Annotated in this window: 46 protein-coding genes and 4 tRNA genes (2 of these 50 cut by a window edge); 30 read left to right on the top strand and 20 right to left on the bottom strand. The window is 57.3% G+C overall.

Annotated features, from left to right (window positions below; genetic code table 11):
* A protein-coding gene (gene putP, locus ACTZWX_RS00830) for a sodium/proline symporter PutP (protein ID WP_444712343.1) crosses the window boundary here: on the top strand, positions 1–583 show its final stretch. It extends 908 nt beyond the left edge of the window; only the last 583 of its 1,491 coding nucleotides appear in the window; its start codon lies off the left edge, out of view; its stop codon occupies positions 581–583.
* A gap of 300 nt (positions 584–883) precedes the next feature.
* Here putP and ACTZWX_RS00835 read toward each other — a convergent pair whose 3' ends face one another.
* On the bottom strand, positions 884–3,478 hold the full coding sequence (locus ACTZWX_RS00835; RefSeq protein WP_444712833.1) for a bifunctional aconitate hydratase 2/2-methylisocitrate dehydratase: 2,595 nt from the start codon (positions 3,476–3,478) through the stop codon (positions 884–886).
* Between the two features lie 260 nt (positions 3,479–3,738).
* On the opposite strand from ACTZWX_RS00835, the gene ACTZWX_RS00840 reads away from it, so the two are divergent.
* Positions 3,739–4,347: a tRNA-(ms[2]io[6]A)-hydroxylase gene (locus ACTZWX_RS00840; RefSeq protein ID WP_444712834.1), complete on the top strand. Its 609-nt coding sequence runs from the start codon at positions 3,739–3,741 to the stop codon at positions 4,345–4,347.
* A 98-nt stretch (positions 4,348–4,445) separates the two neighbouring features.
* Here the strand turns inward: ACTZWX_RS00840 and ACTZWX_RS00845 are convergent, their stop codons facing one another.
* Positions 4,446–5,324, bottom strand: a complete 879-nt coding sequence (locus ACTZWX_RS00845) for a LysR family transcriptional regulator (RefSeq protein WP_444712344.1) — start codon at positions 5,322–5,324, stop codon at positions 4,446–4,448.
* Positions 5,325–5,414: 90 nt separating this feature from the next.
* Positions 5,415–6,203, bottom strand: coding sequence for a universal stress protein (locus ACTZWX_RS00850; RefSeq protein ID WP_444712345.1), 789 nt, complete (start codon positions 6,201–6,203; stop codon positions 5,415–5,417).
* A gap of 221 nt (positions 6,204–6,424) precedes the next feature.
* Here ACTZWX_RS00850 and ACTZWX_RS00855 point away from each other — a divergent pair, with 221 nt between their 5' ends.
* Positions 6,425–7,195 carry a ferredoxin--NADP reductase gene (locus ACTZWX_RS00855; protein WP_444712346.1) on the top strand — a complete coding sequence of 257 codons (771 nt, stop codon included), beginning with the start codon at positions 6,425–6,427 and terminating at the stop codon, positions 7,193–7,195.
* A 24-nt stretch (positions 7,196–7,219) separates the two neighbouring features.
* On the opposite strand, the gene ACTZWX_RS00860 is transcribed toward ACTZWX_RS00855, so the two are convergent.
* Both ACTZWX_RS00860 and ACTZWX_RS00865 read right to left on the bottom strand, forming a co-directional pair.
* Positions 7,220–9,025 carry a glycerophosphodiester phosphodiesterase gene (locus ACTZWX_RS00860; protein WP_444712347.1) on the bottom strand — a complete coding sequence of 602 codons (1,806 nt, stop codon included), beginning with the start codon at positions 9,023–9,025 and terminating at the stop codon, positions 7,220–7,222.
* A 1-nt stretch (position 9,026) separates the two neighbouring features.
* On the bottom strand, positions 9,027–10,814 hold the full coding sequence (locus tag ACTZWX_RS00865; RefSeq protein WP_444712348.1) for an LTA synthase family protein: 1,788 nt from the start codon (positions 10,812–10,814) through the stop codon (positions 9,027–9,029).
* A 241-nt stretch (positions 10,815–11,055) separates the two neighbouring features.
* Between ACTZWX_RS00865 and ACTZWX_RS00870 the strand changes: the two genes are divergently transcribed.
* On the top strand, positions 11,056–13,389 hold the full coding sequence (locus ACTZWX_RS00870; RefSeq protein ID WP_444712349.1) for a PQQ-dependent sugar dehydrogenase: 2,334 nt from the start codon (positions 11,056–11,058) through the stop codon (positions 13,387–13,389).
* A gap of 29 nt (positions 13,390–13,418) precedes the next feature.
* Here ACTZWX_RS00870 and lpxH read toward each other — a convergent pair whose 3' ends face one another.
* Complete coding sequence (gene lpxH, locus ACTZWX_RS00875; protein ID WP_444712350.1) at positions 13,419–14,150, bottom strand: UDP-2,3-diacylglucosamine diphosphatase; 732 nt, start codon at positions 14,148–14,150, stop codon at positions 13,419–13,421.
* Positions 14,147–14,647 carry a peptidylprolyl isomerase gene (locus ACTZWX_RS00880; RefSeq protein WP_072677569.1) on the bottom strand — a complete coding sequence of 167 codons (501 nt, stop codon included), beginning with the start codon at positions 14,645–14,647 and terminating at the stop codon, positions 14,147–14,149. Before ACTZWX_RS00880 ends, lpxH begins: the two co-directional genes overlap by 4 nt.
* A gap of 160 nt (positions 14,648–14,807) precedes the next feature.
* Between ACTZWX_RS00880 and ACTZWX_RS00885 the strand changes: the two genes are divergently transcribed.
* From ACTZWX_RS00885 to ACTZWX_RS00895, 3 genes are all read left to right on the top strand, one after another.
* Positions 14,808–16,487 (top strand): glutamine--tRNA ligase/YqeY domain fusion protein, encoded by a 1,680-nt coding sequence (locus tag ACTZWX_RS00885; protein WP_444712351.1) that lies wholly within the window; start codon positions 14,808–14,810, stop codon positions 16,485–16,487.
* Positions 16,487–17,872 (top strand): cysteine--tRNA ligase, encoded by a 1,386-nt coding sequence (gene cysS / locus ACTZWX_RS00890; RefSeq protein ID WP_444712352.1) that lies wholly within the window; start codon positions 16,487–16,489, stop codon positions 17,870–17,872. Before ACTZWX_RS00885 ends, cysS begins: the two co-directional genes overlap by 1 nt.
* A gap of 151 nt (positions 17,873–18,023) precedes the next feature.
* The gene (locus tag ACTZWX_RS00895; protein ID WP_444712353.1) at positions 18,024–20,204 is read left to right on the top strand and encodes a malate synthase G; all 2,181 of its coding nucleotides are present in this window, start codon (positions 18,024–18,026) and stop codon (positions 20,202–20,204) included.
* Between the two features lie 394 nt (positions 20,205–20,598).
* On the opposite strand, the gene folD is transcribed toward ACTZWX_RS00895, so the two are convergent.
* Positions 20,599–21,474 carry a bifunctional methylenetetrahydrofolate dehydrogenase/methenyltetrahydrofolate cyclohydrolase FolD gene (folD, locus tag ACTZWX_RS00900; protein WP_342632296.1) on the bottom strand — a complete coding sequence of 292 codons (876 nt, stop codon included), beginning with the start codon at positions 21,472–21,474 and terminating at the stop codon, positions 20,599–20,601.
* Between the two features lie 247 nt (positions 21,475–21,721).
* Between folD and ACTZWX_RS00905 the strand changes: the two genes are divergently transcribed.
* The 10 genes from ACTZWX_RS00905 (at position 21,722) to ACTZWX_RS00950 (ending at position 31,001) form a co-directional block, all read left to right on the top strand.
* Positions 21,722–21,798 (top strand) — tRNA-Pro (locus ACTZWX_RS00905).
* Positions 21,799–21,830: 32 nt separating this feature from the next.
* Positions 21,831–21,907, top strand: a tRNA-Arg gene (locus tag ACTZWX_RS00910).
* An 84-nt stretch (positions 21,908–21,991) separates the two neighbouring features.
* Positions 21,992–22,067: transfer RNA gene (locus ACTZWX_RS00915), tRNA-His, on the top strand.
* A gap of 68 nt (positions 22,068–22,135) precedes the next feature.
* Positions 22,136–22,220, top strand: a tRNA-Leu gene (locus ACTZWX_RS00920).
* 216 nt (positions 22,221–22,436) lie between these two features.
* Positions 22,437–23,741: a trigger factor gene (tig, locus tag ACTZWX_RS00925; RefSeq protein WP_444712354.1), complete on the top strand. Its 1,305-nt coding sequence runs from the start codon at positions 22,437–22,439 to the stop codon at positions 23,739–23,741.
* Between the two features lie 164 nt (positions 23,742–23,905).
* Complete coding sequence (gene clpP / locus ACTZWX_RS00930) at positions 23,906–24,541, top strand: ATP-dependent Clp endopeptidase proteolytic subunit ClpP (RefSeq protein WP_444712355.1); 636 nt, start codon at positions 23,906–23,908, stop codon at positions 24,539–24,541.
* Between the two features lie 76 nt (positions 24,542–24,617).
* Positions 24,618–25,901, top strand: a complete 1,284-nt coding sequence (clpX, locus tag ACTZWX_RS00935; RefSeq protein WP_058090436.1) for an ATP-dependent Clp protease ATP-binding subunit ClpX — start codon at positions 24,618–24,620, stop codon at positions 25,899–25,901.
* A gap of 173 nt (positions 25,902–26,074) precedes the next feature.
* Positions 26,075–28,492, top strand: coding sequence for an endopeptidase La (lon, locus tag ACTZWX_RS00940; RefSeq protein WP_444712356.1), 2,418 nt, complete (start codon positions 26,075–26,077; stop codon positions 28,490–28,492).
* Positions 28,493–28,729: 237 nt separating this feature from the next.
* Complete coding sequence (locus ACTZWX_RS00945; RefSeq protein ID WP_008174603.1) at positions 28,730–29,002, top strand: HU family DNA-binding protein; 273 nt, start codon at positions 28,730–28,732, stop codon at positions 29,000–29,002.
* A 145-nt stretch (positions 29,003–29,147) separates the two neighbouring features.
* A complete protein-coding gene (locus ACTZWX_RS00950; protein ID WP_444712357.1) occupies positions 29,148–31,001 on the top strand; it encodes a SurA N-terminal domain-containing protein in 1,854 nt (617 codons plus the stop codon).
* A 135-nt stretch (positions 31,002–31,136) separates the two neighbouring features.
* Here the strand turns inward: ACTZWX_RS00950 and ACTZWX_RS00955 are convergent, their stop codons facing one another.
* On the bottom strand, positions 31,137–32,009 hold the full coding sequence (locus ACTZWX_RS00955) for a MurR/RpiR family transcriptional regulator (protein ID WP_058089493.1): 873 nt from the start codon (positions 32,007–32,009) through the stop codon (positions 31,137–31,139).
* 204 nt (positions 32,010–32,213) lie between these two features.
* On the opposite strand from ACTZWX_RS00955, the gene zwf reads away from it, so the two are divergent.
* Genes zwf through ACTZWX_RS00970 form a run of 3 tightly spaced genes read left to right on the top strand, consistent with a single transcriptional unit; the run spans position 32,214 to position 35,098 of the window.
* On the top strand, positions 32,214–33,689 hold the full coding sequence (gene zwf, locus ACTZWX_RS00960; protein WP_444712358.1) for a glucose-6-phosphate dehydrogenase: 1,476 nt from the start codon (positions 32,214–32,216) through the stop codon (positions 33,687–33,689).
* Positions 33,682–34,395: a 6-phosphogluconolactonase gene (gene pgl, locus ACTZWX_RS00965; protein ID WP_444712359.1), complete on the top strand. Its 714-nt coding sequence runs from the start codon at positions 33,682–33,684 to the stop codon at positions 34,393–34,395. Before zwf ends, pgl begins: the two co-directional genes overlap by 8 nt.
* 52 nt (positions 34,396–34,447) lie before the next feature.
* Positions 34,448–35,098: a bifunctional 4-hydroxy-2-oxoglutarate aldolase/2-dehydro-3-deoxy-phosphogluconate aldolase gene (locus tag ACTZWX_RS00970; protein WP_444712360.1), complete on the top strand. Its 651-nt coding sequence runs from the start codon at positions 34,448–34,450 to the stop codon at positions 35,096–35,098.
* A gap of 81 nt (positions 35,099–35,179) precedes the next feature.
* Here the strand turns inward: ACTZWX_RS00970 and pyk are convergent, their stop codons facing one another.
* Positions 35,180–36,628, bottom strand: coding sequence for a pyruvate kinase (gene pyk / locus ACTZWX_RS00975; protein ID WP_444712361.1), 1,449 nt, complete (start codon positions 36,626–36,628; stop codon positions 35,180–35,182).
* A gap of 350 nt (positions 36,629–36,978) precedes the next feature.
* Between pyk and edd the strand changes: the two genes are divergently transcribed.
* The 3 genes from edd to ACTZWX_RS00990 are packed head-to-tail and all read left to right on the top strand — an operon-like array spanning position 36,979 to position 40,406.
* Positions 36,979–38,799 (top strand): phosphogluconate dehydratase, encoded by a 1,821-nt coding sequence (gene edd, locus ACTZWX_RS00980; RefSeq protein ID WP_444712362.1) that lies wholly within the window; start codon positions 36,979–36,981, stop codon positions 38,797–38,799.
* Complete coding sequence (locus ACTZWX_RS00985; protein ID WP_444712363.1) at positions 38,796–39,761, top strand: glucokinase; 966 nt, start codon at positions 38,796–38,798, stop codon at positions 39,759–39,761. The genes edd and ACTZWX_RS00985 overlap by 4 nt, the downstream gene beginning before the upstream one ends.
* 42 nt (positions 39,762–39,803) lie before the next feature.
* A complete protein-coding gene (locus ACTZWX_RS00990; protein WP_444712364.1) occupies positions 39,804–40,406 on the top strand; it encodes a uracil-DNA glycosylase family protein in 603 nt (200 codons plus the stop codon).
* A 100-nt stretch (positions 40,407–40,506) separates the two neighbouring features.
* On the opposite strand, the gene glpD is transcribed toward ACTZWX_RS00990, so the two are convergent.
* The 6 genes from glpD to ACTZWX_RS01020 form a co-directional block, all read right to left on the bottom strand.
* Entirely contained in the window at positions 40,507–42,006 is a 1,500-nt protein-coding gene (glpD, locus tag ACTZWX_RS00995) for a glycerol-3-phosphate dehydrogenase (protein WP_444712365.1), read from the bottom strand.
* Between the two features lie 151 nt (positions 42,007–42,157).
* A complete protein-coding gene (locus tag ACTZWX_RS01000) occupies positions 42,158–43,408 on the bottom strand; it encodes an ABC transporter substrate-binding protein (RefSeq protein ID WP_444712366.1) in 1,251 nt (416 codons plus the stop codon).
* Between the two features lie 219 nt (positions 43,409–43,627).
* On the bottom strand, positions 43,628–44,155 hold the full coding sequence (locus tag ACTZWX_RS01005) for a diguanylate cyclase domain-containing protein (RefSeq protein WP_444712835.1): 528 nt from the start codon (positions 44,153–44,155) through the stop codon (positions 43,628–43,630).
* A complete protein-coding gene (locus ACTZWX_RS01010; RefSeq protein WP_444712367.1) occupies positions 44,062–45,078 on the bottom strand; it encodes a CBS domain-containing protein in 1,017 nt (338 codons plus the stop codon). The genes ACTZWX_RS01005 and ACTZWX_RS01010 overlap by 94 nt, the downstream gene beginning before the upstream one ends.
* Positions 45,079–45,118: 40 nt before the next feature.
* Positions 45,119–46,924, bottom strand: coding sequence for a PHA/PHB synthase family protein (locus ACTZWX_RS01015; protein ID WP_444712368.1), 1,806 nt, complete (start codon positions 46,922–46,924; stop codon positions 45,119–45,121).
* 74 nt (positions 46,925–46,998) lie between these two features.
* Positions 46,999–47,355 (bottom strand): phasin family protein, encoded by a 357-nt coding sequence (locus ACTZWX_RS01020; protein ID WP_444712369.1) that lies wholly within the window; start codon positions 47,353–47,355, stop codon positions 46,999–47,001.
* Positions 47,356–47,491: 136 nt separating this feature from the next.
* Between ACTZWX_RS01020 and ACTZWX_RS01025 the strand changes: the two genes are divergently transcribed.
* The 6 genes from ACTZWX_RS01025 to ACTZWX_RS01050 all read left to right on the top strand — a co-directional run bounded on the left by ACTZWX_RS01025 (position 47,492) and on the right by ACTZWX_RS01050 (position 54,131).
* Positions 47,492–47,812, top strand: a complete 321-nt coding sequence (locus tag ACTZWX_RS01025) for a TraR/DksA family transcriptional regulator (RefSeq protein WP_444712370.1) — start codon at positions 47,492–47,494, stop codon at positions 47,810–47,812.
* A 38-nt stretch (positions 47,813–47,850) separates the two neighbouring features.
* The gene (locus ACTZWX_RS01030) at positions 47,851–49,314 is read left to right on the top strand and encodes an SLC13 family permease (protein WP_444712371.1); all 1,464 of its coding nucleotides are present in this window, start codon (positions 47,851–47,853) and stop codon (positions 49,312–49,314) included.
* Positions 49,315–49,557: 243 nt separating this feature from the next.
* Positions 49,558–50,358, top strand: coding sequence for a C39 family peptidase (locus tag ACTZWX_RS01035; protein WP_058089514.1), 801 nt, complete (start codon positions 49,558–49,560; stop codon positions 50,356–50,358).
* Positions 50,359–50,414: 56 nt separating this feature from the next.
* Positions 50,415–51,425 (top strand): flagellar protein FilC, encoded by a 1,011-nt coding sequence (locus tag ACTZWX_RS01040; RefSeq protein WP_072677539.1) that lies wholly within the window; start codon positions 50,415–50,417, stop codon positions 51,423–51,425.
* A 38-nt stretch (positions 51,426–51,463) separates the two neighbouring features.
* Entirely contained in the window at positions 51,464–53,089 is a 1,626-nt protein-coding gene (locus ACTZWX_RS01045) for an OmpP1/FadL family transporter (protein ID WP_444712372.1), read from the top strand.
* A 22-nt stretch (positions 53,090–53,111) separates the two neighbouring features.
* Entirely contained in the window at positions 53,112–54,131 is a 1,020-nt protein-coding gene (locus tag ACTZWX_RS01050) for a MalM family protein (RefSeq protein WP_444712373.1), read from the top strand.
* 4 nt (positions 54,132–54,135) lie between these two features.
* On the opposite strand, the gene ACTZWX_RS01055 is transcribed toward ACTZWX_RS01050, so the two are convergent.
* The 3 genes from ACTZWX_RS01055 to ACTZWX_RS01065 are packed head-to-tail and all read right to left on the bottom strand — an operon-like array spanning position 54,136 to position 56,536.
* Positions 54,136–55,164, bottom strand: a complete 1,029-nt coding sequence (locus ACTZWX_RS01055; RefSeq protein ID WP_444712374.1) for a polysaccharide deacetylase family protein — start codon at positions 55,162–55,164, stop codon at positions 54,136–54,138.
* 34 nt (positions 55,165–55,198) lie between these two features.
* Positions 55,199–55,861, bottom strand: coding sequence for a DNA-J related domain-containing protein (locus ACTZWX_RS01060; RefSeq protein ID WP_444712375.1), 663 nt, complete (start codon positions 55,859–55,861; stop codon positions 55,199–55,201).
* A gap of 21 nt (positions 55,862–55,882) precedes the next feature.
* Positions 55,883–56,536 carry a TetR/AcrR family transcriptional regulator gene (locus tag ACTZWX_RS01065; protein WP_444712376.1) on the bottom strand — a complete coding sequence of 218 codons (654 nt, stop codon included), beginning with the start codon at positions 56,534–56,536 and terminating at the stop codon, positions 55,883–55,885.
* A gap of 106 nt (positions 56,537–56,642) precedes the next feature.
* On the opposite strand from ACTZWX_RS01065, the gene ttcA reads away from it, so the two are divergent.
* Positions 56,643–57,518, top strand: a complete 876-nt coding sequence (gene ttcA / locus ACTZWX_RS01070) for a tRNA 2-thiocytidine(32) synthetase TtcA (RefSeq protein WP_444712836.1) — start codon at positions 56,643–56,645, stop codon at positions 57,516–57,518.
* Positions 57,519–57,526: 8 nt separating this feature from the next.
* On the opposite strand, the gene ACTZWX_RS01075 is transcribed toward ttcA, so the two are convergent.
* Positions 57,527–57,671 carry the final stretch of a sulfite exporter TauE/SafE family protein gene (locus ACTZWX_RS01075; protein WP_444712377.1) on the bottom strand. 542 nt of this gene lie beyond the right edge of the window, so the window shows 145 of its 687 coding nt (coding positions 543–687); its start codon lies beyond the right edge, outside the window — the gene reads right to left on this strand; its stop codon occupies positions 57,527–57,529.

The raw sequence follows: 57,671 nt of genomic DNA on the forward strand, positions 1-57,671 counted from the left end.
CTATGCCATCCGTAACGGCATGGACGTGGCTGACCCGGAAACCATCTTCATCATCCTGGCTGACCTGCTGTTCCATCCGCTGATCACCGGCTTCCTGTATGCAGCCCTGCTGGCAGCGGTAATGAGTACCATTTCCAGTCAGCTGCTGGTAGCTTCTTCATCCCTGACCGAAGATTTCTATCGCCTGTTCCTGCGTAAAGAAGCTTCCGACAAGGAGTGTGTGAACATCGGCCGGGCGTGTGTTGTGGCCGTTGGTCTGGTCGCTGCGGTGATTGCTTCTGATCCGAACTCGCAAGTTCTGGCCCTGGTCAGTAACGCCTGGGCCGGCTTCGGCGCTGCCTTTGGCCCGCTGATCATCCTCGGCCTGATGTGGTCCCGCACCAACGGTGCTGGTGCCTTGGCTGGCCTGATCGTGGGTGCCGGTACGGTGATGGTATGGATTTCCATGGGCTGGAACGGCAGCTTCATGGGAGGCCCAGGCGTGTATGAAATCATTCCTGGCTTCATTGCTGCCTTCATTGCCATCGTTGTCGTCAGCATGGCGACCAACGATGCTGGCGAGTACCAGCATATCGAGCGGTAACAGCAGTCACTGATACTATTCAGTGATCTGATAAGGGCTCCCTGCGGGGAGCCCTTTTTTTGTACCTGAAAACTGCGCATGGTTCAGCGCTGGCGGCGGGGTGGGGGAGTCTTTTCTGCAGGGAAAAGGTGTCTGAGCGAAGCGAGTTGTTTTTCCCGGAAGAAAAGACTCCCCCACCTCGGGGCCAGCTCACTCCGAAACCTGAACCCCAGAGGCAGCCAATTCCAAACGAGAGACATAAAAAAACGCCAGCCCTAAGGCTGGCGTTTTCAGATCAGAGGTAAGCTACCTCAGAAGGTCTCAGGCTACAGAAGCCTCAGACGCCTTCTTGGTGTACTCGTCCATCTGGTCGAAGTTGAGATACTTGTAGATCTCTTTGGACATGCTGTTCAGGTCCTTGGCGTACTCCATGTACTCCGCCGGAGTCGGGAGTTTGCCCAGTACCGCGCCCACAGCTGCCAGTTCCGCAGAGGTCAGGTACACGTTGGCACCATCACCCAGGCGGTTCGGGAAGTTACGGGTAGAGGTGGACAGAACAGTCGACTTCGGCGCTACACGTGCCTGGTTACCCATGCACAGGGAGCAGCCCGGCATTTCGGTGCGAACACCGGCAGTGCCGTAAGTGTTGAAGTAGCCTTCCTCCATCAACTGGGCCTGATCCATCTTGGTGGGCGGAGACATCCACAGACGGGTGCTCAGGGGGCCTTTGTGCTGCTCAAGCAGTTTGCCGGCGGCACGGAAGTGACCGATGTTGGTCATGCAGGAGCCGATGAACACTTCGTCTACCTTGTCGCCAGCCACTTCAGACAGGAACTTGGCATCGTCCGGATCGTTCGGGCAGCAAACGATCGGCTCTTTGATGTCGGCCAGATCGATCTCAACCACGTGAGCGTATTCGGCGTCTTTGTCAGCACGCATCAGCTTCGGATTGGCCAGCCATTCTTCCATCTGCTGGGCACGACGCTCCAGGGTGCGCGGATCGCCGTAACCTTCGGCAATCATCCAGCGCAGCATGGTGATGTTGGAGCGCAGGTACTCGGCAACAGACTCTTCAGACAGGTTGATGGTACAACCGGCTGCAGAGCGCTCAGCGGAAGCGTCAGACAGTTCGAACGCCTGCTCAACGGTCAGGTGCTCCAGACCTTCGATTTCCAGGATACGACCGGAGAATTCGTTGATCTTGCCCTTCTTCTCAACAGTCAGCATGCCTTGCTTGATGCCGTACAGCGGAATGGCGTGTACCAGGTCACGCAGGGTGATGCCCGGCTGCATTTCGCCTTTGAAGCGAACCAGAACCGATTCCGGCATATCCAGCGGCATAACGCCGGTGGCAGCAGCAAACGCAACCAGGCCAGAACCGGCCGGGAAGGAGATGCCCATCGGGAAACGGGTGTGGGAGTCACCGCCAGTACCTACGGTGTCGGGCAGCAGCATGCGGTTCAGCCAGGAGTGGATGATACCGTCGCCCGGACGCAGGGATACACCGCCACGGGTGCGGATGAAGTCCGGCATGGTGTGCTGCATTTCTACGTCTACCGGCTTCGGATAAGCGGCGGTGTGACAGAACGACTGCATCACCAGGTCAGCCTGGAAGCCCAGGCATGCCAGGTCTTTCAGCTCGTCACGGGTCATCGGGCCAGTGGTGTCCTGGGAGCCTACGGTGGTCATGTGTGGCTCACAGTAGGTGCCCGGGCGCACGCCCTGGCCTTCATCCAGACCGCAGGCCTTGCCGACCATCTTCTGGCCCAGGGTGAAGCCCTTGGTGCCGGCTTCTGGATCTTTCGGCAGGCGGAACAGGTCTGTCGGGCCCATGCCCAGTGCGGTACGGGCCTTGGCGGTCAGGCCACGGCCGATGATCAGCGGGATACGGCCGCCAGCCTGAACTTCGTCCAGGATCACGTCAGACTTGAACTTGAACTCGGAGATGGTTTCGCCGGCTTCGTTCAGGATCTTGCCTTCGTATGGGCGGATTTCAATCACGTCGCCCATGTTCATGTTGTCGACCGGTGCTTCGAATACCAGGGCGCCAGCGTCTTCCATGGTGTTGAAGAAGATCGGGGCAACCTTGTTACCGATACACACACCGCCAGCACGCTTGTTCGGTACACCGGGGATGTCTTCGCCGAAGAACCACAGTACGGAGTTGGTGGCAGACTTACGGGAAGAACCGGTACCGACTACGTCACCGACGAAGGCAACCGGCAGGCCGCGGGATTTGATTTCGTCGATCTGGCTCATCGGGCCGGTTACGCCGGGCTCTTCCGGCTTCAGGCCGTCGCGCTCCATCTTGTAAGCGGCGCGGGCGTGCAGCGGGATGTCCGGACGGGACCAGGCATCCGGAGCCGGAGACAGGTCGTCGGTGTTGGTTTCGCCAGTCACCTTGAACACCACCATCTTGGTGCTTTCGGGAACCTTGTTCTTCTTGGTGAACCACTCGGCGTTGGCCCAGGACTCAACCACAGCCTTGGCCACGACGTTGCCGGCGTCCATCTTTTCTTTAACGTCGTTGAAGGCGTCGAACATCAGCAGGGTGTGCTTAAGCTGTTCGCCAGCCAGTTCGGCCAGTTCGCTATCGTCCAGCAGGTCAACCAGAGTGGCGATGTTGTAGCCGCCCTGCATCATGCCCAGCAGCTGGACGGCTTTCTTTTTGTCGATCAGGGGAGACGTTGCTTCACCCTTAACAATCGCGGTCAGGAACGCAGCTTTGACGTAAGCGGCTTCGTCCACGCCCGGTGGTACGCGGTTTTCCAACAGGTCAACCAGGGTGGCTTCTTCGCCGGCCGGCGGGTTTTTCAGCAGCTCGATCAGACCAGCAGTCTGCTCGGGGTTCAGGGGCTTGGGTGGGATACCCAGGGCTTCACGTTCGGCAACGTGTTCACGGTAGGCTTCTAACACGATATGGACCCTCATCAGTTGGAATGTCCCGCGCCGGAGGCAAGCTTGCCTGGCGGGAGGTTTTTTGGCGAAAAGGCCGCAGGAGCCTCTGAATAACGCCTCAAATCACCGATGGGGTTTCAGGATTTATTCAGAGACTCCTTGATCTGGCGCTGCATTCTATAGGAAACCCCTTATAAAGTTAAGTTGGACAGAGGTCGGAGAGATCTGCCAGCTGCGCTATACTGCCGCGCTTGATGAATCAGACTGCTGCTGAAGCCATGAACGACGCCCTGAAAGAGATACACGAATTTTTGCCCTGCCGCACGCCGGAACAGTGGATTGAGAATGCGCTGGCCAACCAGGATGTAATGCTGATTGACCACGCCCACTGTGAGAAGAAAGCGGCCTCCACGGCGCTGAGCCTGATGTACCGCTATGTGGATAACACCGAGCTGCTCAACAAAATGTCCCGCCTCGCACGGGAGGAGTTACGGCATTTTGAGCAGGTGCTGGCGATCATGAAGAAGCGGGGCGTGGTCTATTCGCATCTGTCACCAGCCCGTTACGCTGCAGGCCTGCGTGAAGCCGTTCGCAAGGACGACCCTGGCCGGTTGGTGGATGTGTTGATTGTTGGCGCCATCATCGAGGCGAGGTCGTGCGAGCGTTTTGCCGCCCTGGCACCGCACCTTGATGACAAGCTGGCCGAGTTTTACAACAGTTTGTTGAAATCCGAAGCGCGGCATTACCAGGACTATCTGGCGCTGGCGCAGCAGGCCAACGGCGGGCCGGTTGATGAGCGGGTCGCGGAGTTTATGGCCACTGAACAAAAGCTGATTGAAGAGCCGGATTCGGAGTTCCGGTTTCACAGTGGGCCTCTCGCTTACTGACTCTTTGCCACGGACACTCACAGACGCTCACGGACAAAAGAGTAAACAACATTGTTGTTGTCAGTGTTCTTCCGTGAGTGTCCGTGGCTTAAAAGTTTTTAAAGCTCTCTGCATAGAGTCATCCATCGATCAATCCCCGCACTACGGTATTTCTGCTTGTGCAGGATGAAGTAGAAGTGCCGGTCGAACTGGCGGTGAGGGATGGCCAGGGGCACCAGGCTGCCGCGTTTGAAGGCGTCGGCCAGGACCACCTCTGACAGGCAGCCGATGCCCAGGTTGGCTTCTACTGCGCGCTTGATGGCCTCGGTGTGTTCCAGTTCCAGTAGCACGTTCAGGTCTGGCAGTAGCCCGTGCATGCCCCGTTCGAAGCTCTGGCGGGTGCCGGAGCCCTGTTCCCGGAGAATCCAGGTGGCGGCGCGCAGATCGTCGTCGGTCAGTTCGCCCTTTCCGGCCAGCGGGTGGTCAGGGGAACAGAAGGCCACCAGCCGGTCCTCACGCCAGGGAATCACTTCCAGTTCTGACGCCTGCAGTTCGCCCTCGATCAAACCGATGTCGAGTTCAAAGTCCCGAACCCGTCTTGCAATGGTGCTGGTGTTGGCAACTTCCAGAGAGACTTTCGGGTGGTTTGGCGAGCTCATGTACTCGGCCATCACGCCTACCGCCAGGTAATTGCCGATAGTGAGTGTGGCACCCACTTTCAAAGCGCCGACCTCGGTGTGTTTGCTGAAGGCCTGTTCCAGTTCCCTTGCCTGAGCCAGCAGGGCTTCGGCTTTCGGCCGATACAGCCGGCCCAGCTCGTTCAATTGCAGACGTTTGCCCACCCGGTCAAAAAGCTGGATATCAAACTGGGATTCCAGCTCCTTGAGGGCGCTGCTGGCCGCGGATTGCGACATGGCAAGGGACTCCGCCGCCCGGGTGATGTTCTGGAAATGGGCGGCGGCGAGGAAGACCTCGAGTTGGCGGAAGCTGTACTTCATAATCGATCAGGCCGGATAGATGAAAGAAAATGTCCTGTCTGATCGATACGTTAGCCGGTCACTGCCGCCAACACAACCATGATGGCCGGTTCAGGGGATCATCAGTACCGGGTAGGGGCTGCCGGCTGCCACATGCTCCGTGGTACTGCCGATCATGATCTCCTGAATGGGTGTTGAGCCCCGTTTGCCCATAATGGTCAACAGCGGGCGGGTGTCATGGATGGTTTGCAGAATCTGGTCCACCGGCCGGCCGGTCAGGATATTCCGATGTACGTTGGGGTGCCGCTCTGCCAGTTCATTGATCCGCTGTTCCGTGGCTTCATCAGATTGTTCCGGCTCCTCAGAATGTGCCCATACCACGCGCCCGGTGCGCTGGTTGGCCATGAGCTTTTCAAAGACTGCCTGGGCATTGAACGACGCCTTTGATCCATCGGTGGCCAGCAAAATCTCCTCTTCGGCCGCCGGTGGCTCGTCCTGGACCGGAATGATCAATAGCGGAACTTTGGTCATTCGGGCGAGGTTAAGGGCGGTGTTTCCGAAGAACAGTTCCTTGGCTGCCCGATGGCTGCGGTTGCATGCCACCACACCATCGGCGCTGAGTTTCCTGGCCAGCGCCAGGACTTCCTGGGCAACAAAGCCCTCCGCAACGTGAATGGCGGTTTCTATGCCCGGGCTGCTCTTGAGGTGTTCCCCGATCCTCCGTAACCGCTCTGTAGCCGAGCCCTCGGTGTCGTCCGGATGCAGTCGTTTATGGGTCTGCAGGACATAGGTGAGCGTAATCTTTCGGGTGCCCAGGAGTTTCAGCAAGGCCGGCAGCTGTTCCATCGCTTGTTCCCACTCCCTGGTATAATCCACGGTCAGAATCAGGTGATCGAGCATGGTGTTCTCCCTGGTGGTTGTTTGTTCTGTGACCAATTTCTTTCAGGCTAGTTCAGGAGTAAGCTGAGGACCATGACCCCGATCAGTTTGTCATCAAACTATATCCAAAAAACCGAACACATATATGGGTATTGCCTGTTTTGTCGATTTAAGCTGCCGGGTTAAACTTTACTCATTGAATTCCCATATAACCTGTTTGAAGTCGCAACAACGAGGCTGCCATGAGTAATCTGATGAAAGAAACGGTCACCAGCGTTCACCACTGGAACGATACTCTGTTCAGTTTCAAGACCAGCCGGGACCCGGGGTTCCGTTTCAAGAACGGGCACTTTGTCATGATTGGTCTGGAAACAGACGGCAAGCCGCTGATGCGGGCCTACAGTATCGCCAGCGCCAACTATGAGGAAGAGCTGGAGTTCTTCTCCATTAAAGTGCCGGACGGCCCTCTGACGTCACGACTGCAGAAGATCCAGGTGGGAGATGAGATTCTGGTCAGTCGCAAGCCTACCGGCACTCTGGTGCTGGACAACCTGTTGCCCGGGCGTAATCTCTGGCTGATCAGCACTGGCACCGGGCTTGCGCCGTTCATGAGTATCATCAAAGACCCCGAAGTGTATGAGGCATACGACAAGGTCATCCTGACCCATGGCGTACGGTACGTGTCTGAACTGGCGTACCAGCAAGATATCCAGGACCTGCCGGACAACGAGTTTTTCGGAGACATGGTGCATGGCAAACTGCTGTACTATCCAACGGTCACCCGTGAGGCTTTCCGCAATCAGGGCCGTCTGACTGACGCCATGGAAAGTGGCAAGATCACCCGCGACCTCGGTTTGCCGGATTTTGATGTGGAGCAGGATCGCTTCATGATTTGCGGCAGCCCGAGCATGCTCAAGGACACCTGCAGCATTCTCAATCATATGGGCTTCCGCGAGGCCCGCGGTGGCGATATGGGTCACTACGTTATTGAACGGGCGTTTGTGGAGCAGTAAACCTGCTAAGGCCCTGCTGGCAGCCTACCGCAGCCAGTTGCGAATCTTCAGTGCCAGGCGCTCACCATCGCTGAGCGCCGCTCGCTCCGCCATCAGGTCAGTCAGCACATCCGGGCGGTCGGTAATGATGTTATCGACGCCCATATCCAGAAAGCGTGCCATATCGGATGCTTGATTGACGGTCCATACATGCAGCTCATTGCCCGCCTTGTGGGCCCTGGCGACCGCTGCCGGGGTAGCCCGATTCAGGCGCAGCGCCAGGATATCGTAACGGTCCTGCCACAAAGGCCCGACCACGAACTGTGCCAGCAAGGCGGTTTTCAACCCTGGTTCCAGTTCCTTTGCCAGTTCCAGGGTAGGCCAGTCGGCTGCCGCAATGATGGTCCCTTCCACGGCATGGTTCTTTTGCAGGGTCTGAACAACGGCGGTGGCCAGCGCCTTCTCATTACGATTCGGCTTCAGGTCAACAAACAGGCGGGCCCGGCCATGAACCGCCTTGATTGCCTGTTCCAGTGTCGCAACGCGTTCATGCGCAAAGCGATGATCAAACCATGAGCCGGCATCCAGATGGCGGATGTCTTCATACCGGGCATCGCCAATCCGTCCCGGCTTTCCGAATATCCTCGTCATATCCTGGTCGTGCCAGAGCACTGGTACGCCGTCTGCGGTCAGTTGGACATCAATTTCAACGTAGTCGGCTCCGTCCTCTATCGCCTGGTGTATGGCGCTGAGAGAATTTTCCGGAGCTTTGAAGGCGCTGCCACGGTGGGCCGTTATCGTCGCTTTGTCTTGCTGGTTCAGCGAGTTGACCACTTGAACGCTTTGGGTCAGTACCAGCGCGATAATCACGACCTCGAGCAGCCAAAGCCGGCGCCCGGTTTTGGCATCCTGTCGGGCCGGAGACGTCTGCTGCCATTGCAGCTTGCGCCCGGGTATGGCTTTGTAGCGGGCGACGATGAGGGTGCCCAGTGCCGAGCTGGCCAGGAAGGTAAGCGCAAGACTGACGAGAAGGTAGCTCCCCACCAACAGGATAACCACGGGCAAGAGTATATTGGCTTTCGCTGGCACAACCCTGAACACACTGGCCGCCAGCAAATCAAACACCAGCGCTGCCACGGCCGGCATGGCCAGCACCGCGACAATACCAAGCGACAGGAGGCCGACCGTTTCGCGATGAGTGCCGCAGGTGTCGCGAGCACTCTGTTGAAGGGCTGCCATTGGTGTTTGTTGGTCCAGCATCAGGGCCGGGATGGAAAGAATCCAGCGGAGAAACAGGGTGCCGTTGGCCACCACAATGGCACCCAGCATGACCAGGCAAAAGCCAAGGAACCACCAGAGAATCGGTGGCCGCTCAAGGTTTAGCAGGTAAGGGTCGAAGTTGTTGAGCAACAGATGTGCGGCGAAGCCCATGGCCGCCAGAAATGGCAAGGCAATCAACAAATGCGCCAGGGTCTGAATGATGGCCAGTAGAGCCAGTTGCGGAAAGCGCCGGCCAATCCCCGTCAAGGCACGGATGGCTGCCCTTGATGTGTGATTGCCAGTCTGGGCGGCGATCAAAGTAACCCCGGCCAGTTGGAGGACGATCAGTATTGCTGCAAGTAACAGGGTTACCAGCAGCCAGAGCACGCCGCCCGGCGATGCCAGAAAGTCCAACAGGCCACCGGTTGTGATGGCCCCGTCACCGGTCAGTGGCCTGAGCAGAGACACCGCAGCAGTAATCAACGGTGTGAATACAGCGATGGATAAGCCGGTGAAGGTCAGGTAAAGCGCAAGCAATGACCGATGATGGTGCCGGAACAGGGCCAGACCGTGTTTGAGCAGGGGTAGCACGTTATTCGCCTTCCGGGGTCAGCTGTGTGGCTTTCTCCAGCAGTGCCAGGCGCTCATCGAGGGACAGGAAGGGTTCGTCCTCGGTTGGTTGCAGGCTTCCGAACAGCCTGTCTGGATCGAACGCCCAGTTGCTGCAGCGGGTAGTTAATTCGGTACAGGCGAGCAGGGTGCCGGATTCCCGGAGAAAGTACTTCATGCCGGTGTAGGTGTCGGCCAGCATCAGGTCGCGAGCAGGCTCCGTCGGCTCAGACAGCAGGCTTCGGCCAAGCATGTTCCCGGCCAGGTGGCCGTGGCCCGTAGCATCAAGAATGGTCATCGGGATGTCGAACTGGGCAACAATCCGGTTTTCCGGTGCGAAGTCGCTTAGATCTGGCCGGCCCGGCGAGCGTATGGCCAGCACGCCGAGGTTGCTGTTCAGCGGGAGGGTTTCGTGGTCGTCGCGAACAAAGCCGCCGGATTCATCGGATGTGACAATCACCAGAGTGTTGTCCAGAAGTCTTTCCTGCTCAAGCTGTGTCAGAAAGCGTTCGAGGGAGTTGGCCATGACCACCATGGCCTTTTTGCGAGCCACCTGGGCGGCAGGGAGTCCCGTTGTTTCTTCATCAGGAGATTGTTTGGCCTGCTCGGCTTCCAGTTCCTGCTCGGCTTCTGTTCCGATGTTGAACGGATGGTGGGTACCGACATTCAGTGTTGTGACAAACCAGGGGCCGGGTTGGCTATCCAGTTCATCCAGGCGTTCAGCAATGTCCGGGAAGAACATCGGGTCTGGCGGCCCCCAGCCTTCCTGCTCTTGTTCGTGGGCGAACGCTTCGGCACCGGTGACGCTCTCATAGCCAGCCCGGGGCATGAACTGGTCTTTCTTCATGTATTCGATCGGCGCAGCTTGCCAGTAAGCCGTGGTGTAACCCTGAGCTTTCAGCTTCTCCGGAAGGCAGTCGGGGTTGGCTTTGTCTTCCGCAACGGCCAGCATCTTTTCCGAGGCCCGGTGTAGGTCGGGATAGCGCCCGCATACCAGGGCAAAGGTGCCGCGATCCGTCTGCCGCTCCATGCTCAGTACGTTGTTGTAGACCCTGAAGCCGAAGGCGTCGAAAGTGGCCTCGAGGGTGTTCAGAGACACAATCGGTTGCAGGTTAAGATATTGGCTGACTTTCGGCAGGTAGCCCCCGGACAGCCCCTCGATCATGATTAACAGAACATTGGGTGGCTCGGGATTCTGAAAGTTATTGGTTTGTTGGTGGAAAAAGTTTGTTCGTCTGTCCAGCTGCTCACTGAGCTCAGTGGCTTCATCACCGATAGCCGTGCCAACAGGATTGAGCAACGCACCTGGAACCTGGGCGACAGTGCTGGCCACCACGTTATTAGCGGGTGTCGTGAGGCTCGGAAACGACAGGGTGTAAAGGCCTGTGACCAGGACGGCAGAAGTGAGCAGCAGGACGGGCGCAGGTTCTGTTGCTGGCACCCATTTCCGGTGCAGCCAGTGCAACAGCCAGGCCAACGTGAGGTAGCCCGGGAGGGTTATCAGATAGATGTTAAGCAGGCTGCCGGTAATAAATGTGCTGTCCATACCCTTGCCGGCAGAGGCCAACTGGAAAAGCGTACCATGGGCCGTCAGGTGCATGCCGGCCACATAGAGTGCGACGCCCAGGGCGGCGATCAACAGGGCGCGGACAACGCCAGCCGATAGATGCAGCAATACGGCCAGTAAAAAAGCCCCGGCAATGTCGCCGCCCAGGGTACCGGGCAGGCTCGGGAGTACCCCGCTTTGAATGATCAGCAGTCCGCGAATCACTGCCAGCCAGATCCAGGCAAGGAAGAAAGTGCGTATGAAACACGCTGGAAGAGAAGCCCGGTTCCCTATCATAGGGTTCACTCGTGTCAGTTGCGTTATATGAACAGTATGAGGCAAGAGGCTTGTGCTTCAACCGCTGGAGCTTGCTAAGGTAACGGATCGGATGGCCGGGAAGTTTCTGAAAATTCCTTTTTTATCAGAGCCTTTGTCAGAAAATCATCACTACGGGAAGCGCAGGGGAATGAAAAAAAGTGTCCAAATCGTAATTGCGGGAGCCATCGCGGTGGTGTGCGGCGCGTTTCTCGGCAGTCTGGTGCAGACCCAGTTCAACCTGGGGGCGTTGTCGGCCCTTGGGGCTTCGTTCAGCCTGGTGGATCGCCTCGTTGTCATGGGCCAGGACCTGGTTGGGTTCGCGCCGGTCTATGCGGTGCTGCTGGCCGCGGCATTGGTTCCGGGCTTCCTGATAACTGCGGGACTGCTCCGGTTGTTGGGCTGGCCCTACCGGGATTTCTGGTATGCCCTTGGCGGGGCCCTGGCATTGTGGGCAACGCTGGCGCTGGTTGACGTGTTGGCACCCATGCCGACACTGATCGCGGCAACCCGAACCCTGCCCGGGCTGTTGGCGATGCTGGGGACCGCAGCAGTAGCGGGATGGGTGTTTGCGCAACTGACAGGCAAGATGACCATGACCGTGGCCCGTCATGGCCTGATCGCACCGTTCCTGGTGTTGGCCGGCGTGGGCGTTCCGGAGCCGGCATTGGCCCAGGAGGCGGCCGATTATCGGATAGACGTGGTCGCTGAAGGACTTGATCACCCGTGGTCGCTGGCGTTCCTGCCAGGGGGTGATTTTCTGGTGACCGAGCGCGGTGGAGAACTGAAAAAGGTATCGCCGGATGGGCATCAGGTGCAGGTGTCGGGTGTCCCTGACGTATTCGCTTCGGGCCAGGCCGGATTGTTTGATGTGGTACTCGAGCCCGGGTTTGATGGCAGGGCGGGGGATGATCGCCGTCGTGGTGTGTTCCTCGCCTATGCCTGTGGCACGGTTCGGGAAAACCATCTGTGCGTCGCCCGTGGCCAGCTTGTCGGAAGCGAACTGCTGCAAGTGCGGGAAATCTTCAGGGCCAGGCCGGGTAAATATGGTGATGCTCATTACGGTGGGCGCATGGCCTGGCTGGCCGACGGCACCTTGTTGGTAACCCTGGGGGATGGCTTCGATTTTCGGGAAGAAGCACAGAAACTGTCCAGCCATCTGGGCACCATCGTGCGGTTAAACCCGGACGGTTCCATTCCGGCGGATAATCCGTTCGTACGGGTGGACGGCGCTCTGCCGGAGATCTTCAGCCTGGGGCATCGAAATGTTCAGGGGCTGGTCTACGATGCCGGTAACGACCGGGTCATCGCACACGAACACGGCCCCCGTGGCGGTGACGAGATCAACCTGATCCAGGCCGGGCGTAATTACGGCTGGCCGTTGGCCACCGATGGCCGTGACTATACCGGTGCCATGGTAACGCCATTCAAACGATACGACGGTACCGAGCAACCCCTGTGGTCATGGACGCCGTCCATCGCACCTTCGGGCCTGGCATTGTATGACGGCCACCAGTTCCCCCACTGGCAGGGCAACCTGTTTGTCGGCGCCCTGGCCAATGAGAGTGTGCATCGGATTGTTCTCCGGGAGGGTCGGGTTGTTGAAAGCGAGCGCCTGTTTTCTGAGCTTGGTGAGCGTATCCGCGATGTGCGGCAAGGGCCCGACGGCGCACTGTATCTCTTGACCGACTCAGCCGATGGGCGGTTGCTGAGAGTGTCTGGCCAGGTGCCGGAGCAGGCACAGGCCATGACGTTGACGGCCGAAGAGCTGGCTTGGGTTGGAGAGCGGATTTTCCGAAACGAATGTGCCGGGCGGCATGAATGCCTGGTGCACTGGAATGAGGGCGAAGCGTTTCCTTCGTTGGGGATTGGCCACTTTATCTGGTATCCGGAGGGCGAAAGCGGACGTTTTACCGAGAGTTTCCCGGCGCTTCTGGACTTTATGGTTGATCGCGGTGTGCAGCTTCCCGGCTGGCTGGAAGACGCCCGCACCCAGGGTGCGCCTTGGCCAGACCGTGCCGGTTTTCTCAGTAGTTCGAGTGCAACCGATGAGGTAAATGCGCTGCGGGCACTCCTGTATGAAACCCGCGGTTATCAGGTGCGCTTTATTCAGGAGCGCGCCGCCCGCTCCCTGGAAACCGTGGTTAATGCCGCGCCCGAAGCGCAGCGGTCGGTTATTCGGGAGCGCTTGTGGCAGCTTGGGCAAACGCCCGGTGGTGTCTACGCGTTGATGGACTACGTCAACTTCAAGGGCGAAGGGCTTTCAGAAACGGAGCGCTATGAGGGCGAAGGTTGGGGGTTGTTGCAGGTCTTGCAGGCTATGGATACGAGCCCGGGGCTTCGCCCGCTGAATCGCTTTCGGGAGGCTGCGGGCCGGGTGCTTACCCGGCGCGCCGAGCTGGCAGAGCAGGCCATAGAGCGGGAACGCTGGTTGCCGGGTTGGCTGCGCCGTCTGGAAACCTATCGCGAGCCCACCGCCGGATAAGGCCGGAGGAAGGGGCTACCCCCGCGGCGTCAAGGCTGCAGGGGCTGCTTTTTCAGCTCAGCTTCCTTGCCGGGCTGTACTTCCAGCCACCAAAGGTGGCTATGCCAGTCACCGAGCACAATACGGCGTGCTGGTTTGCCGTTGGCTTCCAGCTCGTGCACTGCCGGGCGATGGGTGTGGCCATGAATCATCAACTGAACGCCGTGGGCTTCAAGCTCTTTGACCACTTCCTCTGGCGTCACATCCATGATGTCTTCCGCCTTGCCCTGGTTCTTGGCCATCGACAGCGCCCGTAATTGCTTTGCCATTTGCTGGCGGTCCTCCAGGGGGCGAGCCAGCATCATCTTCTGCAGTTGCGGGTTGCGCATGTTGGTGCGGAATTTCTGGTATTCCACATCGGCCGTGCACAGGCTGTCGCCGTGCAGGAGCAGAGTAGGCGTTCCATACAGGTCGATCACCGTCGGGTCGTCCAGCAGGGTGGCGCCGGCCCGGTGGCAGAAGTCTTCGCCGATCAGGAAGTCCCGGTTGCCATGCATCAGGAAGATGGCCGTCCCGCTGTCACTGAGTTGCTTCAGGGCGGCGGCAATCTGCTCCTGAAGCGGTGTGCGCTCGTCGTCACCAATCCAGGCCTCAAAAAAATCGCCCAGAATGTAGAGCTGCTCAACCCCTGCTGCCTTCTCTCGCAGAAACGTCAGGAACGCGTCCGTAATATCCGGGCGCGACTCCTCAAGGTGCAGATCCGAGATAAACAGCGTGGTCACGCGTCCTCCAGAACCTCAGCCTTTTCGATGATGACGTCCTCAAATGGCACGTCCTGATGGCCGGCGCGCATGGTGGTGCGAACGGCGCGGATGTTGTTCACGGTCTCCATGCCGTCAACCACTTTGCCGAACACACAGTAGCCCCAGCCCTCGGCATTCTTGGCGGTGTGGTCCAGGAATCCGTTGTTCTCCACGTTGATGAAGAACTGGGCCGTAGCTGAGTGCGGGTCCATGGTGCGGGCCATGGCAATGGTGCCGACCATGTTGCTAAGGCCGTTGTCGGCTTCGTTCTGGATGGGCTCACGGGTTTTGCGCGGGGTCATGCCTGGCTCAAAGCCGCCGCCCTGAACCATGAAGTTGCTGATTACCCGGTGAAAGATCAGGCCATCGTAAAAACCGTCGCGAACATACTGCTCAAAGTTCTTTGCGGTTTCCGGGGCTTTTTCGTAGTCCAGTTCCAGTTTGATATCACCGTGGTTGGTCTGCAGCAGAATCATCAGGTCGTCCTGTTAAATAGGGGTTGTGGGTCTGAAGGTTGCATTGTACTCAAGAGTTTCGTCCTGTGCATGAGTCCGGCAACGATTTGTGAGTATAATAGGCGGTTTAAGGGAGCCTGCACCGTGCTCCCCGGATCCATTCCCTGTTGACAGAGATTGTATGAGCGCCGAGTCGAAGAAAGCCCACAATTTTATTCAGAGCCTGATCGAAGACGCCATCGCCAAGGGTGAGCACACTGGCAAGGTCGTTACCCGTTTTCCCCCGGAGCCCAACGGCTATCTGCACGTTGGTCACGCCAAGTCGATCTGCTTGAACTTTGGTATTGCGCAAACCTTCGGTGGCGAGTGTAACCTTCGCTTTGACGACACCAACCCGGAAAAGGAAAGTCAGGAATACATCGATGCCATCAAGCAGGACGTCGAGTGGCTGGGCTACGAGTGGGCGGACGACGTACGTTACGCCTCAGATTACTTTGACCAGCTGTACGCCTTTGCCGAGGAGTTGATCGAAAAAGGCAAGGCCTATGTGTGTGCACTGAATGCTGAGCAGATGGCTGAATACCGTGGTTCCCTGAAGGAGCCCGGCAAGAACAGCCCATACCGGGACCGCCCGGTGGAAGAAAGCCTGCGGTTGTTCCGTGACATGCGCGACGGTAAGTTCCAGAACGGCGAGTTGGTGTTGCGGGCCAAGATCGATATGGCCTCCCCGAACATCAACCTGCGGGACCCGATTCTTTACCGCATTCGCTACGCCGACCATCACCAGACCGGAAGCAAGTGGTGCATCTACCCGATGTACGACTTCACCCACCCGATTTCTGATGCCTTGGAGGGGATTACTCACTCCCTGTGTACGCTCGAATTCGAAGACCACCGGCCCCTGTATGACTGGGTGCTGGATAACATCACCGTTCCGTGCCATCCGCGCCAGATTGAGTTTGCGCGGCTGAACCTGAATTACACCATCACCAGCAAACGCAAGCTGAAGCGCCTGGTGGACGAGCATGTGGTAGACGGATGGAACGATCCGCGCATGCCGACCATTTCCGGCATGCGCCGCCGTGGTTACACACCGGAATCCATTCGCAGCTTCTGCGACATGATCGGTGTTAACAAAGCTGGTGGTACCGTGGATGTGGGCATGCTGGAGTATGCCATCCGGGAAGACCTGAACGACCGTGCACCTCGCGCCATGTGCGTCATGCGCCCGCTAAAAGTGACTCTCACCAACTACCCGGCTGATCAGATCGAAACCCTGACCTTGCCAGTGCACCCTCAGAAGCCGGAGATGGGCGAGCGGGACGTCACCTGGAGTCACACCCTGTACATCGACCGGGAAGACTTCGAGGTGGAGCCTCCGCGTAAGTGGAAACGGCTGGCGCCGGAGCAGGCGGTGCGTCTGCGCGGCGGTTACGTGATGACCTGTAAAGAGGTGGTGCGCGATGCCAGCGGTGAGATCGTGGAACTCAAATGCGAGTACGACCCGAACACCTTGGGTGTGAACCCGGAAGGTTACAAGCCTAACGGCGTGATCCACTGGGTATCGGCCAATGACAGCGTCGAGACCGACATCAACCTGTATGACCGTCTGTTCAACCACGAAAGCCCGGACAGTGACAAGGAAGGTGACTTCCTGGATCACCTGAACCCGGAGTCCCTGGTGGTGCTGAAGGGTGCGCGGGTTGAGAAAAGCCTGGCCGAGCCAAGGAACGATTTACCGTATCAGTTCGAGCGCGAGGGCTATTTCTTCTGTGATCAGGAGCTGACAGCCAAGGCCGGCAAGCCGGTGTTCAACCGGACCGTTACACTTCGGGATTCCTGGGGCAAGGGAGGCAAGTAATGCGTATCTACAATACGCTGACGCAGCAGAAGGAAGCGTTCAAGACCATCGAGCCGGGCAAGGTACGCATGTACGTGTGTGGCATGACGGTCTACGATTACTGCCACCTGGGCCACGCTCGGGTCTTGGTTGCCTTCGATGTGGTTACCCGTTACCTGCGCCACCGTGGCTATGACGTGACTTATGTGCGCAATGTCACCGACATCGACGACAAGATCCTGCGCCGGGCGGATGAAAACGGCGAGGTCTACACCGACCTGACCGATCGCATGATTCACGCCATGCACGAAGATGAAGCACGCCTGGGCGTGCTGGCTCCGAGCGATGAGCCGCGGGCTACCGCCTACATTGATGACATCATTGCGATGATCCAGACGCTGATTGCGGGCAACCATGCTTACGCGGCTGATAACGGTGACGTGTATTTCGCGGTGGATTCCTTCCCGGACTACGGCAAGCTGAGCAAGAAAAAACTCGAAGACCTGGTGGCCGGTGCCCGGGTGGATGTACAGGAAGCCAAGCGTAGTCCTGCGGATTTTGCCTTGTGGAAGGCCGCCAAGCCTGGCGAAGTGAGCTGGCAGTCTCCCTGGGGTGATGGCCGGCCGGGCTGGCATATCGAGTGCTCGGCCATGTCCACCAAGTGCCTGGGCGACACCTTCGATATCCACGGTGGCGGGCCAGACCTGCTGTTCCCGCACCATGAGAACGAAATTGCCCAGTCAGAGTGCGCCACTGGCCACAAGTTCGTCCATACCTGGATGCACGCCGGCGCCATTCGGGTGAATAAAGAAAAAATGTCCAAGTCTTTGGGCAACTTCTTTACCATCCGGGAAATCCTGGAAAAGTATCCGGCGGAAGTGGTGCGCTACTTCCTGGTCTCCAGCCATTACCGTAGCCAGGTAGACTATTCCGAGGAAAGCCTTGCTGAGGCAGGGCGCACACTGACCAAGCTGTATCACGCCCTGCGTGGCATTACTCCGGCCAAGGATAGTGATGTGCCGGAAACCGACCACGATCGCCGGTTCGCCGAAGTGATGGACGACGATTTCAATACCGCCGGTGCCATCGCGGTTTTGCATGCCGTGGCCAACGACATCAATCATCACCGCCGTGAAGGCGATGAAGAGCAGGCCAAACGCAGCGCAGCCATACTGGTTCGTCTGGGTGGCGTGCTGGGGCTGCTTCAGCAAGACCCGGAAGCTTTCTTTCAGGCCGATACCGGTAGTGAGCTGACGGCTGAAGATATTGAGGCCATGATTCAGGCCCGCGCCGATGCCCGCAAAGCCAAAGATTTTGCTGGGGCCGATCGTATCCGGGATGAGCTTCTCAAAAAGGGTATTATTCTGGACGACAGTCGCGAAGGCACCACCTGGCGCCGGGCCTGACTCGCACCATTACACCTACAGCCGCATTGTGCTGTATGGGAATGACCTTGTAGGGAATTTCACGTACAATGCGGCGCTCAAATCAGAATGCCCCGCGCCCGTGGCGCTAGAAGGGGAGTCGGGAACTACAAACCCATTGAGGCAAGCAACGATGACAGAACGCGTTCAAGTTGGCGGCATCCAGATCGCCAAGAATCTGTACGATTTCGTAAATAACGAAGCGATCCCGGGCACCGGTGTTGACGCTGACAAATTCTGGGCCGAGTTTGACAAGATTGTGAACGAACTGGCTCCGCGCAACCGCGAATTGCTGGCCAAGCGTGATGCCCTTCAGGAAAAGATGGATGCCTGGAACCGTGACCACAAGGGCCAGAAGCTGGACATGGCCGAGTACAAGGCGTTCCTGAAAGAGATCGGTTACCTGGTCGATGAGCCCGCCGATTTCAAAATCTCTACTGCCAATGTAGATCCGGAAATCGCCACCATGGCCGGCCCGCAGCTGGTTGTGCCGGTGATGAATGCCCGTTTCGCCCTGAACGCTGCCAATGCGCGCTGGGGTAGCCTGTACGATGCCCTCTACGGCACCGATGCTATTTCTGAGGAAGATGGTGCTGAGAAAGGCCGCGGTTACAACCCGGTTCGTGGTGCCAAGGTTATCGAGTGGGCCCGCAACCTGCTGGATGGCTCTGCGCCCCTGGTGGCCGGCAGCCACAAGGATGCCGCCAAATACTACATCGACGGCGGCAAGCTGGCGGTGAAACTGCAGAATGGTGAAGTCACCGGCCTGAAAGACGAGTCCGGCTTTGTTGGTTACACCGGTGCTGCTGATGCCCCCACTGGCGTTCTGCTGGTGAAGAATGGCATGCACTTCGAAATCCAGATCGATGCCAGCCATCCGATCGGCAAAGACGACGGTGCCAACGTCAAAGACGTGCTGATGGAATCGGCCCTGACCACCATCATGGACTGTGAAGACTCCGTTGCAGCGGTAGACGCAGACGACAAGGTAGTAGCCTACAAGAACTGGCTCGGCCTGATGAAAGGTGACCTGGAAGAGTCCTTCGAGAAGGGCGGCCAGATGATGACTCGCCGCATGAACGGCGACCGCACCTACACCGGAGCTGATGGCAGCGAACTGACCCTGAAGGGTCGCAGCCTGCTGTTCGTTCGTAATGTTGGCCACCTGATGACCAACCCGGCCATCCTGCTGAAAGACGGCAGCGAAATTCCGGAAGGCCTGATGGACGGTCTGGTCACTTCCCTGATCGCCATTCACGATCTGAAGGCTGATGGCAAGTTCCAGAACAGCACCAAGGGCTCTGTTTACATTGTTAAGCCCAAACAGCACGGTCCGGAAGAGGTGGCGTTCACCAACGAATTCTTCGGCCGCGTTGAAGATGCTCTCGGCCTGCCACGCTTTACCCTGAAGGTGGGTATCATGGATGAAGAGCGTCGCACTACGGTGAACCTGAAAGCCTGTATCCACGCTGCCAAAGATCGCACCGTGTTCATTAACACCGGCTTCCTGGACCGCACCGGTGACGAGATTCACACCTCCATGGAGTTGGGTCCGTTCATCCGTAAGGGCCCCATGAAGCTGGCTACCTGGATCAACGCCTACGAGCAGTGGAACGTCGACATTGGCCTGGAAGCAGGTCTGTCTGGTGTTGCCCAGATCGGTAAAGGTATGTGGGCCATGCCTGACCTGATGGCCGGCATGCTGGAAGCCAAGATCGGCCATCCGAAGTCTGGCGCCAACACCGCCTGGGTTCCGTCGCCGACAGCCGCTACCCTGCATGCTACCCACTATCATCAGGTAAACGTGTTTGATGTGCAGAAAGAGCTGGCCAACCGTCAGCGTGCATCTCTGGACGACATCCTGACGGTTCCGGTGATGGACGATCCGTCTTCCCTGAGCGCGGAAGACATCCAGCAGGAACTGGACAACAATGCCCAGGGTATCCTTGGCTACGTTGTGCGCTGGATCGACCAGGGCGTGGGCTGTTCCAAGGTACCGGATATCAACGATGTGGGCCTGATGGAAGACCGCGCGACCCTGCGTATCTCCTCACAGTTGCTGTGCAATTGGCTGTACCACGGTATCTGCTCTGAAGAGCAGATCATGGAAACCATGAAGCGTATGGCTGCCGTAGTAGACAAGCAGAATGCCGGCGATGCCGCGTATCGCAACATGGCCCCGAACTTCGATGACAGCATCGCCTTCCAGGCAGCTGTGGATCTGGTTCTGAAAGGCCGCGAGCAGCCGGCTGGTTACACTGAGCCGCTTCTGCACGCCTACCGCCAGAAGGCTAAGGCCAAGTACGGGCAATAATCTGCTCCGTGTTCAAAAAAACCCGCTTCGGCGGGTTTTTTTGGTCAGGGGTCTGTCCCCGCATGGGGACTGACCCATCTTGGACCCATGGGCTCGAGCTTGAGGGTGGGGGCAGGTAAAAGGGGGTCAGTCCCCTTTGGGGACAGACCCTTGGGAGTCTGGCCCATCTTGGACCCAAGGGCTCGAGCTTTGGCATTGGGGTCTGTCCCCGAATGGGGACTGACCCTATTTAGATCCATGGGCTCGAGCTGTGGCTGGGGTCTGTCCCCGAATGGGGACTGACCCTTTTTAGATCCATGGGCTCGAGCTGTGGCTGGGGTCTGTCCCCGCATGGGGACTGACCCTTTTTAGATTCATGGGCTCGAGCTGTGGGGCAGGGGCGGGCAAAAGGGGGTCAGTCCCCGTTCGGGGACTGACCCTTGTGAAGCACATCCGCAGCGTAAAGGGTGTTCTCCAGCAGGGTGGCGATGGTCATGGGGCCGACGCCGCCGGGTACCGGGGTGATGTAGGCGGCGCGGTCGGCGGCTGCGGCGAAGTCTACGTCGCCGCAGAGTTTGCCGTCGTCCATGCGGTTGATGCCTACATCAATCACCGTGGCGCCGGGTTTTACCCACTCGCCTTTGATAATGCCGGGCTTGCCGACTGCGGCAATCAGGATGTCTGCCTCACCCACAAACTTCTCCAGATTGCCTGTGAATCGGTGGCATACGGTGGTGGTGGCGCCTTTCAGCAGTAATTCCATGCTCATGGGGCGACCCACGATGTTTGAGGCGCCCACAATCACCGCGTGCTGACCTTTGTAGGGTGTGCCTATGGAGTCGAGCAGGGTGATCACGCCGGCCGGCGTACAAGGGCGCAGGCAGGGCTTGCGCTGCATCAGGCGGCCGATGTTGTAGGGGTGAAACCCGTCCACGTCTTTATCCGGGCGAATCTTTACCAGAATCGGGTCGGCGTCCAGGTGTGAGGGCAGGGGGAGCTGAACCAGGATGCCATCTACGGCGGGGTTTTCGTTCAACTCATCAATCAGCCCTTCCAAAGCTTCCTGAGAGGTGTCTTCGGGCAGGTCATAGGACAGCGACAGAATGCCCGCTTCATCGCAGGCTTTGCGTTTATTGCCTACATACACGTGGGAGGCGGGGTCGTTGCCCACCAGAACCACTGCCAGGCCGGGTGCTCGCAGCCCTTTGTCTTTCCGGGCCTGTACGCCCGCAGCAACCTGTTGTCGAACCCGGGCAGCGATCTCTTTTCCGTTAATCAGTTTGGCGCTCATGTTTCCGTCTTGTCGGTTGGGCATGAATAGTGAAGAAGTGGAGGGCCGTCATTGTCTCATGCTTCGGCATCTACGCCAATGCGCTGAACAGGGACTCAGGCAAAGCTCCTTGGGGAACTTTTTGTGCCCGCCCGGGTCTTCTTAGGCAACGTTATCTCTATGATTTTTGAAATCGTTGTTGACGGATGCCTCAGCCGCCGGTAATATGCGCGCCAACTTTGCTGAGGCACTTGTTGTTCAGTCGAAACGGGGTATAGCGCAGTCTGGTAGCGCGCCTGCTTTGGGAGCAGGATGTCGGGAGTTCGAATCTCTCTACCCCGACCATTTTCTGGATATTCAGGTGGGCGAACGGTCAAGCGCCCGTAGCTCAGCTGGATAGAGCATCCGCCTTCTAAGCGGATGGTCGCAGGTTCGAGTCCTGCCGGGCGCGCCATCAAGCCGTGAGTCCGGACCGGATCGCCAAACCAGCAAAGTTGAAGCAAGTAGCAGTGAGTGCCAAAGGCACCTCCCTGATGTGGTGGACGTAGCTCAGTTGGTAGAGCTCAGGATTGTGACTCCTGCGGTCGAGGGTTCGAACCCCTTCGTCCACCCCACTTTTCCCCTTGTTTGTTTTTCTGCCTGTCTGTACGGCGTTTGGTCGTTTCGGTACAGTGCCAGATACGCGAGAGTGGCGGAATTGGTAGACGCACTGGATTTAGGTTCCAGCGGGGCAACCCGTGAGAGTTCGAGTCTCTCCTCTCGCACCACCCTTTCTTTTTTCGGTAATGCCCCCGTTTTTGTCTATGTCGGTTGTGGCGCTGGTCTCAAAGCGATATTCAGCCTTGCCGGGTGATTCTCTCGGTGGGGTAAACCGTGATAAACTACCGGCTTTTAATTTTGCGTCCCTTTCGGGCTTGCCGCTTTGAACAGGGTTTTGTTTTAATTTTCATTCACCTACAGAATCTGTAATTTGAGGAACTTCCATGCAAGTGTCTGTTGAAACGACCTCTAACATCGAGCGTCGCATGACGATTGGTGTGCCCGCCCAGGAAATCGATCAGGCGGTTCAGAAACGCCTGCAGGAAACTGCCCGTTCCGTGCGCCTGAACGGTTTCCGTCCTGGCAAGGTGCCCATGAGCGTGGTCAAGCGTCGTTTCGGTGACAGCGTTCGCCAGGAAGTGGTTGGCGAGGCCATGCGCGACCATTACATCAAGGCACTGCAGGAGCAGGATATCAACCCGGCTGGCTGGCCGAAGTTTGAACCGAAAACCATGGAAGAGGGCAAAGACCTCGAGTTCGTGGCCATCTTCGAAGTGCTGCCTGAAATCGAGCTGGGCGACCTGTCCAAGGTTGAGGTAGAGAAGCCGGTTGCTGAAGTGACCGACAAAGACATCGATACCATGATTGACAACCTGCGTCGTCAGCAGGCCACCATGAAAGAAGTCAAGCGCAAGTCCAAGAACAAAGATGTTCTGACCATCGACTTCAAAGGCTTCATCGAGGGTGAAGAGTTTGAAGGCGGTGCCGCTGAAGGCCATCGTCTGACTCTGGGTTCTGGTCAGATGATCCCGGGCTTCGAAAAGGCCATTGTTGGTGGCAAGGCCGGTGAAGATCTGGAAATCGAAGTGGAGTTCCCCGAGGACTACCACAACGAAGACCTGGCTGGTAAGCCTGCCAAGTTCGAGATCAAGATCCACAAGGTAGAAGAGCCGCAGCTGCCGGAACTGGACCAGGAGTTCTTCAAGAAGTTCGGTATTGAAGCCGAAGACGAAGCGAACTTCCGTGAAGAAGTGAAGAAAAACATGGAGCGCGAGCTCAAGCAGGCGGTGTCCAACAAGGTCAAGAACGACGTTGTTGACGGACTGCTGGAAACCACCGAACTGGAGATTCCGGCTGCCCTGGTGGATCAGGAAATTGATCGCCTGCGTCAGGATGCCGTTCAGCGTTTCGGCGGCCAGGTTGACTTCCAGCAACTGCCCAAGGAAATCTTCGAAGAGCAGGCCAAGCGCCGCGTGAAGACTGGTCTGTTGTTCCAGGAAGTGGTCAAGAAGAACGACCTGAAGGCCGAGCCGGCCCAGGTAGATAAAAAGATCCAGGAGATCGCATCTACGTATGAACAGCCTGAAGAGGTTGTTGCGCACTTCACCAACAACCCGGACCAGAAAGCTCAGATCGAGTCGTCTGTTCTGGAAGATGCCGTGGTCGACTATGTGCTTGGTCAGGCCAAGGTGAAAGAGAAGAAAATGAAGTACGAAGAAGCGGTTCAGGCCGGTCAGCCCCAGCGCTGATGGCCCCGGGCCTGGCCCGGAGTCGCTTTCTGGAAACAGCCGGCGTGTCCGGCTGTTTTCATCTGGGCTCACTGGTGGCAGAGTATAAGGGTATCCTGACGATAACTTCCGGATATCCTGCCACAGGAGTCCATGCCCATTGTCCATAAGGAGTTCAGGCGCACATGACGCAGAAACCGTTTGATGGCCCTACAATGATAACCAACGCCGGTCTGGTGCCGATCGTAATTGAACAGACGGCACGCGGAGAGCGTTCCTTTGATATCTATTCCCGGCTGCTCAAGGAACGGGTGATTTTTCTGGTTGGCCCGGTCGAAGACCACATGGCAAACCTGGTCGTTGCTCAGCTGCTGTTCCTGGAATCCGAAAATCCGGACAAGGACATCCACCTTTATATCAACAGCCCAGGTGGCTCTGTGACTGCCGGTATGTCCATCTACGACACCATGCAGTTTGTAAAGCCGGATGTTGCCACCTTGTGTATCGGCCAGGCGGCCAGCATGGGCGCCTTCCTGCTGTCAGGGGGCACCAAGGGTAAACGGGCGTGCCTGCCGAATTCCCGGGTGATGATTCATCAGCCGCTGGGTGGTTACCAGGGGCAGGCGACGGATATCGAGATTCATACTCGCGAAATCCTGAAGATTCGCCATACCCTCAACACCTTGCTGGCGGAACACACCGGCCAGGATCTGGAGACCATCGCGCGCGACACTGACCGCGACAATTTCATGGATCCGCAGCAGGCGAAAGAGTACGGTTTGATCGATACAATACTTGATAAGCGCGTATCGGATAAATAATACTGAAAGTCATCGCATCATCCCTGGTCGGCGTATTGTTTGACTGCGCCGACCAACGAAGAACAGAGGTATTTCAATGGCAGATGAAAGAAACGGCAGAGGCGACGATAACGGCAAGTTGCTGTACTGCTCGTTTTGTGGAAAGAGCCAGCATGAAGTCCGTAAGCTCATTGCAGGGCCCTCGGTGTTCATCTGCGACGAGTGCGTTGACCTGTGCAACGACATTATTCGCGAAGAGATTCAGGAAAACGCCCAGGAAGAGGCCAGCGATCGTCTTCCCACGCCGGCGGAAATCCGCGAGACCCTGAACGAATATGTGATTGGCCAGGATCGCGCCAAAGTTGTGTTGTCTGTCGCGGTTTACAACCACTACAAGCGTCTGCGCTATGGCGAAGGCAAAAGCGACGTTGAGCTGGGCAAGAGTAACATCCTGCTGATCGGTCCGACCGGGAGTGGCAAGACCCTGCTGGCCGAGACGCTGGCCCGGATGCTGAATGTGCCGTTTACCATTGCAGACGCCACCACGCTCACCGAAGCCGGTTATGTGGGTGAAGATGTCGAGAACATCATCCAGAAGCTGCTGCAGAAGTGTGACTACGATGTAGAAAAGGCGCAGCGCGGCATTGTCTATATCGACGAAATCGACAAAATTTCCCGCAAATCCGATAACCCCTCCATCACCCGTGATGTGTCGGGTGAGGGTGTGCAGCAAGCGCTCCTAAAACTGATCGAGGGTACGGTCGCGTCGGTACCGCCCCAGGGTGGTCGTAAGCATCCGCAGCAGGAGTTTCTGCAGGTAGACACCACCAACATGCTGTTCATTTGCGGTGGCGCTTTTGCAGGCCTGGAAAAAGTAATCCAGGAGCGTTCGGAGCGCAGTTCCATAGGCTTTTCCGCAACGGTGAAGAGCCAGGACGACAGCAAGAATACCGGTGACATCATCCGTGATGTCGAAACCGAGGATCTTGTGAAATTTGGTCTGATTCCGGAGTTTGTTGGCCGTTTGCCGGTGGTTGCTACGCTGACAGAGCTGGATGAACAAGCCCTGGTGCAAATCCTCACCGAGCCCAAGAACGCGCTGACCAAGCAGTATCAGAAGCTGTTTGACATGGAAGGCGTGGAGCTGGATTTCCGGGAAGACGCGCTGCGAGCTGTAGCGCGCAAGGCGATGGAGCGCAAAACCGGTGCCCGGGGGCTCCGTTCAATCATGGAAGCCACACTGCTGGATACCATGTATCAGATCCCATCTGAACATGATGTTTCCAAGGTGGTGATTGATGCCAGCGTCATCAGTGGTGACTCTGAGCCGTTCAAGATCTACGCAAGCAGTGACCATGCCAAAGCGGTACCCGAGGACTGACTCAGTTCTGTGGGTATTTGGCAGTGCATTGAAAAGGGGCGGCTATCGCCCCTTTTTCATGACAGCTAAATGCTGTCCCTGCCCATCGGTTCCTTTCGTAAAAAGATTGCAATTTTCGCCGCCGCCCCAATGATGGGTGATATGCTGTTTAAAATGCTGTCAGAGGATTCCCTATGACCCGTATATCTGAAGAAACCGTGCAAGACTACCCACTGCTCCCGCTGCGGGACGTCGTGGTGTTTCCGCACATGGTGGTCCCGTTGTTTGTGGGCCGGGAGAAGTCCATCCAGGCACTGGAAGCCGCGATGGAGGGCAGCAAGGAAATCCTTCTGGTCGCCCAGAAAGACGCCTCAACCGATGAGCCTGGTGCCGTGGATGTATTCTCGATGGGTACTCTGGCCACCGTACTGCAGATGCTTCGTCTGCCGGATGGTACCGTCAAGGTGCTGGTTGAGGGCAATGCCAGGGCCAGCATTACCGATATTTCCGAGGGTGATTTCCTGTCAGGACAGGCCATTCTGATGGAAGAAGAGTCGTTGCCTGAGCGCGAAGAGGACGTGCTCACAAAGACTCTCATGGACGAATTCGAAAAGTATGTGAAGCTGTCCAAGAAGGTGCCGTCCGAGGTTTCCAATGCCTTGACCGGTATTCAGGAGCTTGAGCGCCTGGTGGATACCATGGCAGCCCATCTTGAAATGCGCATTCCCGAGAAGCAGGAATTGCTGGAGGCGCTGGACGTTCGCAAGCGTGTTGACCTGCTACTGGGCAAACTGGACGGTGAGATCGACCTGATTGAGGTCGAAAAGCGCATCCGCGGCCGCGTCAAGAAACAGATGGAGCGGAGCCAGCGCGAGTATTATCTGAACGAGCAGATGAAGGCCATCCAGAAAGAGATGGGCAATCTGGGCGAAGGCAATAACGACTTCGAAGAACTCGAGCAGAAGCTTGAGGAAGCCGGCCTGCCGGAAGAGGCGCGCAAGAAAACCGAAACAGAACTCAACAAACTGAAGATGATGTCACCCATGTCAGCGGAAGCCACCGTTGTGCGGGGTTACATCGACTGGATGCTGGCGGTGCCCTGGAAAAAACGCAGCCGCGTGCGTCACGATCTGGAGAAGGCCCGTGAGATCCTGGATAAGGACCACTACGGCCTGGATGAGGTGAAGAAGCGCATCCTTGAGTACCTGGCAGTGCAAAGCCGTGTGAAGAAGGTCAAGGGGCCTGTGCTTTGCCTGGTTGGGCCTCCCGGCGTCGGCAAGACGTCGCTTGGGCAGTCCATCGCTAAGGCGACTAACCGCAAGTATACCCGGATGGCTCTGGGCGGCGTTCGGGATGAGGCAGAGATTCGCGGGCATCGGAAAACCTATATTGGCGCCCTGCCGGGTAAGCTGCTGCAGAAGCTGTCCAAGGTTGGGGTAAAGAACCCGCTGTTCCTGTTCGATGAAATCGATAAGATGGGCATGGACCACCGGGGTGATCCGGCGTCAGCCTTGCTTGAAGTGCTGGACCCTGAACAGAACCACACCTTTAACGATCACTATCTGGAGGTGGATTACGACCTCTCGGACGTGATGTTCGTGTGTACCTCCAACTCCATGGATATTCCGCCGGCCCTGCTGGACCGGATGGAGATCATCCGGATTCCGGGCTACACCGAGGAAGAAAAGGTCAATATTGCTCTGCGCTACCTGTTGCCCAAGCAGATCAAGGCAAACGGCTTGCGCAAGGAAGAACTGAAGATTCCCGAAGCGACACTGCGTGACCTGATCCGCTACTACACTCGTGAGGCGGGTGTACGGGGCCTGGAGCGGGAAATCGCCAAGATCTGCCGGAAAGTGGTCAGGGAGCACGTAGAGGCCAACGACAAGGCCTCTGTAACCCTCTCGCCCGAGATGCTGGAGGATTACTCCGGCGTCAAGAAATTCAAGTATGGTCTGGCGGAAGAGAAGAACGAAATCGGTCAGGTGACCGGACTTGCCTGGACCCAGGTGGGCGGTGAACTGTTGACCATCGAGTGTGCCCTGACACCTGGTAAGGGCCGCGTGGTCAAGACCGGTTCACTGGGGGATGTCATGCAGGAGTCGATCCAGACGGCCCTGACGGTGGTTCGCAGCCGGGCTTCTGGCCTTGGCATTGCCGATGACTTCCATGAAAAGCACGACCTCCACGTGCACGTACCTGAGGGTGCAACGCCAAAAGATGGTCCCAGTGCTGGTATTGGCATGTGCACAGCGCTGGTGTCTGCGCTGACCAAAATTCCGGTCCGGGCCGAGGTGGCCATGACCGGCGAGATCACCCTTCGGGGTAAAGTTCTGGCGATTGGCGGGCTTAAGGAGAAGCTGCTGGCAGCCCATCGGGGTGGCATCAAGACCGTCATTATCCCGGATGAAAATGTCAGGGATCTCAAAGAGATACCGGATAATATAAAAGACTCTCTTGAGATTCGTCCGGTGAAGTGGATTGATGAGGTTCTGGACATTGCACTGGCTTACCAGCCAGAGCCACGCACTGCCGATTCGGCAAAAGAGGGAGCCTCGTCGAAAGCCGGAGACGATGCCGGCGATGCTGCCGAGCGCATAAATACGCATTAAACACCCGATGAGTTGTTGACATGCCTGAGAGCCCGTTGGTATAACTGTTTCGCCGTGAAGCAGCCAATACCAAGGGCTCCCGCGCAGTAAGTGCCTATTCCGAACACCGGTGTACTACCGAAAGGAATAAGAAAACTGAAGAATGGAATTCTCCGACCGCATATGCGATAGTCGGGAACGTCCTCGAAAAACAAACCGACCTATAACATCTTCAACCTGAAATCGAAGGGGTTTAGTGTGAACAAGTCCGAACTTATCGATGCAATTGCAGAGTCCGCAGATATCTCCAAAGCTGCAGCTGGCCGTGCGCTGGATGCCATGACCAACTCCATCACTGGAGCACTGAAGAAAGGCGATCAGGTTACCCTGATCGGCTTCGGTACCTTTTCTGTGAAAGAGCGCGCCGCCCGTACCGGCCGCAACCCGCAGACTGGCGCTGAAATCAAGATTCCGGCCTCTAAAGTGCCTGGATTCAAAGCAGGCAAGGCCCTGAAAGACGCCGTTAAGTAAAGGCTCTTTCTTTGGCAGCTCTCGCTTGCGAAAGCTGCCGCAAGAATTCAAGGCGCATTCCGGACAGGGTGCGCCTTTTTACGTTAAAGTGCAGCCGCCTCACCAATAACACCAGCACGACCTTGAACAGGGATTCAGGAACAACATGCTTCAAGATATTCGGGATAACGCCCAGGGTACTATTGCAAAGGTTATTATCGGCCTTCTGATCATTTCTCTGTCAATCTGGGGGATGGACGCCATTGTTGGCGGTTTTTCCGGTGAGCCGGAAGTGGCCACTGTTAACGGAGACTCCATCACCGAGCGTGAGTTTTTGCGCACCGTGCAGCTGGAAACACAGCAGCGGCTCATGCAGATGGACAGCCCGGATCCCTCCATGCTGGATGAAGATCAGATCCGCCGGGATGTGCTGGAATCCCTGATCCAGGAACGGGTACTGACCCTCGACGCCCAGGCCCAGGGTCTGGAGTTGTCGGATGCCGACATCGATGCGCTGATTACCCAAATGCCCCAGTTTCAGGTAGACGGCCAGTTTAACCGTGATCGGTTTGTGGCAACGGTACGCAATGTTGGCATGGGTGTGGGTGAATTCCGCGAGAACATGCGGAAGAACTACGTGGTCAACCAGATTCGTGCGTCCATCGCGCAGACCGGTATTGTGGCCAGTGAAAACGCCGCACAACTGTTGCGTATCCAGAATCAGACCCGCGATTTCCGTGTGCTGACCGTTAGCGCAGACTCCCTGTCTGAGCAGATTACGGTAACCGAGGAAGAGATTCAGTCGTTTTACGACGACAACTCCGATCAGTTCCGTGAGCCCGAGCAGGTGAACGCGGCTTACATTACGCTGTCGTTGGGCGCCCTGGCGGATGCGATCGAAATCTCCGAGGAAGACCTGCGGGCCTTCTACGGTGAGCGGGCCGAAGAATATGCCCGTGAGGAGCGGCGCGCTGCCCATATCCTGATTGAAGACGGTAGCGATGCTGAGGCTACCATCGCGTCGATTCAGGAGCGTTTGGAGGCAGGTGAATCGTTCGCAGACCTGGCTGAGGAATTCTCCGCTGATACGGTTTCAGCCCGTGACGGTGGTGACCTGGGTTATGCTGGCCGAGGTGTCTACGATGAGGCTTTCGAGAACGCGCTCTTTGCCCTGGAAGAAGGTGAAGTGTCCGGCCCTGTTGAAACCAGTTTCGGCATCCATCTGATTCGCCTGGACGGTGTTCGTCGTTCCGATGTCCCGTCTTTCGAATCTCTGCGCGACGAGTTGCGTGATGAGCTCGCCCGCAGCCGCGCCAGCGAGCGTTTTGCTGAGGTACGTGCGCAGTTGGCGGATGCGGCCTATGCGGCAGACGATCTGGCGGGCCCGGCGGCGGAGCTCGGCCTTGAAGTGCGGGAGTTGGATGGCGTTACCCGAGAGGGCGGTGCGGCACCGTTCGATCATGCCGGTCTGGTGCGCCAGCTGTTCTCTGATGACGTGCTGCAGGGCGGTTTCAACACCGAGCTGATCGACGTTGGCGATAATGCCTCTGTGGTGGCCCGAGTCAGGGAATACTTTGAGCCCCGGCAGCGTGAGCTCGCCGATGTTCGTGACGACATCGCCGGCATGCTGGAAGCCCGCAAGACCCGGGAGGCGCTTGAAGCGCGGGTAGATGAATTGATGGCTGCCCTGGAAGCGGGTGAGTCGCCGGAATCCTTGAGTGCCGGTGACTGGCAGAATTTCGAGAACCAGGGTCGTGATGGTGGTAACCTGAGGCGTTTTGTACTGCAGCGTGCCTTTGCCATGCCGCGCCCGGAGGAGGGTAACCCCTCCATTGCCAAGGCTGTTGGCGAGCGTGAGGCGGCCATCATTTTAGTCGATGCCGTAAACGAAGGATCGGTGGACACAGATGGCGCGGAATACCAGCAGTTGCGCCAGTTCCTTACCCAGCTTGAGGGCCAGCGAGAGTATATGGCCTATCAGCAATACCTGAGAAATACAGCGGAAGTCGAGAGGGAGTGATTTCCGGGTGTGAATAAGCGTTTAAAAAAAGGGTGCCGATCAGGCGCCCTTTTTGTTTTGAGCCAGGTAGGGCGCACTGACGGCTGCAACCCTGCCCTGAAGTTTCCCTGTGGTACAAGCGAGCAATTTGCCTGACTACTCCAGTGGATATCGAGTCGCCTTGAGGCTTTCCTTTATCTTCTTGAGATGGCTCAGGAAATCCTTTCCGCGCTTGAGGGTCACACCGGTTGCCAGGATGTCGATCACGGTCAGGTGAATAATGCGTGAAGACATGGGCATATAGACTTCGGTGTCTTCCGGAGCGGTTACGCCAAGCACCGCCGTGCAGCATTCGGCCAGTGGAGATTCCGGATTTGTGATGCCAATCACGGTGGCTCCATTGGCGCGTGCCACCTTGGCAATCTCAACGGCCTCTTTGGTTCTGCCGGTGTAGGAGATTAATACTATGACATCACCTACCTGGGCACCGGCGGCAACCATGCGTTGCATCAGGGCGTCGTCGTAAGAGGTGACCGGGATGTTGAAGCGAAAGAACTTGTGTTGCGCATCCAGGGCAACGGACGCGGAACCACCCATGCCGAAGAAGTTGATCTGTTTGGCTTGAATCAGGTAGTCAATGACGGTGCCCAGTGCTTTGGGGTCCAGGGACTGGCGGGCTTTGTCCAGGCTGGCGATGGTGCTGAGCATGATCTTGTCTGCGAACTCCGCCACGGTGTCGTCTGGCTCGACATTCTGGCCCACGTAGGGGGTGCCGGTGGCGATGCTCTGAGCGAGGCGGATTTTGAAGTCGGGGAACCCGGTAGCCGAGAATCCCCGGCAAAAACGATTCACCGTGGGTTCACTGACATCGGCAGCGCGGGCGAGGGCAGCTATGCTGTAACGAGTGGCTGCGCTGGGGTCACGAAGGATGGCTTCCGCGACCTTGCGTTCAGATTTGTTCAGGCTGTCGAGCCGGGACTGAATGTCTTCCAGCAGGTTGTCGTCACGGTGCGCATGGTTTGCGGCCATGTTTGGGTACTCCCTCGGGGTGTGCCATCGTTGTCGGAAATTGTAGTGATTATACCGTGTTTATGAACTTTTTGGTGTAGTAAAAATAACAATTAATGAAAAAAACCCTTGGAAAATGCCGGTCAAGCTGTCATTATTTTTATAAAATTACTACATAATGCCTTTCAGGCGGCTGGTGTCGCTTTAAACTGAGAGAAGGAACCGATGGTCAACCGTACCGCTACCCGTTGTGACCTGATGCTATTCGGGGCGCTGGGGGATCTTGCCCAGCGCAAACTCTTCCCGGCCCTGTATCAACTTGAACGGGCGGGCCTGCTGGCGCCTGGCAGTCGCATTCTTGCCGTTGCGCGAACCGAGGCCGGCACGGACAAGGTGAAAGAACAGCTGCTGGAGAAGCTGAAAAAGCACGTGAAATCCGAAGAGTTTGACCCGGATATCGCGCAGGCTTTTCTCCAGCGATTGGAATATCAGCGTCTCGACTTCAATGACCCGGAGGGCTACCAGGCGCTCCGGGACTGGCGGGACGAGCCGGATAACCAGTTGATTGTCTACATGGCAACTCCGCCATCAATGTACGGTGTGATTGCCCGCAATCTCGAGGCAACCCGTTGCTGCAATGAGCGGACGAGGGTTGTGGTTGAAAAGCCCATTGGGCACGACCTGGAAACCTCCAGGGTGATTAACGACGAGTTGGGGCAGGTATACAACGAGAATCAGATTTTCCGGATTGATCACTATCTGGGCAAGGAAACCGTGCAGAACCTGATTGCCTTGCGCTTTGCCAATAACCTCTTTGCTTCCCAGTGGGATCAAAACCACATTTCCCACGTGGAAATTACGGTTGCGGAAAGCGTGGGTATCGAAGGGCGCTGGGGGTATTTTGACAAGGCCGGCCAGATTCGGGACATGATCCAGAATCACCTGCTGCAGTTGCTTTGCCTGATTGCGATGGATCCGCCGGCGGATCTGTCTGCGGACAGCATTCGCGACGAGAAAGTGAAGGTGCTCAAAGCGCTCAAGCAGATTACGCCGGAATTGATGGGCAGCCATGTGGTTCGTGGCCAGTACACCGCAGGTACAAGTGGCGGCCAGCCGGTACCGGGGTACCTGGAAGAAGAGGGGGCGAACAAGGGCAGCGAGACAGAAACCTTTGTGGCCCTGAAGGCGGAGATCGACAACTGGCGCTGGTCTGGCGTGCCGTTCTATATCCGCACCGGCAAGCGGCTTCCGGAAAAGTTGTCCCAGATTATTATCCATTTCAAGCCGGCGCCTCATTACATCTTTGATCCAGACCAGAAGCATCTGGCCAATAACAAACTCATTATCCGCCTGCAGCCCGATGAGGGCATGTCCCTGAAGATTCTCACCAAAGACCAGGGGCTGGATAAAGGTATGCGCCTTCGCCAGGGGCCGTTGGAGCTGACGTTCTCGGAGACATTCGAAACCGACCGAATTCCCGATGCCTACGAGCGTTTGCTGTGGGAAGTAATGAAGGGGAATCAGTACCTGTTTGTGCGTCGTGATGAAGTTGAGTACGCCTGGCGCTGGGTGGATCAGGTTATTGCAAACTGGCATGACAGCGGCGAACCGCCAAAACGCTATGCCGCGGGAACTTGGGGGCCGGTGGCATCCATCGCCATGATTACCCGGGATGGGAGGAGCTGGTATGAGGATGCCTGAGATTCAGCTTCCGGATGGTGTGATCCTGGGGGCAGAGGAGAGTTCGCAGCAGGTCGCCGAAGCACTTGCCGCCGATGTCGCCCTCTTTCTGGTGCAGCGCCTGGAAAGCGCTGACAGGGCAAGCCTGGTGGTCTCCGGTGGGTCTACGCCTTTGCCCTTTTTTCAGGCACTTTCACAGATGGATCTGGATTGGTCCCGGGTGGATGTGTTGCTCGCAGATGAGCGGTGGGTGCCCGAGGGAGATCCGGCCAGTAATACCACCCTGGTGCGTGAGAATTTGCTGCAGAACAAGGCGGCTAATGCCAACTTTCTCTCTCTGAAGCAGGTTGGTGCAACGCCTGAGGAAGGGTTGCCACGGGTTCGCTCTGCACTTGCCGGACTAAAACTGCCGCTGGATGTGTTGATTCTGGGTATGGGGAACGATGGTCACACCGCGTCTCTGTTCCCGGATGCGCCGGAGTTGCCGCAGGCAATGGATCCGGATGGTAAGGAACTGGTCCTTGAAATGAACCCGCCGTCCCAGACCCAGCAACGCGTCACGTTAACGCTTCCGGTGCTTGCCAGTGCGAGGTATACCGCCCTGCACCTGAGGGGCTCTGACAAGCTGGATACTCTGTCGGAAGCGGTTGCCCGGCCAGAGGCCGCCATGGCCATGCCGATCAGGGCATTTCTCAAGCCTGGCCTGAAGGTGTTCTGGAGTCCGTGATGATTCTGTGGCGCTGGATGAAGTGGTCATTAAATGTATTCTGGAGAACTTTATGACACAACTTTCCGATTTTCACAGGGACCGTGTTCAGGCTGTCCTCACTGCCTCACCGCTGGTGCCGGTCATCGCCATCAATGAGTTGGAAGATGCCATACCCTTGTGTCGGGCGCTGGTGGATGGTGGCATCAAGGTGCTGGAAATTACCCTGAGAACCGAACACGGGGTGCGGGCCATTGAACAGGTTCGAAAGGCTATTCCCGAGGCATGGGTTGGTGCTGGTACGGTGACCAGTATTGACCAATACCGGCAGGTGGAAGCGGCGGGAGCCCAATTCGTGATCACGCCGGGCGTTACCGAGGCCATTCTGGAGTTTGCGCTAACCTCTGAAGCGCCTTTGTTACCGGGTATTGCCACGGTCTCCGAGCTGATGTTGGGGTACTCGTTGGGTTACCGTGAATTCAAATTCTTTCCAGCCGAAGTGTCAGGCGGTGTGCCGGCGTTAAAGGCATTTCGGGGCCCATTTCCGGATATAACTTTCTGCCCGACCGGTGGGATTAATCAGGATACCGCGAGGGACTACCTGGCGTTGCCCAATGTGGCCGCCGTGGGTGGTTCCTGGTTGACGCCGGCAGAGGCGATCCAGCGCCGGGAGTGGAAGGTGATCACCGAGGTGGCGCGGGCCAGTCTTGATCAGCTCAGGTGACGTTGCTTGCCCGCCGGCATGAAAAAGCCCACTTCCAGGAGTGGGCTTTTTGCTATCAGGTTGCGTTGCTCAGGTCCGACGTCAGCGTATGTCGGCTCCAACACGGACAATCTTCATGGTGTTGGTGCCTCCCTGGGCATTGACGTAATCACCCTTGGTAATCACCACCAGGTCGTCTTCCTTCACTACGCCCATGCGTTTGAGTTCGGCAACGGCATTGGCGTTGGTTTGCTCATTGGCAATCTTGGCGGAATCAAAAGGCACGGTTTGCACCCCGCGGAACAGCGCAACGCGGTGTTGCGTGGAGTGGTGCCGCGAGAAAGCAAATATCGGCAGGCTGGACTTGATGCGGGACATCAGTCTGGGAGTGGCGCCAGTTTCGGTCATGCAGATGATAGCGCGAACGCCCTCCAGGTGGTTGGCGGCATACATGGCCGAGAGGGCGATGGCCTCATCAACCCGCTCCATGCTTTCGTGGATTCGGTGCTTGGACTGATGCATGGAAGGGTGGCGTTCCGCCCCAAGGCAGATGCGCACCATGGCTTCAACGGCCTCCGTGGGGTAGTCGCCCACGGCCGTTTCCGCCGACAGCATCACTGCATCGGTGTAATCCATCACGGCGTTTGCCACATCCGACACTTCTGCCCGGGTTGGCATGGGGTTGGTGATCATCGATTCCATCATCTGGGTGGCGGTGATCACCGCCCGGTTCAATACCCGAGCGCGGGAGATGATGTGTTTCTGAACGCCAACCAGTTCGGCATCGCCGATTTCCACCGCCAGATCACCTCGGGCAACCATGACGGCATCGGAGGCCAGGATAACGGCGTCCAGTGCGGCCTCGTCATGGGCCAGCTCTGCGCGCTCGATCTTTGCGACCAGCCCGGCATCCGAGCCGGCGTCTTGCAGCAGTTTCCGGGCGATGTGCATGTCATCGGCCGTTCGAACGAAAGATACCGCTACATAGTCGGCGCCCAGACGGGCAGCGGTAACAATGTCCTGCTTGTCTTTGTCGGTGAGGGCCTCAGCCGACAGGCCGCCACCCCGTTTATTCAGGCCCTTGTTGTTGGATAGGGGGCCGCCAATCAGAACCCGGGATGTGATGCTGTGGCCATCCACGCTCTGGACTTCCATTTCGATGCGACCATCATCCAGGACCAGAATGTCCCCTGGTTCTACATCTTCGATCAGTTGTTCGTAATCGATGCCGACCCGTTCATTGGTGCCGGCCTCTTTGTCCATGGCGGCGTCCAGAACGAAGGTCTGGCCGGCCACCAGAATAACTTTGTTCTCAGCAAATCTTGCTATTCGCAGTTTCGGGCCCTGCAAGTCGGCCAGCAAGGCAACAAAGCGCCCCTGGGCTGCAGCTGTCTCTCTTACCCGCCGGGCCCGGGCAATATGCTCATCAGCACTGCCATGAGAAAAGTTAAGTCGGGCGGCGTCTACCCCGGCTGCAATAATGGCGGCCAGGGCCTCCGGGGTATCGGTAGCTGGGCCAAGTGTGGCGACAATTTTGGTGCGCCTGAGCATGATGTGGATCCTTTCTTTGGTGTTACTGAGCAGCTTTCATGAGCCCGAGGCATTGTTGAGCATGCGGTTTGAAACCTCTCATTCATTGTCATATCACGCCATGACGTTTACATGACGATCAACAACCCGGGTATGATTTGTAATAAGCTCACTGGGCAGGGTGTTGTGATCGAGGCCGATGCCGGCCGACTTTTCCGCATTATAGCCGGTCGTTGTCCAGTCTCAAGGCTTTATGTAGTAACTATAACAAATAGAACCTGTTTTAGAATGTAGATTGGCTGTATTAATGAATTTAAGAAAGTAAACTTACGTCAAGTTGCGAAGTCATCAGTGAAATCACGGAGTCCGCCATGCACCCTATCATTACCAAGGTCACAAACCGGATCATCGAACGCAGCAGGCCTACCCGGCAGGACTATCTGGCTCGAATGACCACGTTGAAGGAGCAATCTCCACATCGCAGTACCTTGTCATGCGGCAATCTGGCTCACGGTTTTGCGGCTTGTAGTCAGCAGGACAAAGACACCTTGAAGTTAATGAACAAGGCGAATGTGGCGATCGTTTCGGCCTATAACGATATGCTTTCGGCCCACCAGCCCTATCAGACATTCCCGGATGTTATCCGTGAGGCGGCTCGCGGCATGGGGTCGGTGGCCCAGTTTGCCGGTGGCACGCCGGCCATGTGCGATGGTGTTACCCAGGGCCAGCCGGGCATGGAGCTGAGTCTGTTCTCCCGTGACACTATTGCCATGAGCACGGCGGTAGCACTGAGCCACAATATGTTTGATGCCACCCTGTTACTGGGGATCTGCGACAAGATCGTGCCGGGCCTGTTGATTGGCTCCCTGAGCTTCGGTCACCTGCCCACCATTCTGGTTCCCGCCGGCCCAATGCCGTCCGGACTACCGAATAAAGAGAAACAGCGCATTCGCCAGCTGTACGCGGAGGGCAATGTTGGCCGGGATGAGCTTCTGGAAGCGGAAAGCAAGTCCTATCATAGTCCCGGCACCTGCACCTTCTATGGTACTGCCAACAGTAACCAGCTATTGGTGGAGGTCATGGGGCTGCACCTGCCGGGTTCGGCATTCGTCAACCCGGGCACGCCGCTGAGGGATTCGCTGACCCGGGCCGCCACCGAACAGGTGATCAAGCTGTCCAGGCCCCACGGAGGCGATCTGGGGCTGGCGGACATGGTGGATGAGAAAGCCATCGTCAACGCGCTGGTGGCCTTGCTGGTGACCGGTGGCTCCACCAATCACACCATTCACTGGATTGCGATTGCCCGCGCCGCCGGCATTATCATTGACTGGAACGACTACTCGGAACTGTCGTCGGTGGTGCCGTCGATGACCCGCATCTATCCGAACGGGCAGGAAGATATCAACGCCTTCCATGAAGCCGGCGGCACGCCGTTCCTGATTCGGGAACTGCTGGAGGGCGGCTATCTGCATAATGATGTGCAGACCGTCGTGGGGCAGGGACTGGAGCGCTACACTCAGATGCCGGAAATGGAAGGCGAGCGCCTGGTGTGGAAGCCCGCCGTTGAGAAAAGCCTGGCCCCGGATGTGCTGAGCAGCGCGGCTGAGCCGTTTGCCCCTGACGGTGGCCTGAAAGTGCTGGACGGCAATCTTGGCCGGGGGGTGATCAAAGTATCTGCGGTTGCCCCGGAGCATCATGTGATTGAGGCGCCCGCCGTCGTGTTCAATGAGCAGAACGAACTGAAGGCTGCGTTTGAGGCCGGTGATCTGGATAAAGACTGTGTGGTTGTGGTTCGTTTCCAGGGTCCGAAAGCCAATGGCATGCCGGAATTGCACAAGCTGACGCCTTACCTCGGAGTGCTACAGGATCGCGGCTTCAAAGTGGCCCTGGTGACCGACGGGCGGATGTCAGGGGCTTCCGGTAAAGTGCCGGCGGCGATTCATGTGTACCCTGAGGCTCTGGACGACGGCCCGCTGGCGCGGGTGCACAACGGTGATGTCATTCGCCTGGATGCCGTCAAAGGCACCTTGAGTATCGAACTCACTGACCAGGAGCTTGCCGCCCGCGAGCCTGAAAAAGCGGACATTAGCAGCTATCATCACGGGTTTGGCCGGGAGCTGTTCGGTTGGTTGCGTCGGTCGGCCAGCAACCCGGAACAGGGGGCGAGCTTCTTCTGGAATCACGAGTCATGACAGGCAAGACGTATTCACTGGTCGGTGATATCGGAGGTACCAACGCGCGTTTTGCTCTGGTGGCGCAGGGCGACGTGCGGCCCCGGGAAATCGAGGTGCTTGCCTGTCGTGACTACGACAACCTGGACTGTGCCGTGGTGGATTACCTCCAGCGCGTCGGGGTCGAGGAGGTTGGTCGGGCGTGCCTGGCGGTCGCATCGCCGGTCCGTGGTACCCAGGTTCGCATGACCAACAACCACTGGCGCTTTGATACCGAAGAGGTTCGCCGGCAGTTTGACTGGTCGGCTTTCAAGGTCATTAACGACTTTACCGCCATGGCCCTGGGTGTGCCCCATGTGCCGGAAGCCAATCTGGTTCATGTCTGCGGCGGCCCGGGGGATCCCTGCCGACCCCGGCTGGTGATGGGGCCGGGCACGGGTTTGGGTGTGTCGGGGCTGGTGTCCATCAAAAATGGCTGGGTGCCCCTGATGACCGAAGGCGGCCACGTGGACTACGCGCCGACGGATGATCTGGAAATGGATGTGTTGCGGATACTGCGGGCCCGGTTCGGCCGGGTGTCTGTGGAGCGTATCCTGTGCGGTCAGGGGTTGCTGAATCTCTATCAGGCCCATGCGGAAATCCGTAGTGTGCCTGCCCCCCTGGATTCTCCGGAGCAGATCACCGCGGCGGCCGTGGCCAACGAAGATGCCCTGGCACGGGAAAGCCTTCGTCATTTCTGTGAAATTCTTGGCCGGGTGGCTGGCAATGGTGTGCTGACGCTGGGTAGCCTGGGTGGTGTTTACCTGTGCGGGGGGATTCTCCCGCGTATCCTCGAGTTCTTTCTGGAAAGCCCGTTCCGGAACGGGTTCGAGGACAAGGGCAGAATGCGACCCCTTCTGGAATCCACGCCCGTTTACGTCGTGACGGAGCCTTATACCGGACTGCTTGGCGCCGCTGAAGCCCTGTCGAATCCGGAGGTTTAAAGGCCAGAAATGGCGTCGGGCAGGCAAACGGAGAGCTGGAGTATGTCAGACAATCTGGACCACCTTTCCTTTTCGGAACTGGTTGCCCGTGTGCGCGCCTGCACGCTGTGTGCCGAGGTACTGCCGGAGGGGCCGCGCCCTGTGGTGCAGTTAAGTGAAACGGCTCGGATCCTGGTGGTCGGCCAGGCGCCCGGGCGCAAGGTTCACCAAACAGGCCTGCCTTTCAATGATCCCAGCGGTGATCGGCTCCGGGGCTGGATGGGCATCGACCGGGACACCTTCTATAACGAGAAGGAGCTGGCCATTCTTCCGATGGGGTTCTGCTACCCGGGCACCGGCAAATCCGGTGATCTGCCTCCGCGCCCGGAATGCGCGGAGACCTGGCGGGAAGCCCTTCTGACCCGCCTTCCCAATATCGAATTGACCTTGTTGATCGGCCAGTACGCCCAGGCCTGGCATCTGCCCGACGGCAGCAAAAAGGTGACCGCCAATGTGGAACAATGGCGTCATTACTGGCCTCACCAGCTACCCATGCCACACCCAAGCCCCCGGAATAATCTCTGGCTGCGCCGCAATCCCTGGTTTGAGGAGGACGTGATTCCGGCTCTAAGATCCCGGGTGAGGGAGCTGCTGGGTACTCATTGATCTGAGCACCCGTAGTCTGAAAGCTGTGGGGTCCGCAGCGGAACATTCAGGTTTGACCAGAACCCGCAACAGAGGAATACTCTGTGATTACCTGGCAAGGTTATGATTGCAGGTAATCTGCCAGTTTCACGAACTCCGTTTTATTGATATAGAGCCCCTGTTTGGTTCTTCGCCAAAGAACGTCTTCCGGAGTAACCGCCCATTCACGCGTTACAAGGTAGTCGACTTCCCGTTGGCTAAGGGTGTCGGTAAACCAATGCCCGAGGTCGTCCCTGGATTGGCATCCGGCCAGGATCTGATGGCTATCGGTACCATAACAACGCACGAACCTGCGGATAATGTCAGTGTTCAACCATGGGTAATTAACTTCAATCTCAGCCGCCAGTTGTTGCTGGTTGCCAAAGTCGCCACCCGGCAGAATGGCTTGCCTGGTCCAGGATTTACCGGCGCCCGGGAAATACTGGCATACCTGGTCGGTCACCGCCTCTGCCAGCTTCCGGAAGGTGGTGATCTTGCCCCCGAAAACGGAGATCATGGGAGGTTGGCCTTCCTCTTCGTCTATCTCAAAGGAATAGTCCCTGGAGGCGGTCTGGGCGGTTCCCTGTTCATCATCCATCAGTGGCCGGACACCGGAGTAGCTCCACACTACGTCTTCAGCTGAAAGTTGCCGGCGGAAGTATTGGTTGACGATGGTCAGCAGGTAATCGGTTTCTTCTGCCGATATCCGGGCTTCGGATGGATTGCCCTGGTAATCCACATCGGTGGTGCCAATTAGGGAGAAGTGGTCTTCGTAAGGGATGACGAAGACGATACGCTCGTCCTCATTCTGCAGTATGTAGGCTTCAGTGTCCGCGTTCAGGCGTGGCACTACAATGTGGCTGCCTTTGACCATCCGTATCTGTTTTGGTGCCTGCATGCCAAAGCTGTCGTCGAACAGTTGGCTGACCCACGGGCCGGTGGCGTTGACAATCACCTTGGCATGAACAACGTGCTGGCGCTCTCTTCGGGTATCTTCCAGAACCGCTCGCCAACGTGGCCCCTGGCGGCTGGCCTGAGTGCACCGGGTTTGGGTCAGTATCGTGGCGCCTTTCTGTTGTGCCTTGCGGGCGGAAAGCACCACCAGTCGGGCATCGTCCACCCAGCCGTCTGAATACTCGAAACCTTTGGTAATGTCGGGTTTCAGGGGAGAGTTCTGGTCAAAACTGATGGCTTTTGAGCCTGGCAGCATTTCCCGTTTTGCCAGGTGGTCATACAGAAACAGCCCTGTACGGATCATCCAGGCCGGGCGCAGGTGGGGTTGGTGGGGCAGGCGAAAGCGCATGGGCCACATGATGTGGGGCGCATTCCGTAATAACGCCTCCCGCTCCGCCAAGGCCTCCCTGACCAGGCGGAATTCATAATGCTCCAGGTACCGGAGCCCGCCGTGAATCAGTTTGCTGCTGCTTGATGAGGTGGCAGATGCCAGATCGTTCATCTCGCACAGTATGACGCTCAGGCCACGCCCGGCGGCGTCCATGGCAATGCCGGTGCCGTTAACTCCGCCGCCGATAACCAGCAGATCACACTGGTCAGGAACGCCTGACGGTGCGTTTGCTTCCATTCGTTGACTGCTTTGCCTTGTTAACACGCGTACTTGCCCCTGGCCATCCACTGAGTGAGCGATGATTATCAGATAATGAGGGCAGGGGGTAAAGCGACGGGGTCACTGAATGGACGCCCCGTGGGCAGGATGCCCCCGGGGCCAGGCGGGGTCAGAGTGAAACCGGTTTGCCGGCTTCGCGGCGTCGAGCTTCCCACTCTTCCCGGGTCTGGGCGGCTTCCTCGCCGGGTATGGAATCAATAATGTCGAAATAGTCCGAGCTGAACTGATCCGCCATGATCTTCTCACGGGGTTTTACCTTCACCACATAGACGGTCTGCACGTTCTGGTGGTCAAACGCCCGCCAATACTGCTCATCTTTCAGGAAGCTATAGCGATGCCCCTCAAGTTCCCGGATGACCGCTCGGGTATTGGTGGTGCCGGCGCGTTCGACGGCCGCCTTATACTGGTAAACGATGCTGTACGCCGACGCGGCAGACGAGGAGGGGCGCATTTCATAGCGGCTGGAAAAAGCCTCAACAAAATCTTTGCCCCGCTGATAGTTGTTTTCATAGGGGAGGTTCCATACCCAGGGGGCGGCGCCTACCACCCCTTCCATGATGGTTGGTCCGACCTGGCGTGCCATACCCAGGGTGAGGTTTGGCACCACAACCTGCATTCGTTTGGTCAGGCCCATCTCATAGGCGGTGTTGAGGGCTCGCACCATGTCGTCGCCAAACAGCACCAGCATGAATACTTCGGCGTCACTCTCGGCAGCCTGCTCCAGGGCTACCCGGAAATCGGTGATCAGTGCCCGGGGGAAGGGTGTTTTCACACCTTTATGCCGTTCTGTGTCTTCGGTATTGGAAAACTTGCGCACAGACTCTTCAACCGACCAGCCCCAGGTGTAGTCGGCGGTAATATAGAAGTAATTCTGGTCGGAGTGGTGTCGGTTCAGGTACTGGCTCAAAGCTTTGGCGGTCATCCAGGCATTGTAGGGCTCCCGGAACATATGGCTGTGGCCTTCGCTGCCGGTGGTGGCATTGGAATAGGTCAGGGTTCCGAAATAGAGACGGTTGCGATCCCGGGCAGCCTTGCCTGAGGAGATGGCGACGGCACTGGAAACCCCGCCAAAGACCATCTGTACACCCTCCCGGTCAATCAGTTCAGCGGTATTCTTTGCGCCCTGATCGGGTTCCCCCTGGGAGTTTCGGATGACCAGTTCGAGGGGCTGTCCCAATACGCCGCCGGCGCGATTAATTTCATCTACCGCCAGGTAAGCACCCAGCCGTTGTTGCAGACCCTGGTCTTTGTACCGGCCGGTCTGCGGATAGTTAAGCCCTATCCTGAGCGTTTCTGCATACACTACTGAGCTGCCCAGCAGCAGTAGGCACGCCGTGAGCAGGAAGTTTCTGAAAGTCATTACAGTTGGCCTCCAAAGGTTTGTTCCCCGGATACGGGTTATTTTTGTTGTTTGGTTCCGGTGGATAAGTGTCTGCCCTGGCCAGTGGCTCAACAATGGGACTAAAGTGGAATTTGGCGTAACAAATGGCAGGACATTGATATACATCAGATTGCACGTTGTTCGTGTGTTATTTGACGTCAGCTTGCCTGGTTTATCGCAAAAAAATCCGTCGTCGTATCAGGCGGTCTGAGCCACATCCGGATTAAACAGGTGATACTGGTTCCGGCCATCGCGTTTGGATCGATACATGGCGATGTCGGCGCCATTCAGCAGCTCCTGCACGGTAGTGCCGTCTTTCGGATACAGGCTGATACCGATGCTGGAGCCGATCCGGAGGCAGTGGTCATTAATCCTGTAAGGTTTCCGGTTCAGCTCGATCAGCCGCTCCGCCACCTGGATAACGTCCGATAGCTTTTCGAGTTCCGGCAGTAACACAATGAACTCATCGCCGCCGAGCCGGGCCAGGGTGTCGTTCACTTCCTTGAAGCGGTCCAGATCAATAAACATCACCGCCAGCAGCATGTCTTTGCGATGTGCATGGCGTATGGCGTGTTCCAGGCGATCTTCCAGCAGCCGCCGGTTGGGAACGCCGGTGAGAGCATCGTAGTAGGCTAGCTGGCGGATCTGTTCTTCGTTCTTGCGGTTCTGGTTGATGTCCGTGAATAGCCCGGCATAGTGTGTGGTCTGGCCGTGGTCATCGGTAATGGCGGGTTTACGAACTCGATCCGGACATCCTTGTCGGTGACCATGATGCCTTCGAACGAGGATTCGATAACCCGTTCGGCCAGTTGCAGGGTGCGTCGGGATTTCGCCAGTGCCTGATCCCGCTGTTCAAGCGCCTGCCGCAGGTCATCCAGGTACATCTGCTCGGCGCCGGCAAGCATATCCTGGTAGCCGATCAGGCCGGTTACCTCGCCATGAAGGTTGACCACTGCCAGATGCCGTATCCGGTGATCAATCAGCAAATCCCGTGCGTGGATCAGCGGGTCGTCTTCGTTGACCGTGAGCAGAGGCCGTGTTGCCAGTTCGCTCACCGGGGTGTTGCTGGTATGGCGTGCGATAAACCGCACCATGTTCCTTTCGGTCAGAATGCGCAGTTCGCCATCCCTGCAATCCACCACCGCGGCATCCGCGTGGTGCTGGTGCATCTGGCTGGCGACCTCAGCCAGCGATTGGGTACCGCTGACGAGTAAGGGCGGTCGCGCAACAACGGCGTCAACTTCCCGGAGTCTCAGGTAGGGTTCCAGCCCCTGATTGAGAGCCAGGTCGGTCTGGGACAGGATGCCAACGGGTAATCCGTCTTCATCGGTGACCAGAAAGTGTCGTTTGCCGCTGTTTCTCAATCTGATGGCCGCCTGGCCGGCGTTCATGGTGCCCGGCAAAGACAGAACCGGGGAACTCATTACCGAGCTGACGGGCCTATTGAACCGGTCGGGGTCTGTGAAATCGAGTGCCAGGGCGTCATGTTCCGTCCAGATGCCGATCACCTGCTTCTGTTCAGAAATCAGGATGGAGCTGACGGAGTTTTCCGACATGCGCGCAGCTGCGTCGGCAATGCTGGTTTCCGGGCTGCACTGCAGTAAAAGCCCACTGTGCATAATGCGGGAAATAGGGAGCGGCTGCGCCATGGACAATCCTTTTTGATTAGCGTTTTATCAACGCTCCGGTTTAGCGACGACCCGCCTCGGCTGCCTTAACTTTCACGTAACTGCCAGGGGCATCCTCCAGTGCGTCAAGTTTGCCGTCTCCTGGCCGACGTGCTGGCACCTGAGGGCCTTCAAAGCTGGCTATCCAGGTTTTCCAGTACGGCCACCAGGACCCCGGATGGTGTTCTGCTGCTTCGAACCAGTGGTCAGGATTGGCCGGCAGGTTCTCATCGTTGGTCCAGTAGCCGTACTTTTCCTTGTACGGCGGATTGATAACCCCTGCGATATGCCCGGAGCCAGACAGCACGAACCTGACCTTGCCGCCGTAAACCTTTGCACCTTCGTAGGTGGTCTTCCACTTGGCGATGTGATCCTGCCGGGCAGACAGGAAGAACGAGGGAACCTGGACTTCAGCCAGGTTGATGGGCTCTCCGGCGAGGGTGAGCGCGTCGGGCTCGACCAGCCGATTGTGCAGGTACATTTCCCGCAAGTAGTAACTGTGCATTCGAGCGGGCAGGTTGGTGCCGTCGGTGTTCCAGTAAAGCAGATCAAAAGCGGCGGGTTTCAGCCCTTTGAGATAGTTATTGGTCCAGTAGGACCAGAACAGATCGTTCTCTCGCAGCAGGTTGAAGGTAAAGGCCATGGCGCGTCCATCCAGGTAGCCCTTCTTGTCCATGGCGCGCTCGATTCCGCGAATCGAGTGATCATTGATAAACACGCCAATACCACCGGGATCGGAGAAATCCAGCAAAGTGGTCAGGTAGGTGGTGCTGACAATGGGCTTGCGCTGCTTTTTTTCGAGCCAGGCCATGGTGGAGCCTAACAGGGTACCGCCAATACAATAGCCGATGGCGTTCATCTGTTCCTCTCCTGTCGCCTCTTTAACGGCATCGATGGCGGCCAGTGGCCCAAGGGTCATGTAATCTTCCCAGCCTTTGTCCTTTTGTGCGGGGCCCGGGTTGCGCCAGGACACGACAAAAACGGTCTGGCCCTGCTCGACCAGCCAGCGGATAAAGGAGTTCCTGGCGGTCAGGTCCAGGATATAGAACTTGTTGATCCAGGGCGGGACAATCAGCAGCGGGCGTTGGGCGACCGTCTCTGTTGTCGGCGAATACTGAATCAGTTGCATCAGCTCGTTCTGATAAACCACCTTGCCTGGTGTGGTGGCCAGGTTACCGCCCACTTCAAATGCCGAGCGGTCGGTCATGCCCACGTTGAACAGGTTCGGATTGTGGCGCAGGTCTTCAGCCAGATTGCGCATGCCATCCACCAGGTTCATGCCCTTGCGTTCCCAGGTAATGCGCAGGACTTCCGGGTTGGTCAGGGGGTAGTTGGATGGTGATAGTGCACTGGTCAGCTGGCGTGCGTAGAACAACATCTGGTCCCGGCTCGGGCCAGGCAGACCTTCCATGTTCTCAACCCATTGCAGGAACGCCTTGGAGTTAATCAGGTAAGCCTGCTGCAGAACATCGAACGGCAAGTGTTTTCGCCAGTCCTCTGCCAGGAAACGGCGGTCGTCCGCGTCCGGTTCCGCAACCGGATTCCTGGCTTTGCCGGTCAGGCGGGCGAGGGTATAGCGCGCCAGGCCCAGGTGCTGTTTGGCCAGGTCGATTTCTGCGCTGGCAAACCTTAGCGGATGCAGCAACAGGTCTTCGGCCATGGTTCGATAAGCATCCGACATCTCACTCAGGGTAGAGAGCTTGGTGTCGTCGACCAGTCCGGTGTCACCCAGCCATTTTTCCATCTGTTGCTGGTTCTGGCGGACAGTGTTGTCGAACGCCTTTACCAACTGGTTTGCCGCTTTACTTACAAAATCCAGACCAAACATAACCCGCTCCTTGCAGCAGATATAAAAAAGGTCGGGAGGGCACTGCCCTTCCGACCCTCGCAACTATTAATGAATCACGCTGCGGATTTGTTACCACCAGACTTCTGAGTTGCTGCTTTCTCTTTAGCGGGTTCGCCGGCGTCTGCCTCAAACACTTTCTGAACCTGCTCACGGGTTTCGGTGAGGTAGTCCTGCCAGGCTTTCCAGTCACTGGTAAACTGCTCGCTGAGTGATTTGAGCGTTTCTGCCTGTTCGGACGTTACTTGCTTCAAACCCTCGAGGTCACGTACTTCGGACACCTTGCGGGCCTGATCCATGGCAACGTCGGCATAGCGACGGAACGCTTCCATCTGCATTTCGGTGGCTTTGCTGAATTGGTTGAACAGGGTTTCATTCAGGCGATTGGCTTTTTCGAACAGATCGTTGTTCATTGAATACAACTCCTTTGCATATGGGATAAATGACTATTTTACTATATGAGTGATGACACGATTTTGACAAGCGTCAAACCCCGATTCAGCATATTCTCTAGGGTATAGACTCATAACAACCCGTTGGGAGACGGCCATGAGCAATCGCAAATCTGAACTTGAAACCCTGAAAGCCGACCTTGAAGCCCGGCTGGCGCGTTACCAGGCCCATCAGCGTCGTGAAACCGGGGCGCTTGACAAGGACTTTGAAGAACAGGCCAGCCAGACCCAGAACGATGAAGTGGTGGATTCCCTGGAAGAAGAAACCCGGGCTGAGCTGGTGCAGATTGCCCATGCTCTTGATCGACTCAACAGCGGTCTCGGGGCCGAGTGCGAGAAGTGCGGTGAGGAGATTGACCCCAGACGGTTGCAGGTGTTGCCTTATACCACAGTGTGTGTAGATTGCGCCGCTGATTGAGCCGCTCAATTCATCGTGCCAGACCAGGTTAGTGATACATGACAGCAACACAGTCTCCTGATAGTAAGCCGCGAGGTTTACCCAAAAGTCAGATCATCGGTTTCTTGCTGGGAACCCTGTTTCTTCTTATCAGCATTGTGGTGCCGCCGCCAGAGACCATGAGTCCGGAGACTTGGTCGGCACTGGGGCTGATGTTGCTGATGGCCACCTGGTGGTCTACCGAAGCCATTCCCATCCCGGCAACCGCGTTGTTGCCGATTGTACTGGTTCCGGCCATGGGCCTCGGGTCTATCGGCCAGGCAACGTCGCCTTACGCCAATCCGATCATTTTCCTGTTTCTGGGTGGTTTCACCCTTGGGCTGGCTATGCAGCGCTGGAATCTGCACCGTCGAATAGCCCTTCTGACACTCAGGGCTGTGGGCGACCAGCCCAGGCGGCAAGTGGCCGGGTTCATGATAGCCACGGCATTTCTGAGTATGTGGGTCAGCAACACGGCCACTGCGATCATGATGCTGCCCATCGGCCTGTCTGTGGTGGCGATGATGGATAGCGGCAATCCCGACGCGGTGCGTCGCTATGCAACGGCATTGCTGTTAGCCATTGCCTATTCCGCGAGTATCGGGGGGATTGCCACCCTCATTGGTACTCCACCCAATGCCCTGTTGGCCGCTTATCTGAGTGAGAATCAGGGGATCTCCGTGGGCTTTGCCCAATGGATGTTGCTGGGTGTGCCGGTATCGGTGGTGATGCTGGCACTTGCCTGGTGGTGGCTGACCCGCAAGGATTTTGGCATTGGCGGCTCGGCAGACAGTGGCCGGATGATTCGGGATGAACTGGCCAAACTGGGCCCCATGAACCGGGGTGAAAAGCTGGTTGGCCTGGTGTTTCTGGTGACTGCGGCGGCCTGGATCGTCCGGCCCCTGTTGTCTGCCAGCCTGACGCCCTGGCTCAGCGATACCGGTATCGCAATTGCGGCTGCCATTGCTATGTTCATCATTCCGGTAAGCGCGAAAGACAGAGTGTTTGTTCTGGACTGGGAGTCGGCCAACAAACTGCCCTGGGGCGTGCTGCTGTTATTTGGTGGTGGTCTTGCCATGGCGGGGGTCATCAGCAGCTCTGGCCTGGCCGAGTGGATTGCCCAAAGCCTTGGCGTTGCCGGCTTGCTGCCGACGCTGGTCATGATTGCGGTGGTGGCGGCGGTCATCATCTTCCTGACGGAAGTAACCAGCAATACAGCGACCGCTGCTGCGTTCCTGCCCCTGCTGGGTGCCCTGGCCATGTCCCAGGGTGTGTCGCCGTTGTTGCTGACAGTGCCCGCGGCCATCGCAGCCAGCTGCGCTTTTATGATGCCGGTCGCCACCCCGCCTAACGCTATCGTGTTCTCCAGTGGACACATGCGAATTGCCGATATGATTCGTGCTGGATTTGCGCTGAACATTATCGGCGTCATCGTTGTGACGCTGTTCAGCTACCTGTTGCTGGGGGTTGTCTTTACCCTCTGATGGGGCGAATCGCCTGTCGGCTCTCCTTTCCTGTTGGTCTGTCTCGGGTACCTTTCGGGGCAGGCCGGCATTTGCGGTTCCGTCGAGCCTTGAACCAGTTCTCAGTCCTTCCATGTCAGGCCCCTTCTGCAGCGACAGATTTGAGGCACAGTTATCTTTAAGCCGGTCGCGATTTCGGTATCGTACCGTAACAACATGTAACCCGATAAGTTGCACGTCTAATAAAAACAGGGACTTTCCACGATGCTGCTGGTGCTGGCCGGATCCATTCTCACGTTCACTATGGTGCAGGAAGCCACCGAGGTTGAGCCGTTTGATCGGGGCACGATTGTTATCCAGCAGAACGTGGACACCAGTCCGGCGCTGCTACGTTCTGATGTTCGGGTCGAGCCTCTGGTTGAACAGAAATTCCGTAACATCGTCCGTCAGGCATACGACTACAGCTGCGGCAGTGCGGCCCTGACAACCGTCCTGAATTTCTATCTGGGCAGAAACCTGTCTGAACGTCAGGTAATGGAAGGATTGCTCCACTACGGTGAGAGTGAACGCATTGTTCAACGCCGCGCGTTTTCAATGTTGGACATGAAACGACTGGTCACCGCCCTGGGTTATCCCTCCGGTGGCTTCCGGGCCAAGATTGATGACCTCATGGAGCTGGACCACCCCGCCATCGTTCCCATCGATCATGCTGGTTTCAAGCATTTTGTGGTGCTTAGGACCATTCGTGACGGGCGGGTATACCTGGCAGATCCTGCCGTTGGCAACATCTCCTTCACGCTCGATCAGTTCGAAGAAAAATGGGACGACAACGTTCTGTTTATCGTTTTTCCGGGTAGTGACAAGCCGCTGGATAACCTTGAACTCAAAGAAGAAGATCTGCGATTTGTGGATGATCAGACAATGACCCTGCTGGCGTTACAGCAAATGCCTGTATTCCATGAATCCACCGAAAGACGTATCCAGAACGTGCTCGAGCGTCAGAAAAACAACCCGGACGGCAGCGTAGAGAATACCCGAAAACAGCTGTACTACCGCCGCAACTAATTTTCCGGGCGGCAAGCCCGGAACAGGAATAAAACCAATAAAAGTAGGGAGTCAGGATGAATCGTTGGTTAGTGCGAGGCTTTATCCTTGTTTCCGCCTCGGGTCTGCTTCCGGCCATGTCGATGGCCCAGGATGGCAATGTTGATCAGGCGCGGGAAGCGCTGGCCCGTCAGGAAGGCGATGAGGATGCCACAAGGCAGCTGGAGGAAGTGTTCCAGGCGGCGGAAAAGAATTATTCGCTGCAGAAAAAGGGCACTCACTCCCTGAACTATTCCTTTGACTACTCCTACACCGGTGACCAGCGCCTGGACCTGGCCATTACCAATGGTTCGGTTCGTAATCTCGATGTTGTGCCCACAGCCACGCACAACTTCACCAACGCTTTCTCCTACGACTATGGCCTGCTGGATAACCTGACCGTCGGCACACGTATTCCCCTGGTGGTGAAATACGACACCGAGGACGAGCTGTCAGTCTATGACTTTGGTGACATCTCCTTCACCGGTCGCTGGCAGCCCTTCGCTTACGTGCCGGGCAAGGTATCAACCACCTTCTTTGGAACGCTGACCTCGAAAACCGGTGTCAGCCCCTATGAAATTGACATCAAGGAGCAGCTGTCCACGGGCAGCGGATATTACTCCATCGGCGGTGGCCTCAGTATGTCCAGGGTGCTGGACCCTGTGGTGGTCTTCGGCTCGGTCAGTGCTACCTACAACATTGAAGAGGATGGTCTGGAGCAGGTCCGGGGCGCTCGCCTGCTGACCAAGGTTGAGCCCGGCTTCGGGTTGTCCGGTTCTGCCGGTTTTGCCTACTCGCTGTCTTACGATATTTCCCTGAGCATTTCCGCCCAGCTCAGTTACAGCGATGAAACTGTGCTCACGTTCCGCAATGGCGATCAAGCCGTTGCACAAGACCAGATGACCGGCTTTCTGAGTATGTCCCTGGGTACCCGGGTGAGTGACACCACCATCGTCAACACCAGCCTGGGCATCGGGCTGACCGAAGATGCTCCGGATTTCTCCCTGGGTGTATCCCTGCCCATTAATTTCTCCGGCCTCAAAGAGTGATTGGAGCTGCAGACGATTTAAGGGAAGGGAAGAACTTCATGGCACATTTCAGCCAAAAAAAGCAGCTTCTGGGAGCCGTTATCGCTGCATCCCTGTCCTGTGGCGCACACGCGCAGCTGGCCCAGAACCTTACTATTCATCCCAAGGCTCTGGCTTTGGGAAACGCGGTGACGGCGGACCCCCCCGGTGTCATGGCCATTCATTACAATCCGGCTGGTTTGACGAGGCTGAAAGATCGTCAGCTTGAGGTAAACCTGCTGAGTATCTATCTGGATATCGATGCTGATTTCATCGCGCCGGATGGTTATGAAATCTTCGGCATCGATGGCCTGGAGATTGATCCGAACACCGGTAAGCAGCGAGATCCCGTGGCCAACACCCACAGCCACACCAACAACGTAGCGCTCTACGTGCCAGGGTTCGGGATTCTGAAAGCGCCTCCGGGTCCCGCAGTTGCGCCGTCAGCGGGTATCAGTATTAACCCTCCGGGGTCAAAACTGACCTTTGCCAATGCGTTTTATCTGCCGTTGGCCGCCGGTTTCTACCGAGACAAGGATGATCCAGGCCGTTACCAGCCCCAGGCAACTGCCTTGCAGCGTACTACCTATCTGTCGCCAAGCGTTGGCTATGAAATCAATGACGAGTGGTCGGTAGGTGCGGGTATTCACCTGTCACACATGGGTATTGCGGCCGATCAGTATATGCGTGCTCCCAACATGTTGTTGGGTGTTGCGGAAGTGCTTCAGGACGCGTTCAACTGTGAAAGTGGCGATGAACCCCTGCAGCCCTGGCTGGCCCTGTGTGGCGGTAACGTGGGGCCCTGGGATGATATTGGTGCTTTGAGCATCAACGTACAGGAAACCATATCGCCAACCTACACCCTGGGTGTGCTCTGGGAGCCGAATGACTGGTTTCGCTGGGGGGCAAGCTATACCTCTGAAGCGGACATGAACCTCAAAGGGACGTTCGAGATCCAGTACACCGACGACTGGTCCGGTTTCTGGCAGAGCGTTAACGGTTCGGTATTGGGGGCCATTACCTCTGCCATTCTGAGCCTGCCATCGGGGGCCCCCCGGGAAGCGGGTAACGTCAGCATGGATCTGGTGTATCCGCAGCATTTCCAGACTGGTATCAGTGTCGATGTTCACCCCAGGCTGACGCTGAATGCCGATGTGGGTTGGACAGATTACGCCCAGTGGGATGCCTTCGTGTTCCGCTTTGACCGTAATCTGGAATTCCTGAACGCCGCGCGGATTCTGTCGCCCGATAACGCGACGCCGAACACCCTTCGCCTGCCGCTGGGCTTCAAGAGTCAGTGGAACTGGGCGTTTGGGGCTGAATTCCATGCGTCATCACGACTGGATCTGCGGGCCGGTGTCGAGATTCGGGACTCAGTCATTCCGGATGACCAGCGCTCGATCATGGCGCCGTTCGGTGGCGCCAACCTCTACAGCATCGGAATGGGGTACAAGTGGGACAAAAACACCGAGATTGATATGAACCTTTCCTACCTGCAGTCCATTGAAACCATTCCGGCCAACACCAGCTGCAACGTGAACTGTGACAACATCACCAATATCGTCTATAACCCCTATGCCGGGCTGGATATAAAAACCTCGTTGCGGGTGGTTATGGCGGGGCTGAGCTTCCGGACCAAGTTCTGATTGTTGCTGGCGGGAAAAGGGTATGACAACGGCTCAATTGAAATGCCTGGCGGCGTTCATGGCTGCGATGGTGATAACCGGCTGCCAATCGCCTGGAAAGCCTGCGGGGGAACGCGAGGACTATTTCTCCTGGGTGGATGAGCAGGGCCGTGTTCAATACACCCGCATCCCAGACACCGAAGCCAGGCCAGCATCTTCGCAGACGGAGGGCGCCAGGCACTCCGCCGAGCGCGAGAAACCAGCGCTTGAGCCGGATGCCGAGTATACCCTCGACAGCTATCCCGATGGCGACGAGCTGGACAAAGCCGGCAATCTTCGGCCTGGTCAGAGACAGCCTTATTTAACCTGGCGGGATGCCGATGGCAATGTCCGTGTCAGCTACTATACGCCCGATACCCGTAGCGACGTTGAGAAAGGCTTGATTGCGGCACCTGTGGAGTTGAGCCCGGCGAGCGTTTATCACCGAGGTAAAAGCGCCTATACCGAGCCAGTGGAGGGCTACGATCCGGATGCCTTTGCCATACTGGGCGTTGAGCAGGAACCTGAAGGTGAGTTTGAAGCGTTCAGTCGTCACTGTTGTGGCAGTCTGTCGTCCCGCTCCTCTCAGACCTGGCAAGAGGGTCGTGAATTCAGTGTCAGGCTTGAGGCGTCGTCCCCGGAACATGATTTTGACACCGGTCGCTCGCCGTTCCAGTTGATTGCCTTGCCTACCCGAGCCACCGTGCCGGCCTTTGTGGCCCGATTGAGAAGTTATGATCACAACGGCATGGTTATTCCAAGCCTGGCATTTCTCGACAAGGATTTTCAGCCAGTCCGGCTGGTGACCGATCTGGTCATGGACTACTCACCAGAGACCTGGCGCCGAAGGGGTTATCTCGAAGCCTGGGTGCCGGTGTTTCCGGGCCAGGGCGAGCGCTGGCTGCTGCTTTACGCCCGTGAGCAGGATCTGCAGGCCCAAACCGTAGTCGAGACCCGGCAGGGCCCAAAGGCGATTCCGCACGTCCGATTCGGGGAGTTCGGTATCGCCACCTTCCAGGATTAATTTCTCAGTCCTCGGGTTTCGACCGGTCCAGCCATTGCTGTGACAGCCAGTAGAAACTGCCCTGTCCGGCGGGGTGAGTGCAGTTGTATCGGAAACGCCGGCTTTGTCCGGCTTTGGGAGCCTGAACCCGGACGACGCCGTCAACCACGTCGAAGTCGATCCGGCCCTGGCCGGTGGCAAAGCATGTGAGCCGGTTGGCATCCAGCTTGTCGCCCAGTGGGAAGGTCAGTAAGGGCGGGTTCTTATCCAAAATACCATCTGGCAGGTCTTTGGCAGGGGCAGGGAAGCCTTTGCTCAATAGCTTGTCTTTCAGGCTACCAAGCTGTCCGTAGGGGTTGGCCATGGGGAACCTGGGCAGTCGTGTCTCGTGAGACCAACGACCAATGGCGCCGGATTGTTGCCCATAGCCGTACCAACCACGCTCCGCCAGTTTGGCTTCCAGGGCTTCGTCGTACTCCCCGTACGGATAAGCAAACATGGGCTCTTCAACGCCCAGTCTTTCCTTGAGAACCTTCTGGGCAACATCCAGGCTGCGGGTGACCCGTTCTTTCCAGTCTGCTTCGGGTTCATCGATCTTGCGTGCCAGGTGTCCATGGTCTGTGCTGTGGTTGGCAATAGTCACGCTTTCATGGCTACCCAGTTCCCTGAGTTCGTCCCATGTCATGTAGCCCCTTGAACCGATGGCGTCGGTATTCACGAAAATGGTGTAAGGCATGTCAAAGCGTTCGAGAAGGGGAGCCGCTGCGCTATAAACGGATTCATAGGCATCGTCAAACGTTATGGCAATCTGATGGCGGCTATCCAGCTCGCCTGCCAATGCCCGCCGGGTACCTTCCAGAAGGGGCACCACCTCCAGCTCCAGGTCTGCAATCATCTGCATCTGGGCCTCAAACAGTGACCTGGAAGTGCTGGTTGATGCTGGCGTACTGTCGTCCACGTGATGGTATTGCAGAACCACCAGATCCGCTCTTGCGGTGGCGCCCGCCATCGAGAGGGCGGTGATCATCAGTAGGAACGTAAACCGTTTGATCATGATCGTCGACTGTCCTGAATAGCTGTGAGGTGGATTATGCGTAGTGTGCTTTCAAGACCGAGAAGGCCTCATTAAGTTTCTGCACCGCTTCCGTATTACCGCCGCGGTCGGGGTGCGCCTGCATCACCAGTTTTCGAAACCGCTGTTTGATCGGGGAGAAGTGTTCCGGCAGTTCCGTAAAACCGAGTGTGCCTGCGGCCGCTGACACCGCCGGCAAGTCCGGCCGCTCGTGACAGTGCCCTTGCCAGAATCTATCCATCATCTGATGGATGGTTGCCTCGGGCATGTGATACTGGGAAAGGTCCAGATAGAACGCCCTGAGTTTGTCTTCTTCGCCCGGTAACCCGTTGCCAGCGACTGTTTGCTGTTTGGCAATGGCCAGGCGCAACGGTGAAATCAGCAGCGATTCGCCGCCGGGCGCCAGTTGGTCACGCAGGCGGTAAAGCACGTGAAAGAGCAGAAAATGCACCGGGTAGAGCTGATCCGGTTCGTGATAATTGACGTGACCAATCAGGCCCCAGGGTTCCGCCTGAAGCGCCTTGATCAGCTCCAGTTCACTGATTCCGGTTGGCCCCGTCTGGCGCAGCTCATGCTCTACCGCCACCAGCAGGTGCTCGGTGTACTGCTCCAGCCATCGCAGTTCTGAGCTGTCGACAGTGGTCTCCGGTTTTGTTGCGGTCACGTTTCGGGAAGTCATCATGACTCCATGGTATGCGACTTAGTTCTGGCTTGAAAGCCTGGCCATGGCGGGCAGCCCGCCCAGAAACAGTTCCGTGGAGAAGCTGGCCGCCTTCTTGGCTTCCTGCTGACCGAGCTCCGGCTCCTGATGTGTTCGCCTGGCCACCAGTGTACTTATGTCATAGGCGACGCCGAAGAAAGCTGCACACAGGTACTCCGGGTCAAGATCCGGTAGCAGGCCCCTGGCGATAGCGTCACGAACGTCTTCCTCCAGTGATAACATGGCCAGCCCAAGGATGTCCGAGCCGAACAGATCCCGCAAGGCGCGTTGGTTCTGGTGTGCCAGCTCATAGATCACCGGATCTCTGGCGGTGGCGGAATAGAGCGCCAGGTAGGCGTAATAGATGAAGTCGCGAGTTGAGCCTGCGGTCCGGCGATAGCGGCTCATGTCGTCATTCAAGTGGGACAGGAAATCCGTCAGAAGGGCGGCGAAGATGTCCTGTTTGCTGGAGAAGTAATTGTAGAAGGTGCCGGCAGCCAGGCCCGTCCGGCGGACCATGTCGCGGATGGTGGAGTTGTCGTAGCCGTTTTCGCGAAAACACTCCCTGGCCGCGACCAGTATGGCATTGCGGTTTCGGATCCGGTTCAGTGCCCGTTTTCCGCCAACGTCGTCGTTCAATTTCAACATATCCATGTTGCTATCCTGTCCCTGATACTTTGTGACGCGTATAATTGCCCGCTCACTTATCCTGTGAACGTGCGAGAGTATGTCCCAAGCAATGACCGCCAATCCCGAACCAATGTCTGTTTCTGAGCAGGATCGTCGCCAGAAACTGGAACTGAACAAACTGCAGAAGCGCCTGCGCCGGGAAGTCGGGCAGGCCATTGCCGATTTTTCGATGATCGAAGCCGGCGACAAGGTCATGTGCTGCCTGTCAGGTGGCAAGGATTCCTACGCGATGCTGGATATCCTGCTGAACCTGCAGAAAAGCGCGCCGGTTAATTTCGAACTGATTGCCGTTAACCTTGACCAGAAACAACCAGGCTTTCCTGAGCATGTTCTACCGGAATACCTGAAATCTCTGGGTATCGAGTATCACATCATCGAAAAAGACACCTACAGTATTGTTAAGGAAAAAGTTCCTGAAGGGAAGACCACGTGCGGACTGTGTTCACGCTTGCGTCGGGGAATTCTCTACAATTTTGCGGAAGAGCACGGTGTCACCAAAATTGCGTTGGGCCACCACCGGGACGATATGCTGGAAACCCTGTTCCTGAACATGTTCTACGGGGGCAAGCTCAAGTCCATGCCTCCGGTATTGCACAGTGATGATGGCCGCAATACCGTGATTCGTCCGCTGGCGTATGCCCGCGAGAAGGATATTGCCCGGTACGCCTCCCTGCGTGAATACCCCATCATTCCTTGTAATCTGTGCGGCTCCCAGGAAAACCTTCAGCGACAGGTGATCAAGGACATGTTCCAGACCTGGGACAAGCAGCATCCGGGCCGCCTGGAAACCATGTTCCGGGCGTTGTGCAACGTCGAACCTTCGCACCTGGCGGATCCGAATCTCTATGATTTCAAGGAAGGCAAACGGTTGGGGGGCAAGCGCCAGGCGGTGCAAACCGCCAGCCCTGAGCCGGACTACGGCCGCCTGGATGTGCTGAATCTCTGAGGGGCAGCTCAGTGAATCAGGGCCTGGAAAGGAAGCGTCCACAATCCGAACAGGATGAGCAGCGCTCCACTGATTCTGCGGAAACCGCGGTTGCCCTGAAGGTTACGTATCCAGTTGGCGGCGTAACCGGTGGCCAGCATCGAGGGTAAGGTG

Source organism: Marinobacter sp. NSM, assembly GCF_052380025.1.
Taxonomy (GTDB): domain Bacteria; phylum Pseudomonadota; class Gammaproteobacteria; order Pseudomonadales; family Oleiphilaceae; genus Marinobacter.

What these genes read in the sequence shown, in the direction of transcription:
- ACTZWX_RS00840 (WP_444712834.1), top strand. Translation starts at nt 3,739, where the DNA reads ATGAACGACGCCCTGAAAGAGATACACGAATTTTTGCCCTGCCGCACG.
- ACTZWX_RS00845 (WP_444712344.1), bottom strand. Translation starts at nt 5,324, where the DNA reads ATGAAGTACAGCTTCCGCCAACTCGAGGTCTTCCTCGCCGCCGCCCAT.
- ACTZWX_RS00850 (WP_444712345.1), bottom strand. Translation starts at nt 6,203, where the DNA reads ATGCTCGATCACCTGATTCTGACCGTGGATTATACCAGGGAGTGGGAA.
- ACTZWX_RS00855 (WP_444712346.1), top strand. Translation starts at nt 6,425, where the DNA reads ATGAGTAATCTGATGAAAGAAACGGTCACCAGCGTTCACCACTGGAAC.
- ACTZWX_RS00870 (WP_444712349.1), top strand. Translation starts at nt 11,056, where the DNA reads ATGAAAAAAAGTGTCCAAATCGTAATTGCGGGAGCCATCGCGGTGGTG.
- ACTZWX_RS00880 (WP_072677569.1), bottom strand. Translation starts at nt 14,647, where the DNA reads ATGATTCTGCTGCAGACCAACCACGGTGATATCAAACTGGAACTGGAC.
- ACTZWX_RS00885 (WP_444712351.1), top strand. Translation starts at nt 14,808, where the DNA reads ATGAGCGCCGAGTCGAAGAAAGCCCACAATTTTATTCAGAGCCTGATC.
- cysS (WP_444712352.1), top strand. Translation starts at nt 16,487, where the DNA reads ATGCGTATCTACAATACGCTGACGCAGCAGAAGGAAGCGTTCAAGACC.
- ACTZWX_RS00895 (WP_444712353.1), top strand. Translation starts at nt 18,024, where the DNA reads ATGACAGAACGCGTTCAAGTTGGCGGCATCCAGATCGCCAAGAATCTG.
- folD (WP_342632296.1), bottom strand. Translation starts at nt 21,474, where the DNA reads ATGAGCGCCAAACTGATTAACGGAAAAGAGATCGCTGCCCGGGTTCGA.
- tig (WP_444712354.1), top strand. Translation starts at nt 22,437, where the DNA reads ATGCAAGTGTCTGTTGAAACGACCTCTAACATCGAGCGTCGCATGACG.
- clpP (WP_444712355.1), top strand. Translation starts at nt 23,906, where the DNA reads ATGACGCAGAAACCGTTTGATGGCCCTACAATGATAACCAACGCCGGT.
- clpX (WP_058090436.1), top strand. Translation starts at nt 24,618, where the DNA reads ATGGCAGATGAAAGAAACGGCAGAGGCGACGATAACGGCAAGTTGCTG.
- lon (WP_444712356.1), top strand. Translation starts at nt 26,075, where the DNA reads ATGACCCGTATATCTGAAGAAACCGTGCAAGACTACCCACTGCTCCCG.
- ACTZWX_RS00950 (WP_444712357.1), top strand. Translation starts at nt 29,148, where the DNA reads ATGCTTCAAGATATTCGGGATAACGCCCAGGGTACTATTGCAAAGGTT.
- ACTZWX_RS00955 (WP_058089493.1), bottom strand. Translation starts at nt 32,009, where the DNA reads ATGGCCGCAAACCATGCGCACCGTGACGACAACCTGCTGGAAGACATT.
- zwf (WP_444712358.1), top strand. Translation starts at nt 32,214, where the DNA reads ATGGTCAACCGTACCGCTACCCGTTGTGACCTGATGCTATTCGGGGCG.
- pgl (WP_444712359.1), top strand. Translation starts at nt 33,682, where the DNA reads ATGCCTGAGATTCAGCTTCCGGATGGTGTGATCCTGGGGGCAGAGGAG.
- ACTZWX_RS00970 (WP_444712360.1), top strand. Translation starts at nt 34,448, where the DNA reads ATGACACAACTTTCCGATTTTCACAGGGACCGTGTTCAGGCTGTCCTC.
- pyk (WP_444712361.1), bottom strand. Translation starts at nt 36,628, where the DNA reads ATGCTCAGGCGCACCAAAATTGTCGCCACACTTGGCCCAGCTACCGAT.
- edd (WP_444712362.1), top strand. Translation starts at nt 36,979, where the DNA reads ATGCACCCTATCATTACCAAGGTCACAAACCGGATCATCGAACGCAGC.
- ACTZWX_RS00985 (WP_444712363.1), top strand. Translation starts at nt 38,796, where the DNA reads ATGACAGGCAAGACGTATTCACTGGTCGGTGATATCGGAGGTACCAAC.
- ACTZWX_RS00990 (WP_444712364.1), top strand. Translation starts at nt 39,804, where the DNA reads ATGTCAGACAATCTGGACCACCTTTCCTTTTCGGAACTGGTTGCCCGT.
- glpD (WP_444712365.1), bottom strand. Translation starts at nt 42,006, where the DNA reads ATGGAAGCAAACGCACCGTCAGGCGTTCCTGACCAGTGTGATCTGCTG.
- ACTZWX_RS01000 (WP_444712366.1), bottom strand. Translation starts at nt 43,408, where the DNA reads ATGACTTTCAGAAACTTCCTGCTCACGGCGTGCCTACTGCTGCTGGGC.
- ACTZWX_RS01010 (WP_444712367.1), bottom strand. Translation starts at nt 45,078, where the DNA reads ATGGCGCAGCCGCTCCCTATTTCCCGCATTATGCACAGTGGGCTTTTA.
- ACTZWX_RS01015 (WP_444712368.1), bottom strand. Translation starts at nt 46,924, where the DNA reads ATGTTTGGTCTGGATTTTGTAAGTAAAGCGGCAAACCAGTTGGTAAAG.
- ACTZWX_RS01020 (WP_444712369.1), bottom strand. Translation starts at nt 47,355, where the DNA reads ATGAACAACGATCTGTTCGAAAAAGCCAATCGCCTGAATGAAACCCTG.
- ACTZWX_RS01025 (WP_444712370.1), top strand. Translation starts at nt 47,492, where the DNA reads ATGAGCAATCGCAAATCTGAACTTGAAACCCTGAAAGCCGACCTTGAA.
- ACTZWX_RS01030 (WP_444712371.1), top strand. Translation starts at nt 47,851, where the DNA reads ATGACAGCAACACAGTCTCCTGATAGTAAGCCGCGAGGTTTACCCAAA.
- ACTZWX_RS01035 (WP_058089514.1), top strand. Translation starts at nt 49,558, where the DNA reads ATGCTGCTGGTGCTGGCCGGATCCATTCTCACGTTCACTATGGTGCAG.
- ACTZWX_RS01040 (WP_072677539.1), top strand. Translation starts at nt 50,415, where the DNA reads ATGAATCGTTGGTTAGTGCGAGGCTTTATCCTTGTTTCCGCCTCGGGT.
- ACTZWX_RS01045 (WP_444712372.1), top strand. Translation starts at nt 51,464, where the DNA reads ATGGCACATTTCAGCCAAAAAAAGCAGCTTCTGGGAGCCGTTATCGCT.
- ACTZWX_RS01050 (WP_444712373.1), top strand. Translation starts at nt 53,112, where the DNA reads ATGACAACGGCTCAATTGAAATGCCTGGCGGCGTTCATGGCTGCGATG.
- ACTZWX_RS01055 (WP_444712374.1), bottom strand. Translation starts at nt 55,164, where the DNA reads ATGATCAAACGGTTTACGTTCCTACTGATGATCACCGCCCTCTCGATG.
- ACTZWX_RS01060 (WP_444712375.1), bottom strand. Translation starts at nt 55,861, where the DNA reads ATGACTTCCCGAAACGTGACCGCAACAAAACCGGAGACCACTGTCGAC.
- ACTZWX_RS01065 (WP_444712376.1), bottom strand. Translation starts at nt 56,536, where the DNA reads ATGGATATGTTGAAATTGAACGACGACGTTGGCGGAAAACGGGCACTG.
- ttcA (WP_444712836.1), top strand. Translation starts at nt 56,643, where the DNA reads ATGTCTGTTTCTGAGCAGGATCGTCGCCAGAAACTGGAACTGAACAAA.